This window comes from Shewanella sp. DW31 (assembly GCF_015767295.1).
GTDB classification, from domain to species: Bacteria; Pseudomonadota; Gammaproteobacteria; order Enterobacterales; family Shewanellaceae; genus Shewanella; species Shewanella oncorhynchi.
Genome location: NZ_JADWMP020000018.1, coordinates 1 through 57,671, shown reverse-complemented (window position 1 = coordinate 57,671; position 57,671 = coordinate 1). Strand labels below are relative to the sequence as shown.

Below are 57,671 nucleotides of genomic sequence, written 5' to 3'. Positions count from 1 at the left end.
ACTTCCATGTCAGTGCTTAATTCCGTTAACCACTGAGTATTCTGTTTGCATGTACATATCTCAATTCTGTCGTTACGTTGCAAAATTTAACAGCGAGTGTCTCGATAAACTCTGTTTACCTCGAATCAAATGTTAGAAAGTAATTCTGAGTTTTGGTTAGCATGTTGTTTTCTATTCTGATATATATCTGATTATTCGGATGTATTTGCTTGAATTTTGTAAAGGGTATCACTGATGGCATCATATTTTATCGAGGGTGCGAGGCGCTTTCTGTCTGACCATGAGCGAATTTTTTCAAACCCAAAAATTCAGGATTTTTATTGCGAATGGATACTACTTATTAGAGTTCGCGATAAACAATTTTTGTTGGCGGATATCCATGAGCTTGTTCATCATTACCCAAATGTTTATAAGGCATTTTTAGCAATTCAAGACTCAATAAATCTGCCGCATGAAAAGCTTTATCCAGAGCCATTGCAAAATTGGATTAATGCTGCTTTTAGACTTTGTGTGGATGTTTTGTGTGATGAAAACAAGGCCAATGTTGACGCATTGCTTCAGCACATCAATAGTGGCGGATATTACGAAGAATGCGTACCAAACTATTATCAACTTTGCGTAAAAGCTTATAAAAAAGTGAGCGAAGTATGCCGAAAGTATCCATTAGGCTCTAAAGAAATCAATCAAATAGTTAAGCACGCCTCAAACCTAACCGCTAGGGGCGGTCAATCTGACTCAGATAATCTTGCGAAAATTCTTAAATTGAACACTGATCTACTAAGTGAAAATGCCATAACAATACTTCATCTTGCCAAAAATAAGGAAGGGAAGCAGCTTGAGTTCAAATCTTCATTCGAGTATGACGTTAAATTGGAGTCAATAAAAAAGGAGCTTAAATATGAATGCACAAAGACGATAGCGGCCTTCTTGAACTCCAGAGGTGGAACGTTACTCGTTGGTGTTGATGATTATGGTAAAATTCTTGGATTACAAAAGGACTTATCTTATGTCGCTAACGTTCAAGACAACTTCCTTCTTAAGTTCAAAGATACTGTTTTCAACAGATTGGGGAGGGAAATTTCTAATTTGGTTGAATGGAGTCTTGTAGATGTTGGTACGAATTTGTTTGTGCTTATGGTTGATGTAAATCCTTCCCCATTCCCTGTTTGGGATAACAAAAGTTTTTTCATAAGGAATAATCCCTCAAGCGACCGCTTACTTGATGAAAGAGCATATAAGAGATATGTCAAAACTAGGTTTCCTGAGGAATTTGTCTCCGAATATATTGGTAAGTAGTAGCAGTTTATCTAGGCACCTATTGTTAAATTTTGACTCGAAAGTCAGTAATAGGCATTACTCGACTACCACTGGTGCGACTAATACATGAGCTGGCGAAAGCCTACAGTAGGCAAAGTTTGTCGAGACACCCATTGTTAAACTTTGCGCGTAAGCTATTGATCGTGGCTAACTTGCTTAAAGAGATATGACTGCTGAGATTGTTCGTTCGGTTTTCATGTCACGCTTAGGTGCTGTTTCAGACTAACAGAATACGATTTAGCTCGCGGAATTAAGCATTGTCATGAAAGTGACCGTTGGCGGCATGGCCGCTCTTTCACATCTAGGTGATCGCGGTATTTGCACTTCCGTATGCAGCAGATGACGCCGTTGAGCCTATAGGGACACTTCTTGTTAAACGAAAGTGCGGCGAGTTACTAGAATGGCAGTGCTTAATAGCTTAACGATTAATTTACATAATAAATCAAGTGGTTAAGGTTTGTCGTCACCAAAGACTGGTCTGCATTGGGGTGAGTCGATTTTTTCTTCTGCTGAGTGATAAGTTTGTCTGCTATTGGTATTCTGAAATCCATTCAACAGTTTAAGAATGCCACTTACACAGATCTTTTCGCGCTCTCGAACTACATGTCCGGCCTTTTTCTATGCTTAATTTACAATCCCTGGTAGGGCTTCTCTTAAAAGTTCCAACTCCTTTTTGTTTGCTTTAATCCAAAGTTTTTTCAAGTTTGGTATCGAAGCCAAGATTTCTACTGTCTCTTTAGTCTTAATTACATTTGTTTCAACAAGATACAACGCAAAAATATTTTTATTTCCACGCAACTCGTCAATACTGGACAACTGTGGGTTTCCACTGAGGTCTAAAATTTTTACGCTGTCCAGCGTTGAAATGATAGAACCAAAATCTAACTTTTGACATTTATTTAAAGATAAGTAGCTTAAATTCTGGGTGTTTCCGGTAATTTCAGAGAGTTTGCTTGCATGGGATACACTTAATGATTCAACTGAGTCTGAGCATAAATTAATTGACTCTAATGAACGAACAATGGAGCAGTTTAATGAAATTGCGACATCAACTTTTAGATTAATAACTTTGGAGTTGAATATATTTACATGCTTAATCCCGTCAACCAATTCAGATGATTCATTTTGCTCAACATAACCTTTCCGAATGAATGCCATTATGGCTTTCCAATCATCTCGCTGCCACTCAGCGTTATATACATAATCCAATATTGGTAATATAGAATCGAAGGTAGGTAATGAATTTTCCCATCTCTGCCATTCTGAAACATTTTCTGGTGCTAACTTTATATATTTCTTAAAAGATGAAATGTCCATATTATCACTTAATTAAAATTGGGTTGTCGAATTCAGAACGTTGATCTCTTCCTGTATATTTTTGCATTTCTTTTGAGAAGCGGCTCTAAATTCTGATGATTTATTCTGTCACGCTATCCCTTTACTCACTCTTATTTGAGCTGACTAAAGCTTTAAAGCGAAGGTCACTCTTGCTCGGAGGGGTAAGTGCCTCGGCTTGGGTGAGATATTGCATAGTAATGTGGATAGCATCTTGATGGTGACTAAATTCCCTAAAAATACGCTTTGCAATCAGCAGATTTAATTGATGTGTAGCTAATGAGGCATGCTCATGCTTTATCTGTAAAATAACATCTTCTAGGGAGATAGGGGGAATTTCTTCCAAGGTTATAAGAAAGGCTTTTGCGACAGTCCTGGCGTGTGATAAATAGTCTGAGTGCGCATCTAAGGCGTAAATATGCTTGAAAATGTGTTTGGCTAGGGCTTTATTGCCGTTGCGATAAAAAGATTCGCCATCAAAACAAATATCCCCTAGTCCTTCCATTATCTGTCTAGGGTTATCCGATAGAGAAAGCGCTTCAATTTCTTTTTGGTATTCCGAAAACTGATCCATATTCTCGACCTTACTGGCAATACAGTGTGACTTTTCGACTATTGAAGTGGGAAGGCTGACAATCTTAGCAAATCCACAAGGTTAAAGCGTAACGGTCTGAATAAAATCAACATCATTTCTGCAAACTCAAGCTTAATTTCGGTATAAAAAAATGCCACTACAAGGGGTTAGTGGCATAAATGCATAAGTCTGGCATACGCTTAAAAGGGTGGGTAGAAGACTGACATCTTGGCTGGGAACCGTTGCAACATCAGCCTCTACGCCGGGAAGTGGGTAAAACCTTTGGGTGTAGGGTAGTAAAACAGCGCGTTATTGCATGCTCACTGGGCCGTCGATTTTGTTAAATGTCACATCGCCAGAACCTGCCGCAAGAATCGTTAATCCCTTAGTGTTAAAGACATTAATATTGCCTGAGCCGTCTGTGATGGTCACAGCACTTTGCACATTGGCGACCTCGATGTTGCCCGAGCCGTCATCAATTGCGATATTGCCGCGAATATCGGTCACCTTGATGGCACCAGAGCCATCTTCAATGGTTAGGCTGCCGTTGATTTGGCTGATTTCAATATCACCTGAGCCATCCTCTATGTTGATATTGTTACCACCGTTGATAGTGAGCTCACCCGAACCGTCTTTGACGTTCATGTCCGACGTCATCTTGTTGATCAAAATAGCCCCTGAACTGTCATCGATATCCAGTGTAAAGAGCGCAGGGACTTGGAGTTTTAGGTCTATATAGGGCGAGTTATTATTAGAATCTGCTTGCTCAAAGTTGGCCTTGAGCTTGGCTTTATTGGCTTTTTTCTCAAGGGTGAGAATGACTTTGCTGTCATCGTTGCCGTCCTTATTGCTATAGATGTCGGCGATGAGTTTAATTTGGGCTAGGCCTTCGACACCGATAATTTCGAGACTGCCTGCGCCAGTTTCTGCAATCAGGCCTTGTAAGTCTTGGCTATCGAGTGTGAGTTCGCGTTGCTGGTGGTCTAAGTCTGGCATGCCTGCAGCGTTCACATTAAGAATGCAGCCAGTGAGCGATACTCCAGCAGTAAAAAACACTATAAAAGCGAGGGTGAATATAAATGGGCGTAGTGACATGTTAGCTTCCTTGTTTATCTGGCACTCGATTTTTTGGGTGAGTGCTGAGTCGTCTTGCGATGAATAAGACATTGCACAGCCCATGCCAATTTTAAGTTTCATTTATAATCAATTGGTTAAGCTGAAAGTGTCCGAGGTTCACTGTGCGGACATGTCCGCTACATGGGTGATTTACTCATAGATTAGTGAAATTGCTCATTTATTAAGTTAGTTTAAGCTCCGTAAGTCACGCGGAATCAAAAATACAAAAAAGACAAGAAGGGATGCTGATGGATTATTTAACAACAAACAAAACGGCTTGGGATGCGCGCACTCGGGTACATTTAACTTCTGATTTTTATGATGTGGCGGGCTTTCTTAGTGGTAAGACTTCGCTGCGGGAAATTGAGCTAGGTGAACTCGAGGTTGCAGGTAAAAGTTTGCTGCATCTGCAATGTCATTTCGGCTTAGACACCTTGTCGTGGGCGCGAATGGGATCCAGAGTCACTGGCGTCGATTTGTCAGAGGTCGCGATTGTTGAAGCGCAAAAGCTGGCAGAACGGACACAGTTGTCCGCTGAGTTTATCTGTAGCGATGTTTACAGTGTGGCGAGCAAGGTTGAGCCTCACGATATTGTGTTTACGTCCTATGGTGCCATTGTGTGGCTGCCGGATTTAACTCTGTGGGCGCAGACAGTGGCTGCCTGTTTAACACCCGGCGGACAGTTTTACATGGCCGAGTTCCATCCTGCGCAGCAGCTATTCGATGGCTATAGCTATTTTAATCGGGGTGAGCCAGACATAGAGCAGGAAGGCACATATACCGAAAATACCGGTGATGATCAGCAAACCTTAATGTGCTGGTCGCACAGTTTATCTGAAGTGATCAATGCGTTATTGCAGGCGGGCTTAGTGTTGGAGTTTTTCCACGAATTTGATTTCAGCCCCTATAACTGCTTTGAAGGGCTCGAAGCGCAAGAAGATGGTCGTTATGTGTTAACACACCAAGGGCAGAAGGTGCCCTTGGTGTATAGCATCAGTGCGCGTAAGCCAGCGTAATCACAGCCTTTTGTAATCGCGATGATCAGCGACTACGGTAAACCGGATACTTAAGGTATTGGTTATCGTAGTAAGGGCTGCGTTCATAGAACCAGCGTAGGCGTGCCTCAGGATCGGCGGCAAACTCGGCATTGGTCAGTGCTTTGTCGAACTCAGCTTGTAGCTTAGGATCATCTTTTAGCATCTTGGCCGCCAGTGGCTCTACCGCATAATCTTCAATGTATTCAGTGCGAGTGAAGATAGGATTGAAGAAACCCCATTGCAGTAAAGAATCTGGTGATTGCGGCTCAAGCAGTAAAATCGCCAGATCGCCTAGCGGTTGATCTGTACTGATTTTAATGGTGCCAGCGGGCAGTGTGGTGCTGACTTTGGTTAACTCTGACTCAGCTTTGACCGTTTGGCGGCCCTCAAAATCCTTAGTGTTAAACACGGGATTGCTGAGGGTATATTGCTGCAATTTCAACTCGGTTGGCTTTTTGAGCGTGGTCATGCGAATGCCATGCACGTTAAGACGATCAATCACTTGAGTCCATTGCGCTGGAATATAGTAAGCACTCGGACGAGTGACCTTAATGTCGGACACTGTTTCAGCCATCACAGGCAAGTTAGGGTAAAGCTTAGGTTCACCTGTCCAGCGCACAACTTCAGCGCCACTGATGGGGCTCTTTTCAAGTTGATAATCTATGCCTTTAAAATCCCAGCCTTTTTCTAATGGTGCTAATTTCCAAGTAAGGGTGATTAGCGGTGAGGCGCGGTATTTATCTTCTTGAATCGCACTCTTAAGTTTCGTCGCCTGTTCACCCACGGTTTTGAGGGTTTGCGCTAACATCACATAAGTGCCGAGCACCCTTTGTTTAAAGGGCTTTAGGCTATGGTTTTCAACCAGAATGGTGGGCAAATGGCGAGCATCGCCATAACCGTTAGAGAAGCGCGGGCTTGGATTCCACAGCGACATGCCTTTGTTAATATCGGCGTTATCCACGGCAAAAATCAGTGCGCCGGGAATATGGCCTTGTTCCGTTAATGCGGCTTCAACCGCAGGTCTGTAGCTGTTTTCGAGCCAGCGGTAGCTCGCAGGGCTTAAGCCTTGGGCAAGGTTATAACCAAAGGTAACATCGTATTGATAGTCGATGCCGTCAGTAACATGGACATCGATATACAGATCCGGTTGCCATACGTTGATTGCGCGCAGCATGTGCTGCATTTCTAAGCTGTCGGCCTTAGCATAATCGCGGTTAAGGTTGAGATTATTAGCCGTAGTGCGCCAGCCCATATTCACAGGGCCACGTTGATTTACACGATTAAATTCGCCGCTGCGCTCATGGGCATCAACACTAAAAATAGGCACAAACAAGAGGTTAGCTTTATCGAGCAGGGCACTTTTATCGCCTTGGATAATGTCACGTAGCAGCATCATGCCGGCATCCTTACCGTCGATTTCTCCCGCATGAATCCCCGCCTGCACTAGCACTGTCGGCTTAGTGTTTTGTTTGAGGCGTGCCGATTCATTAATGCCTTCACTGCTGGCGATATACATCCAAATATCGCGCCCTTGTGGGCTCTTACCTAAGCTAACCTTTTGTAATTTATCTGTCTCGCCCGCGAGTTTGTCGAGCCAAGCGATAGTGGCATCGTAGCTTGGACTTTCAATACCGCCACTTTGCTCAAAGGGAGTCGCCCACTCGCTATCAACACTTAACATGAGCGATTCGCTGGCGCCATGCCAAGTGATGCTGGGCGGTAAAATCGCATCGTTGACAAAGGTGTTGGCTCGTTCAGGAATGGGCGCTGGTTGTGCTTCTGGCGCTGCAACTGTGGTATCGGCCAGTACATTAGTCGCAGTTTCAGTCGCTTGGCTATTCGCTGCTGGACTTGCATCCTGTGACGTTGTGATTACTGGGGAGCCAACTGCCAATGTTTCTGTGGTAGAGGCTTGCGCCATAGTGGCTGCCGGAGTTGTTTGGGTTGTGGTTTTCGCATCATTGGCAAAAGCATTCCCAGGGTACAGATTGCCCGTAGAGAGACAGGCAATAGCGATAACGGAGAAAGAAAACAAGCGCATGAAAAGAGTCCATCTATCGAATTTTTATTAGGACGGTATCTTTTCATTAAACGCCCCGTTAACGCAAGGGCGGCTAAGGGGTATCCGGCATTTCTGACATGGATTTAAGCACTAAGCGGAATGGTAAAATCGACTAAGCCGTTTTGTTGGGCTTTATCTGAGAAGCTGGCCGCTTGTGATAGGCAATGTCGATAATGGCAATGTCTTTATAAAGTGCTTCGACGGCAATCGCGAGCTGATAAATCAGCCAGCTATAACCCGTGAGCGCAAATCCCTGCGGCACTTGGTCGTTTACGGCAGTCACTGGATCAGCGGTTGATGCTTGAGTGGCTGCGACTAGGGCAAGTTGGAGTCTGTGTTGTAATTCTTGCTCTAAGCATTCTGGCAGTGTCGGCAATTGTTGAGCTTTACCCGCTACAAATTCTGCAAGTTGTTGCAAATAGAAGGCAAGCTCAGAGGCAACCGCATTAATCTGCAGATAGGCGTCTTTGTCTTCTTCCTGCCAGCGGGTTAAGGGTAAGAGTTCGAGTAAGGTGATTAAGCGCACTTGTTTATTGGCTAACTGTGACAGTAGCACTTTGTGTTTTTTGAGGGTTTGACTTTCCCATTCCAAGGAGAAAAACAGTTTCTTTTGAGTGAGTACGGCCTTCATCGCAGCCTCCAGTCTAGCGCGAAAATCGAGCTCATGATTGGCGGGCGCTTTAAGATGCTCGGCTAATACTTCGGCCATATTGTCGATGGCATGGGTGAGTTGGGAGCGCCAATCTTGTTTAGCTTTAATCGGAAAAATGAACAGTGAGACCAAAATAGCAATCACGCAGCCGGAGAGGATGTTGGCCGTGCGCCATAGTGCCTCAGAGGTGTCATGGTTGGCGTCGCCGACCACGATTATGATGGTAAATCCAGCCACTAAATAGGCATAGCTGTAACGTCCGGCCGAGATAAAACAAATCAAGCTAACGGCTAAGATCAGCAGGCTCATGATTAGCCAATAACTGTCCACAGTGGCAACTAACATCACCCCATAAGCTGAGCCTAAACAAGTGCCTATCGCCCTTTGTAGCGACTTTTCAATCGCGCCGCCTACCTGAGGCAAGCTCATCATAATGATCACTATCGTGACCATGCTCCAAATAAAATGCGGTGGCGCCCAAATGGCATTAATAGTGACAGCAACGAGTAAGGCTAGCCCGAGCTTTAGGGCGTGAATTGAGCGGAAATGGCGATAGATAAAGTCGGCAAAGGGTGTGGCTGGGGCAAATACAGACATAGGGCAAAATTCCTTTGAGCTAACTTAGCGATGTTAATCTGGTGGCAGTATCGCAGAAAAACCGTGTCACTTGCGGCCATAGCGCCATAAAGAAATGTAAATTGCGAAATCTAGCAAATTGAGCTTAGTGGATGGCGCGGGAGAGATCACATTAACACTCAGATTAAATAGGCTTAACTGATGCGTATAGAGGCAGGCCATTATACCGTGCTGCAGATATAAAAAAGGCTTGAATAAGCGTTGCCTATTCAAGCCTATATTCAAAGTGTTTTAGTTAGCTTAAGTTGCGCTCACTATCCGCTTTAACTTCAACTTCTGTGTATTTATCCATGATCAAGGCACAAGCCGCATCGCCAGTGATATTGAGTGCGGTACGGATCATGTCAAAAACCCTGTCTAACGCAAACAGCAAAGGTAAACCATCGATAGGAATTCCCGCAGCTAACAGCACTGCCACCACTAAGAAGGATGGGCCCGGCACACCTGCTTGACCAATTGCGCCTAAGGTTGAGGTGAAAATGATGGCCGCATAGGCTGTCATCGATAGATCAACGTTATACATTTGGGCAAAGAACATGGCCACTAAACCATAATAAATCGCGTTGCCGCTCATATTAATGGTGGCGCCTAACGGCAGTACAAAAGCCGTGGTTGCCTTAGAGACTTTAAGATCTTCCTCGCAGGTTTCCATATTCACTGGCAGAGTCGCCATTGAAGAGGCGGTCGATAAGGCCATCACCTGCGGCTTCTTCATTGCCGAAATAAACTGGCGCGCCGACACTCTTGAGAAGAGTTGTACCACTAATGGGAAGAAGATAAAGCCGTAGATCAGAATCGCAGCCACAAATACGGCGAATAACTTAAACACGACTTCTAGTGCATCAAAACCGAAGGTGCCGACAGAATCGGCCATCAAACCAAATACACCGATAGGGGCAATGATCATCACGCAGTTGATCATCCACACAAAGGCATCGACGACTGTGTTAAGTGCGGCCAAAATAGGTTTAGCGCCATCGCCTTTAACTTTAGTCAGTGCGATGCCGAAGAAGATACTAAAGACTAAGATTTGTAATATGTTACCGCCGTTCAGCGACTCGAACACATTGGTTGGGATCATGCCGATAAAGGTATCCATTACCCCAGGCAATGCGCCATGTTCCTTGGTTACTTCCATCAAGTCTGTGCTGCTGTGGGCGGTAAAATCAACACCTGCACCCGGTTGGAACAGATTACCCATCAAGAGTGCAAGCACAACGGCAAAGCCCGACGTGACAATAAAAAAGCCGAAAGTGCCAATGCCAATCTTACCCGCCGATGGGCTATCGCCTAAGCTCGCCGCACCGCTGATGATAGAAACCAATACCAGTGGGATCACTAGCATTTTGATTAAATGGATGAAAATGGTTCCGAGTGGTGCAAACACACTTGCACTCTCACCCATGATAAAACCCACCAGTGCGCCGATAATCATGGCAATAACCACTTGCACACCAATGTTACCTAATAAACTCTTGCTCTTCATTCTTGCGAAACTCCCCAGTTGCCGCAGCATTTTGTGTCATGCACAGACGATTTGAACCTAGACGACTCAAGCTTTAGTGATTAAGGCTTACTCTAGGCTAAAGGTTCACTCTATGTTAAAGGCAAGTGCCCGACATTTTTGTCCGGCTAAAGTATCACAATTGCATAGCAGGGGATTGTGAAACATCACCAACCTTGGTTTCAAAATAACCAAAGTCTAAATCACGTTAACGTTAAATGAGGAATGCTTAAATTTATGCGCTTAAAAATGAATAAAGCTTATTTAATTATGGGATTTTAACTGCCAAATTGATGAATTGTGATTTTTACTTTGATGGGCGCAGATATCCTCTCGTATTCTTGGGGCGGCTTGAGTCGTTGGTCACCCATCTTTTACTTGTATGAATCATGAGAGTGGTTAATAGCTAAAAAACCTCCATGACCATTCAACTCTGTGACTCACTCAGTTTTCCCTATGACAACTCCATTTCGAGGACATTATGAACATCACCTCATTTTTCGGCCCGCCCGAATCGTTACAGTGCTGGATAAGAAAGTGCGTCGAACAACCTGGATTAAGTTATTGGCTGGTTTATCAAGATCTTGATGAAGGTGAATCCCTGCAACTGATCACTCCATTATTCCCGATAGTGAATGATATGAGAGACCTATCGGATGACGAAATCGATGCCTTTGAGGATAGCTTAGGCCTGAGTGACTATGGTTATCTGCTAAACACGGATCAGATTGAGGATGTGATCGATAACCTGATGCAGCAAAAAGCTCAGCCCAGTGAACAGGAACTACTTGAAGCTATTATCTTTTACTATGAGCGAGATGCGTTTATAGATATTTAAGTGTTTATTTTTATTTTGTTGTTTCTATGTAAAATAAAATTACGTGTTGTTAGCGGTAAAATACCGACGGTTAACGTCGGCATTTGTGTTTAAGGCGAGGTAATAAGTTGTGCACCATTTAGTGGTTATTGAGGTATTGAGCGCCTGTTTATTATGAATTCAATTTCGCAAGCACTCTGAATACCTCTTGAACGCCCTAAGGCATTGCGGGGAAGGAGAGCGAGCTGCCAATCCCTAGAGGCAAGCCAAAGCCCCAGTAAGCCAATAAGAAACCGCTCCAAAGTAAAAGAAAACTGATTGAAAACGGTAACATCAGTGCCACTAAGGTGCCTATGCCTGATTCCTTAACGTATTTTTGGCAAAACACCACAATTAACGGAAAGTAAGGCATCAGTGGGGTGATGATATTAGTGGATGAGTCGCCCACTCGGTAAGCGGCTTGAGTCAAATCCGGTGATACACCTAGTTCCATTAACATGGGCACCATAATGGCACCAATCAATGCCCATTTGGCTGAAGCGGAACCCACTAATAGATTGACGAACGCGGTGAGAAACACAATTCCCACCAAAGTCACGCCCATAGGAAGGGCTAATTCCTTTAACGCCAACGCGCCTTTAATGGCCATTAATGCGCCTAAATTAGATTGACCAAAGGCATAAATAAACTGGGCGCAGAAGAAGGCCATGACGATGTAATAACCCATGCCACTCATGGATTTGCTCATGCCTTGAATAATGGCTCTGTGGTTGTTTGCCGTGCCAGCGACGTAACCATAGACTATGCCGGGCACGAGGAAGAACACAAAAATAATCGCCACAATAGAGCGCATTAATGGCGCTGAAGCACTGGTTAAGGCGCCGTCAGTAGCACGCCAAGCAGAATGTTCACCATAGGCGGTTAATACTAATCCTAATGCACACAACAACATGGCGGCCATGGCGAATTTGAGTCCGCGGCGCTCATGGGGTTGCAGTTCATCTAGGGTTGGGAGCGTGCAGGGATCGCCATTCACCGCAGTGTTTTTTAGGCGCGGCTCGATAACTTTATCCGTTAAGAACCAGCCAACTAAGATAATTAAAATGGCAGAAGCCGAAGTAAAAAAGATGTTATTCAGTGGGTTAATCGTTAATGTGGCGGCCGCGGGATCGGCTGATAATCTTGCCGCTGCCTGAGTTAAGCCCGCTAACATAGGATCAAGACTCGATGGCACGCCAACGGTTGCAGAAAAACCGCCGGATACGCCAGCGAAAGCGGCGGCAATACCGGCTAAGGGATGACGACCCGCGGCATAGAAGATCACCGCGCCGAGTGGGATAACGAGTACATAACCCGCATCAACCGCGACATGGCTCAGGATACCCACGGCTATCAATACCGGGGTGAGTAACATCTTGGGGGTAACAGATAAAATCGAGCGCAGGCCAGCATTAATAAAGCCAGTATGCTCAGCAACGCCAAGCCCCAGCATAGCAACCAGCACGACACCTAGCGGCGGGAAAGTCACAAAGGTGGAGACTATGTTCGAGGTAAATGCAGTCAGTGCGCCGCCTTCGAGCATATTCACGACTCGAATCGGGTTGCCAGTACGAGGGTCGATTTCATCAAAACTGACACCCGATAATCCCCAAGAGATCAGCCAGACTAAGCCCAGAAACATCGCAAATAATACTGCTGGGTCGGGCAGTTTATTGCCGACGACTTCGACGCCATTGAGAAATCGCTGGAATCCAGTGACAGGTTTATGATTTTCCATTTGGGTGCCGCTTCCTAAAAAATGATGATTGTTATCGGTGATTATAAAAACGCAGCATTAATTTAAGCTTGGTTTAACTAATCGATAAGAAATAAAACACATAAAAATCTATCGTAGTGACTTTAGTGCGGGCCGATCTCATCGTCACTAAATCAATTTAGCCACAAATAAAAAGCGCGGGTTCATGACTGAACCCGCGCTTTTTTATGAAACGATATTTTGACTAAATAATCGTACCGAACAGAGCCGCTACGCGCTTATGCCTTTGGGCCAGCGTTACGGATAGCGTCTGACACTTGATACTTAGCGAAGTTTTTAGTGAAAGCTTCGGCCAGCTTCTGGGCGTATTCGGCGTATAGCGCTTTATCGCCCCAAGTGTTGATTGGGTTGAGTAAATTGCTATCTACACCACTTACTGCCACAGGAACGGCGAGGTTCAAGGTGTCTAAGTGGACGGTTTCCACATCTTTCAACTCACCGCTGACAATCGCATCGACGATGGCGCGGGTGGTTGGGATGTCAAAACGTTTACCTACACCGTGTGGGCCACCAGTCCAACCAGTGTTGACTAAGTACACTTGGCTGCCGAAGGACTCAATGCGCTTCATCAACAGTTCTGCGTACACGCCAGCAGGGCGTGGGAAGAAAGGTGCGCCGAAGCACGTTGAGAAGGTGGATTGAATCGCCGAGGTTGAGCCGATTTCAGTCGAACCCACTTTGGCGGTATAGCCAGATAAGAAGTGGTATGCCGCTTGTTCTTTGGTCAGGATAGAAACCGGTGGTAATACGCCAGATACGTCGCAGGTTAAGAATACAACCGCATGTGGCTCAGCGCCGCAGTTGTCTTCTTTACGTTGGGCGATGTGCTCCAGCGGATACGCTGCGCGGGTATTTTCCGTTAGGCTACTGTCTTTGTAGTTAGGTACGCGGTGTTCGTCCATAACGACGTTTTCAAGCACAGTGCCGAAACGAATCGCATCCCAAATCACGGGCTCATTCTTCTGGCTTAAATCGATACATTTGGCGTAGCAACCGCCTTCGATGTTGAATACACCGCCGGGTGCCCAGCCGTGTTCATCGTCACCAATCAGGAAGCGTTTTGGATCAGCAGAGAGTGTGGTTTTACCTGTGCCAGATAAACCGAAAAATAGCGTAGTGTCGCCATCTTTACCTACGTTGGCCGAACAGTGCATAGGTAGCACGCCTTGGGCTGGCAGTAGGAAGTTCTGCACTGAGAACATAGACTTTTTCATTTCGCCAGCGTATTTCAGGCCAGCAAGCAGCACTTTACGTTCAGCGAAGTTTAAAATCACGGTCGCATCTGAGTTAGTGCCATCACGTTCTGGTACGCAAACAAAGTCAGGGGCATTGATGATCTGCCACACTGGTTTGTCTTTACGATTAAATTCTTCAGGAATGATAAATAGATTGCGGGCGAACAGTTGGTGCCAAGCGTATTGCGTGGTGACTCGTACTGGTTGGTAATGTTCAGTGTCAGCACCGACTTCGAGATCAGATACAAACAGTTCTTTATCGGCTAGGTAAGCTTCAACCCGTGCCCATAAACCTTCAAAAGCACCTGGATCGAAAGCCTGATTGACTGGGCCCCATTCGATATCAGCTTCTGAACTGGGTTCTCTTACAATGAAACGATCGCCAGGTGAGCGACCGCTGCGAGCGCCTGTTTTAGCAACTAATGCGCCATTGGCTGTCAATTCACCTTCGCCGCGTAGCAGGGCAAATTCGACAAGTTGTGCTGTTGAGGGGTTAAAGTGAACGCGGTTTAATCCATCCGCCATAGTGAGGTCTCCATTTGATTTGTAAGGTTATTTTAATATCGATCGTCTGCCGATTTAATTTTATTTATCGCCTGAGTCGTGCTAGGTGACAAAGTGAGGGCGATTGTAGCCTAAGCCGAGTGCAATGTGTGAGGGGATTATAGGTATGAATAAAAAATGGGCGCCAAATAGGGCGCCCATTTTTTAGGGGGAGTCGTTTTACTGCTGGGTTGTTGATGTTTGACCGTTAGCAAATAAGGTTGCTACGTCTATGGCATCAAAGGTGTATTTAGCGTGGCAATATTCGCAACCCATTTCTATCTTGCCATCTTCGGCCAGTATGGCTTCGATTTCTGCTTGATCTAAGGTTTTGATCGCGCCGGCACTGCGTTCATGGGAACAAGTGCATTTAAAGCTCACATCGATAGGATCAAATAAGCGTACTTCTTCCTGATGATAGAGGCGATGTAACACGCTTTCTGCATCAAGAGTAAATAGCTCTTCGGCCTTGATGGTCGACGTCAGTTGGCTCAAGTGTTCGAAGTCGGCGTTGTGATCTTGCTGGCTTGGCAGAATTTGTAGGAACATGCCCGCCGCTTGTTTGCCGTCGGCAAATAACCAAATTCCCGTAGGTAACTGCTCAGATTGATTGAAGTATTCTTCAACACAGGCCGCAAGCGTTGGCTTGTCTAGTGCAACGACACCTTGGTAGCGTTCACCTTCGTCGGGTGTTAAGGTGATGACCATATAGCCTTGGCCGAAGAGTTCTGTGAGGCTAGCATCATCAGCGAGTTCAGCATTCCAGCGAGCCACACCGCGTAACTCTTGTAAATTGTTACCGTTGATCACCGCTAAAGAAACAGGGCCGTTGCCTTGTAACTGTACGCTGATATCACCGCTAAATTTCAATGTAGCGGTTAATAGTGAGGTGGCTGCCATTAATTCACCCAGTAGCACTTGCAGTACGGCTGGGTATTCTTGGGCGCTGATCACTTGTTGATAGCTGTCTTGTAACTGCACCAGTTCACCGCGCACATCGGCATTATCGAACAAGTAGCGGTGTAAAGTATCTTGGTTCATCGTGTATCTCACTGTTAAAGGTCTTTAAAGCGCATGAGCTGGCGTCGTTGCTTTTTATCTGGTTTCTGATCGGGTATCGGGTTATTGAGCATGTGGAGGCGTCGTTGCTCAGCATTAATGGCCCGTTTAGCCAGACTTGTCGCGGTTTCTTCGTACAATTCTTGTGCAATCGAACCACTTTGGCGTAATTGCGATAATTTTTTTATGACGATCTCTTTATCGTCATATCCTTGGCGTATCTTAAGGACGGCGCCTATCTCGGCATTCCTACTAGATTTGGCACGCTGGCCGTTGTAATGTACTTTGCCGCCGTTAATCATTTCTTTGGCGATGGCACGGGTTTTATAAAAACGTGCAGCCCAAAGCCACTTATCGAGTCGAATGTCTGTTTTATCGCTTTGACCTTGAGTCATAGTGTCTCCAGCTAAAAGATCGATGAGTTCACATGCCGAGCAAGAAAATGCGTCAAGAGCATTTCTATTATGTTAAAGGGTGGCGTGCTTCACACCCTTTTATGGCGGGCAAAGTTAGCATAATTGGCCTATTTTCGCCAATTTGAATGCTGTTATGGGCTTGTTGCCAAATGCTGCCTAGGTTAGCATGAGACGGTAATCGCCTAATTATTATAATCAGAACAGAGACCTGTATCGAGGGTCCACATAAAATATGGATTTATTAGATAAAGTTATCGCAAAAGCCATTGGCATGCCCCATAAGCCCTTAAGCCGGATAGTCTTCTGGTTGGGTTTTATTGTGATCATGTTGTTAGCCGCGCAAATTACATGGAAATTAGTGCCTACTAGCTCATCACCCAGTGCTTGGTCGCCAACGCCCGTTAACCTGACGGGTAAAGGTGCTGGGCAGGTTGATCTTGCGGGTTTACAGCAGCTTGGTCTCTTTGGTAAGGCAGATGGTAAATCTGAAAAGCCAAAAACTGAGGTTGTTGAGACTGTAACCGACGCGCCTAAGACCACGCTCTCTATTCAGCTCACTGGCGTTGTTGCATCGACAGCAGATCAGAAAGGCTTAGCGATCATTGAGTCAAACGGTAGCCAAGAGACCTACAGCTTAGGCGATAAAATCAAGGGTACTTCGGCATCACTGAAAGAAGTCTATGCCGACCGTATTATCATCACTAACGCTGGCCGTTACGAGACATTAATGCTCGATGGCTTAGTTTACACTAGCCAAAGCCCAGCCAATCAGCAGTTACAACAAGCTAAGACTAATAAGACTGGCTCGGCAGTGAGCCGTGTCGATCAACGTAAAAATGCCGAAATCTCCCAAGAACTCGCCGAATCCCGCACCGAATTGTTAGCCGACCCCAGTAAGATCACCGATTATATTGCCATTTCACCTGTCAGACAGGGTGACGCTGTGGCGGGATATCGCTTGAATCCAGGGAAAGACGCCAATTTGTTTAAGCAGGCGGGTTTTAAAGCTAACGATTTAGCCAAATCGATTAATGGATACGACTTGACCGTAATGAGTCAAGCGTTAGAAATGATGAGCCAATTACCCGAGTTAACCGAAGTTTCTATTATGGTTGAGCGGGAAGGACAATTGGTTGAAATCATGTTTAGTTTGCCGCAATAACACGCGTTAGAGGAAAGAAAAAGAATGAATAACAAAAGGATTCGACGCAAGCTGATTGCTGGGGTTGTTGCGGGTGCAGCCATGTTCTCCTCCCAATTCGCTTGGTCTGAACAGTATGCGGCCAACTTTAAAGGCACGGATATTCAAGAATTTATCAATATCGTTGGTAAAAACCTGAATAAGACCATCATAGTTGACCCGACAATTCGCGGCAAAATCAACGTTCGCAGTTATGATCTGTTGAACGATGAACAGTATTACCAGTTTTTCCTCAACGTCTTACAAGTTTACGGTTATGCCATCGTCGAGATGGAAAATAACGTTATTAAAGTCATTAAAGACAAAGATGCCAAAACCGCTGCAATTCGAGTCGCTAACGATAACGACCCTGGCCTTGGTGATGAAATGGTGACGCGTATCGTGGCCTTGTATAACACTGAGGCTAAGCAATTAGCGCCGTTATTGCGCCAACTTAATGATAATGCGGGTGGTGGCAACGTAGTGAACTACGACCCCTCCAATGTCTTGATGTTGTCTGGCCGTGCCGCTGTCGTGAACAAGTTAGTTGAAATTATCCGTCGAGTGGATAAGCAAGGCGATACCTCGGTGCAAGTGGTGCCGTTAGAATTTGCTTCTGCGGGTGAAATGGTGCGAATTATCGATACACTTTATCGTGCTACCGCTAACCAATCTCAATTGCCAGGCCAAGCGCCAAAAGTGGTTGCTGACGAACGTATCAATGCCGTGGTCGTGAGCGGTGATGAGAAGAGCCGCCAACGTGTGGTCGAGCTTATCCATCGTCTCGATGCCGAACAAGCCAGCACAGGTAACACAAAAGTCCGTTATCTACGTTATGCCAAAGCTGAAGATTTAGTTGAAGTGCTGACCGGTTTTGCCCAAAAGTTGGAAGGCGAGAAAGATCCGAGCGCTCAGGCTGCGGGTGGTGGTAAACGCCGTAATGAAATTAATATCATGGCGCATACTGAAACCAACGCCTTAGTGATCAGTGCTGAACCCGATCAGATGCGTACTATCGAGAGCGTGATCAATCAACTCGACATCCGCCGTGCTCAAGTGTTAGTTGAAGCGATTATCGTGGAAGTGGCTGAGGGCGATAACGTTGGCTTCGGGGTGCAATGGGCTGCTAAAGCGGGCGGCGGCACTCAGTTTAATAACTTAGGCCCAACCATAGGTGAGATTGGCGCGGGTGTATGGGCGGCTCAGGATAAAGAAGGTGAATTTGTCTGTCCAGGCGGATCTTTAGATAACTGTAAGAAAAACCCAGATACTAAAGGCGATGTTACTTTACTTGCCCAAGCCTTAGGCAAAGTGAACGGTATGGCTTGGGGCGTGGCGATGGGCGACTTTGGTGCCTTAATTCAAGCAGTGTCGAGTGACACTAACTCAAACGTACTGGCAACGCCTTCTATTACGACCTTAGATAACCAAGAGGCCTCGTTTATTGTGGGTGACGAAGTGCCTATTCTGACAGGTTCTACCGCCAGCTCGAGCAACAGCAACCCATTCCAAACCGTTGAGCGTAAAGAGGTTGGGGTTAAACTGAAAGTGGTGCCACAGATCAACGAAGGCAGCTCAGTTAAGCTGACGATTGAACAGGAAGTTTCTGGGGTTAACGGTAACACAGGCGTGGATATTTCCTTCGCGACTCGTCGCTTAACCACTACCGTTATGGCGGATTCTGGTCAAATTGTGGTACTCGGTGGTTTGATCAACGAAGAAGTACAAGAAAGTATACAAAAAGTACCTTTCTTGGGTGATATCCCTATTCTAGGACATTTGTTTAAATCTTCTTCGAGCAAAAAAACGAAGAAAAACCTCATGATCTTCATCAAGCCAACAATCATACGTGATGGCATCACGATGGAAGGGATTGCTGGACGTAAATATAATTATTTCAGAGCATTACAGCTTGAACAGCAAGAGCGTGGCGTTAACTTAATGCCTGATACTAAAGTGCCTGTACTAGATGAATGGAATCAGTCTGAGTATTTACCACCTGAAGTTAACGAGATTTTAGAGCGTTATAAAGAAGGTAAAGGCTTAGATACCCAGATGCGTAAAACGGATCCAACGCTCAAAACGCTCGATGAAAACAAAAACAAAGATAAAACCAATGAGTGAAATTCAACTATCCCAAGTCGATGACCTCAGCCAAGTCTCCAATGAGCTAGGCCTTGAAGCTGAAGGTGATGAGGTATTTCGTTCGAGCAGTAAAGAGCGTTTGCCTTTTGCCTTCGCACACCGCCACGATGTGGTGCTCGCGCTGGGTGAAACGGGCGAGTTAAGCTTGTTTTATACGAGTAAAACACCGTTAACGGCTATGCTCGAAGCGCGGCGTTATTCGGGTGTTGATTTGCCTTTGGTTAAGCTCGAAGTGGCGAAGTTTGAGGCCAAACTCACTCAAGCATATCAGGCGAACTCGTCTGAAGCGCAGCAGTTGATGGAAGACATAGGCAACGAGATGGATTTATTCACCCTTGCCGAAGAGCTGCCGCAGACCGAAGACTTGCTCGAAGGTGATGATGATGCGCCTATCATCAAACTGATTAATGCCTTGTTATCTGAAGCGATTAAAGAAGAAGCGTCGGATATCCATATCGAAACCTACGAGAAACAGCTTGTGGTGCGTTTCCGTATCGATGGTGTACTTAAGGAAGTCCTCAAGCCAAACCGTAAACTGTCGTCGCTGTTAGTGTCGCGGATTAAGGTTATGGCTCGCCTCGATATCGCCGAAAAACGTGTGCCACAGGATGGCCGTATTTCGCTGCGTATCGCAGGTCGTGCGGTAGATGTGCGGGTATCGACCATGCCATCGAGCCACGGTGAACGTGTTGTACTGCGTCTGCTGGATAAAAATACTGGCAACCTCGATTTAGAACAATTGGGGATGACAGACAGTATTCGCGTTAAGTTTGAAGATCTTATTCGTCGTCCTCACGGGATCATTTTGGTGACTGGCCCTACGGGCTCGGGTAAAAGTACCACTTTGTATGCGGGTCTGACGGAGATCAACTCCAAAGACACCAACATACTCACAGTAGAAGACCCTATCGAATACGAGTTAGACGGTATTGGTCAGACCCAAGTAAACACTAAGGCCGATATGACCTTCGCTCGTGGTCTGCGCGCTATTTTGCGTCAAGACCCCGATGTCGTGATGATAGGCGAGATCCGCGACCTCGAAACCGCGCAAATTGCGGTGCAAGCGTCACTCACTGGCCACATGGTGATTTCAACCCTACATACCAACACAGCCTCTGGCGCGATTACACGTTTGCAAGACATGGGCGTTGAGCCATTCCTCGTGTCTTCAAGTTTGCTCGGCGTGTTGGCTCAACGTTTGATCCGAACCCTTTGTCCTAAATGTAAAATCGAGCATGTGCCCGATGCGCGTGAGCGTGAGTTGCTGGGCATAGCTGCCGATGACGACAGACGTATTTTCCGTGCCAATGGCTGTAAATCCTGTGGTAACAATGGCTACCGTGGTCGAACCGGTATTCATGAGCTATTACTGGTTGACGATAATGTGCGTGAATTGATCCATGGCGGCCGCGGAGAGTTAGCCATCGAAAAGTATATTCGTCAGTTTGTACCGAGCATTCGTCACGATGGCATGAGCAAAGTGCTCGCGGGCATCACCACTCTCGAAGAAGTGCTACGTGTGACTCGCGAGGAGTAATTTATGCCAGCATTTGAATATAAGGCACTGGATGCCAAGGGAAAGCAGCTTAAGGGCGTGATTGAGGCGGATACCGCCAGACACGCCCGCAGCCAACTGCGCGATCAGCGCATGATGCCCTTGGAAATACTGCCTGTTACTGAAAAAGAAGCCAAAGCTAAGAGCAGCAGTTTTTCGTTTTTCAAACGTGGCATTTCAGTTGCTGAATTAGCTTTGATCACCCGCCAAATTGCGACCTTAGTGGCCGCGGGTTTACCGATTGAAGAATCCCTTAAAGCCGTTGGTCAGCAGTGCGAGAAAGATCGTCTCGCGAGCATGATTATGGCGGTACGTTCTCGGGTGGTGGAAGGTTATAGTCTGGCCGATTCCTTGGCTGAATTTCCGCATATTTTCGATGATTTATACCGTGCCATGGTGGCCTCGGGTGAAAAATCCGGTCACTTAGAAGTGGTGCTTAATCGTCTGGCGGATTATACCGAGCGACGCCAACAGCTTAAATCTAAGCTGACCCAAGCCATGATTTATCCCGCGGTTTTGACCACAGTAGCGATAGGGGTGATTTCAATCCTGCTAGCAGCGGTTGTGCCTAAAGTGGTCGGACAGTTTGAGCACATGGGCGCTGAGCTTCCCGCCTCGACCCGATTTTTGATCTCGGCCTCTGACTTTGTGCAAAACTATGGTGTGTTTGTGGTCATCGCCTTCGTGCTGCTGTTCGCACTCTTTAGGCGCATGTTAAAGTCACCTGCGTTTAGGATGAAGTACGATAATTTTTTATTGAGCATGCCGGTTGTTGGCCGCGTGAGTAAGGGATTAAATACGGCGCGTTTTGCGCGGACGTTAAGTATTTTATCCGCCAGTTCAGTACCTTTGCTCGATGGGATGCGTATCGCCAGTGAAGTGTTGCAGAATATGCGAGTGCGGGCCGCAGTTGACGATGCGACTGCACGCGTGCGGGAAGGAACTAGCTTAGGTGCAGCGTTGACTAATACTAAGTTGTTTCCGGCTATGATGTTATACATGATTGCGTCGGGCGAGAAGAGTGGTCAACTTGAGCAGATGTTAGAGCGGGCCGCCGATAACCAAGACAGGGAATTCGAAGGTAACGTCAACATAGCATTGGGTGTATTCGAGCCTATGCTGGTGGTCAGTATGGCGTGTGTTGTGCTCTTTATCGTGATGGCAATTTTGCAGCCAATTTTAGCCTTGAATAACTTGATTAGCGGTTAATTTTTGAATTTATGGATTATGACCAAGTCGATTGGCATAGGATTTTTTAGGAGAAGTAGTCGATGCAAATGAACAAGAAACATCAAGGTTTTACCTTACTCGAAGTGATGGTTGTTATCGTGATTTTAGGGATTTTAGCCTCTATGGTTGTGCCTAACTTGATGGGTAACAAAGATAAGGCTGACCAACAAAAAGCCGTGTCTGACATAGTTGCACTCGAAAATGCCTTAGATATGTATAAGTTAGATAACGGTGTCTATCCATCGACCGAACAAGGCTTAGAAGCATTAGTGCAAAAGCCTACGATTTCGCCTGAGCCACGTAACTACCGTGAAGATGGTTATGTAAAACGTTTGCCAGAAGATCCATGGCGCAATAACTACCTGTTGTTAAGCCCTGGCGAAAACGGCAAGTTAGATATTTTCAGTGCAGGCCCCGATGGTCAACCAGGTACCGAAGATGACATCGGTAACTGGAATTTACAGAATTTCCAATAAGATGCTAAAGCTGCGTCACGCTGGTTTCACCTTAATGGAGGTGATGCTAGTGATTTTGTTGATGGGGCTCACGGCTGCGGCCGTGACTATGTCTATCGGCAATTCTGGGCCGCAACAGGCCTTAGATAGAACGGCGCGGCAGTTTATTGCGGCCACTGAAATGGTGCTTGATGAAACTGTTTTAAGTGGCCAGTTTATTGGTATTGTGATTGAGAAAACTAGTTATCAGTTTGTTTTTTATAAAGAAGGTAAGTGGGAGCCTTTGGATAAAGACAGACTCTTATCTGAAAAGCAAATGGAGCAAGGGGTTGAGCTGAACTTAGTGCTCGATGGTTTACCTTTGGTACAAGAGGATGAGAAAGACGATTCTTGGTTTGAAGAACCGCTGATTGAACCCTCTGCCGATGATAAGAAGAAACACCCTGAGCCACAGGTCATGCTATTCCCGAGCGGTGAAATGAGCGCTTTTGAGCTGACGTTTATCGCTAAAACTAACAAAGGCCAGCAGGCCGAAACGTTAGTGGTCGGTGATGCGCTGGGCAGATTAACCATAGGGCGCCCCGATGAAACGCGTTAAGGGCATGACCCTACTCGAAGTGATTGTGGCCCTTGCCGTATTTTCGATTGCGGCCGTGTCTATCACTAAAAGTTTGGGCGAGCAGATGGCAAACATGCCGATTCTGGAATCGCGCACTTTGGCACAGTGGGTGGCTGATAATCAGATGGTCGATGCCAGACTTGATCCACAGTTTCCTGAAATCGGTAAAAAAGAAGGTCAAGTTGAGCTCGCAGGAAAGGATTGGTATTGGCGTAAAGAAGTGGTGAAAACGACGGACGATAATTTTCGTATGATCCGCATTAGTGTGAGTGAAGACGAACGATATCAGCGTATTGCCGCACAAGTGAGCAGTTATGTACTTAAAACTAACTAGTGCGCAGCGGGGATTCACCCTGTTGGAAATGCTGATCGCCATCGCGATTTTCGCCATGATAGGTTTGGCTTCTAATGCGGTACTCAGCACAGTGCTGACTAACGATGAAGTGACGCGCGCTTTTTCAACTCGGCTTAAAGCTCTACAACAAGGCTTTGGTGCGATTGAGCGTGATCTCGCGCAAATGGTGGCGCGCACGCCAAGATTACTCGAAGGTGGTCGAGGTTCGACCGTCTTCCAAACGGGCAATGATATCTTAGATTCGGAATCAGAAGCCTTAGTGTTTTACCGCTTAGGCTGGTTAAATCCCGACGGTTTATTACCGCGAGGCAGCTTACAGTCGGTGGCGTATGTGGTGCATGAAGGGCGGCTGGAACGTTGGTATTTTCCTTATCCTGAGCCTGAATTTGGCGCCGAGCCGATTAAGACAGTGATTATCGACAAAGTGCTGTCGGTGGAATATTCCTTCTTCATGGAAGACAAGTGGGAGCGTAAAGTCGAGGCGACTAAGTTGCCTAAAGCGATCGCCATGGAGATTGAGATTGAAGGTTTAGGCAAGATCCAACGTAAGTTCTTGTTGCCGCTGGGTGCTGTTGCACCAGAAAAGTCTAAGGATGACGATAATAAAGACGAAAATCCTGACGATACGAACAAAGATAAAGACAAAGATGGAGATGGAGTCGATGATGGCTCGGGGAACGATCCTGGTGACGGTTCTGGTGATCCAGGTGATGGCGACCCTGAAGATGAGGGCCGCGAATGAGAACCCAATCTCGGTCTAAACAGCGTGGTGTCGCACTGATAGTTGTGCTCTTGATAGTTGCCATGGTGGTGATCATCGCGACAAATATCACAGGCCGTAATCAGTTATCCATGCGTCGAACGTTGAACTTGGCCCAGTACGATCAAGCCTATTGGTATGCGATTTCTGCCGAAGAACTGGCGAAGAAGATTTTAAAACAAGATTTAGACGACTCGGAAGGTCGAGTCCACAGGCAACAATATTGGGCCATGGCCGATGTTGTGTTTCCGGCTGAATACGGTGAAATTGCTGGCAAGATCACTGATATGCGCGCCTGTTTTAACTTAAATGCCTTGTCTGTGACTACGAAAGAGGTGGAAAACAGTCAACCTAAGCTGCCGCTGGCGGCGAAGCAATATAAGGCCTTGTTGGTGAGTTTAGGGATGGACGACTTTAGTGCGGACCGTCTGACCCAGACCTTAAAAGATTATATCGATGAAGACACCACTGCTAGCCCTTATGGTGCCGAAGATGCGGAATACGAAGCGCGAAATGTGCCTTACCGTGCGGCCAATACACTGATGAATCATCGCAGTGAATTACGGGCAGTGATGGGATACACCCAAGATATCTATTTGAAACTCTTGCCCTATGTGTGCGTTATCCCAGGTAATGACAGACAATTACTGAATGTGAATACCTTGGAAGTAGAGCAAGCGGCACTGTTAGCTGGCATGCTCGAAAATCAGATTTCGGTAGGAGAAGCAGAAAGTATCATTAACCAACGCCCCGGTGATGGCTTTGCCAAAATCGAAGATTTTTATGAAAGCTCATCCATGGGCTCGATCAAGTGGGAAGGTGCCATGAAGTCGAGCTTTGTCATCGATAGCCAATATTTTTTATTGGCCTCGGGGGCGAAGGTTGATAACGCCGTATTTAGAATGGAAAGTGTGCTCAAAAAGAGCGGCGGCAATAAAATGGAAGTGCTCACCCGTCAGTTTGGTGGCCAAAAATAATGGCAGTGCTCACCCGGCCGGGTTTGATGTTGGTGGGCAAAAATAATGGAAGTGCTCACCCGGCAGGGTTTGATGTTGGTGGACAAAAATAATGGCAGTGCTCACCCGTCAGGGTTTGATGTTGGTGGCCAAAATAATGGAAGTGCTCACCCGGCAGAATCTGGTGGACAAAAATAATAGCAACGAGCTCAGTCACGCTTTCTTGACTGGGACTGGTGGAGAAAAACTGTGAGTGAACGGCTATTTATTCGCTTAGGCAGAACAGCAGAGCAAGCGTGCTCTTGGCTCGTTTGGTCGGAGCAAGAACAGGAAATTATCGCCTCTGGCGAGCTCGCCAATGCCCAAGGTTTGTCGACCTTAACTGAGCGTGCGGGCAATCGTCCCGTCGATGTGTTAGTGCCCGCCGCGGCAATGACGCTCACTAGTGTGCATTTGCCCGAAAAAGGTCAACGCCAAGCCTTGAAAGCCTTGCCTTTTATGCTCGAAGAAGCCTTAGCCGATGATGTCGATGCTATGCATTTTACTGTTGGTCCACGTGACGGTGATGCCTTAAGTGTGGTCGCAGTGGCCCATGAGCAAATGCAGACTTGGCTGAGTTGTTTGACCGAAGCGGGTTTAAAAGTGAAGCGCATTGTGCCTGATTGTTTAGCCTTGCCATTGCAAGAGTGCCAATGGGCGGCAATGAATTTTGGCAATGAGCTATTGCTGCGTACCGGATTAGCTTCGGGCCAGAGCTTACCTCTGCCTTGGTTGCCAATTGCGTTAGAACAACTTAAGCCAGTGCAAGGTGAGGTCTCAGTTGCCAGTTATACCGAGATGCAACTCGAGGGTGTCGAGCTTAAGCCGCAGTCACTTGAGCTACCTATGTTAGTGTTAGCCCGCGGTATTTTGCATGCGCCAGTGAATTTACTGAGCGGCGTTTACACGCCGAAGCGTGAATACAGCAAACAGTTGATGATGTGGAAAAGTGCGGCCATCGTTATTGCCATCGCTTGTGTGCTGGCCTTAGTGAATAAAGGGCTGACTATACATCAAGTCAATGGTCAGATTGCCGATCTTAAAGCCCAGAGTGAATCCATTTATCAGCAAGTGATCCCGGGAAATTCGCGCATTGTTAACCTACGTTCGCAGATGGAAAGTCAGTTACGTGCATTGCAGGGACAGGGCAGTGGTGCCGAGTTTTTTGCCATGCTCGATGGTTTACAGGATGCCTTTAAGCAAGTGCCTGAACTTAAACCTAATAGCCTAAGATTCGAAAGCGCGCGTAACGAGATCCGTATGCAAGTGAGTGCGAAAAATTACGCGCAGATCGAGAAGTTTAAAGAGATTGTCGGTCGTCGTTTTCAACTCGACGGCGGCACTATGAATAGCGGTGAAGAGCAAGTCACCAGTACCTTAACCTTGAGGAGCAAATAAGATGGATAATTTGCGGACTTGGTGGCAAGGGCTCGCATCGCGCGAGCAGCAGTTAGTAGGCTTTTGCTCGGTATTCTTAGTTATAGGTATTTTTTATTGGGGTGTTTGGACGCCTATTGCCAATGCTGAAGCCGATGCATTACGTAACCTCAATGCACAGCAACAGACGTTGAACTATGTAAAACAAACGGCGAATAAAATAGCGAGTCTTAAGCAGAATGGTGCTAAGCCAACGACGTCGGGCAGTTTAAGCTCAGTGGTTAACCAAACTGCAGGCAATTATGGGTTAGTGATTACTCGCATGCAGCCCCAAGGCGATAAAATCCAAGTGTGGATGGACGATGTTCCTTTTGATGCCTTGTTAGGTTATTTGAGTGAGTTAGTACAGAAGAAAGGACTTTCACTCGAAAGTGTTGATTTGGCTGAGGCCGATGTACCTGGCTATGTCAAAGTGAGACGTATCCAATTAGCGCAATAAATTAAGGTGTAGCTGTGAGTTTGATAAAAAAAGTCATCATAGGCGTACTGATTTATTTAATATTTTTAGTCGTTCTATTCCCCGCTAAGATTGCGATAGCGTTAGCCCCATTGCCCGCGAATATCAGTGTTTCGGGTGTAAGTGGCAGTATTTGGTCTGGCAGCATAGAAACCTTAAGTATGCCGCAGCGTCAGGTAGAGCAAGTGCGTTGGGATCTGAGTCCTTGGGCGCTATTTTTAGGTAAAGTGAAAGTGGATTTTCAAGTGGGCAGCCGCGCAACACCTGTCAGTGCTAAGGGATTAATTTCTTGGTCTATGGGAGGCTTAAGTGCGCAGGGTTTACGTTTCGAAGCGCCAGATAGCTTTTTACTCGGCAATGCAAAACTGCCCTTTAAAACCGAAATCACCGGTGAAGTCAGTTTGTTGGTCGAGACGCTAGAGCAAGGTAAGCCTTGGTGTGAACAGTTGTCTGGTAAGCTGTTTTTGAATCAAACCAATGTTAAGAATCAGTTTGGTAACTATCCTCTAGGTAATATTGAACTCGGACTGAGTTGTGTCGAAGGCAAAGCGCAATTGGCCACAGATGAAACTAAGAACCAGCTTGGTATTGTTGGTACATTACAGTTAGATGAAGGCAATATGGTGAAGGTTGGGGCTAAGATTAAAGAAACGGCAGAGCAACCGGAAGATATGCGTGAGTCGCTGAATATTTTAGGTAAGCGTGGTGCGGATGGTTATTTCCCTGTGGTATATCAGGGGCGGATTCCTGGGTTATAGGCTGTTTTAGATGAGCACTTAAACTTAATGTGAGTGCTCAGATGTGAAGGGCGTAATGCGAGAGTTGCGATTAAATGTCCGATCATAAAACAATGCGATGAATAGAAACGAAGGCACCTTAGGTGCCTTTTTTATAGCCTTTTTATCGCGTTAGATCAGTCAGTAGTGAGTGATAGTCGGTAATCGCGGGGAAATCGTGAAAGACTTTGATTGGTTTTTTACTGTCTGGGTTAGCAATCCCTAATTGATGACCCACACCGGCAAGTTTTGCGGCCTTGAGTATGGGTTCGCTGTCGTCGATAAAGAGACAGCGACTTGGTTCAAGGTTGAATTGCTTAAACAAGGTCAGCCAAAATTGTGGGTGTTCCTTAGGGTAACCTGTCTCGTGGCTAGAAATCATGTCATCGAGCCCTGCTGCCAGCTCGGTATGTTCAAGCTTTAGGGCGAGACTCTTAGGATGCGCATTGGTCACCAAAATCCGCTGTTTACCCGCAGTGGCTAAGGCCGTTAAAAACGGCATACTGTCTTGGCGCAGCTGAATGCGATCCACCAAAGTGCGATGCAAACCCATAATGTCGAGCTGCAGTTGCTCCTGCCAATAATCGAGACAGTACCAATCGAGTGTGCCTACGACTTTCTCATAGGCGTTCACAACTAATTGCTGCGCTTCGTTGTGGCTCACACCTTGCTGTCGACTCAATTCCTGCGGTACTAAATTCAGCCAAAAATGATTGTCGAAGTGCAAATCCAATAGGGTGCCATCCATATCGAGCAGAACCGTATCGATAGTCTTCCAGTTAAACATGGGTATTTCCTATTTTTGCAAAACTGAATCACGCTTAGCATTGATTGTTGCACTGCGTAATACTCAGTGATGACGATGATTCGAGTCACTTGTATGCTCAAATCTTTGTGCTAGTCTTGGATGATTAATTATTTTTAGTCTGAAAATTAAGCGGTTGGATATGGATATCTGTTCTTTTGCCCTATTAGCTCAAGTTTCAAACTCCCTTAGTTTACAGCAAGAGTTGAATGCTTTGCTGCAACAAGACTGGTTACCCCATGTAAATCAGCGTAATTATATGGGGGGTTGGGATGTTCTCGTCTTACGCTGTGCTGCAGAGTATCGCGGTGCTCATCCTATCTTGCAAGCCTTCTCAATTTCTACTGGTCAGCACTGGCAAGATTTGCCTCAACTCGAATCGAGCCCTGCGTTATGCCATTTTCTGCAATCTTTAGCCTGCCCAGTGAAATCCGTGCGTTTGATGCGCTTACATGCGGGGGCAGAAATCAAACCCCATAGAGATCAAGGACTCTGCCTAGAACAAGGCGAGGCAAGATTACATTTGCCACTGCAAACGAATGAGCAACTCAACTTTTACGTGGACGATAAACGTGTACCCATGCAGGCCGGAGAGCTCTGGTATATCAATGCCGACCAAGTCCATTGGGTTGAAAATAAAGGGCAGGATGCGCGGATCAATTTAGTGATTGATTGCGAGGTCAATACTTGGTTAAGGGAGTTAATCGATGCTGCAAAGATCAGCGCTTGAATTAGGGCATAGTTTGGATATAGCTGTATTAACTCAGTTTGCTAATGCGCTACTGCTGTCAACCTCAGCAGGGGAGTCTAAACGGCTCATTGATCCCATGCTGAAGCAGTTGTGCCAAATAGCGGCAGTGGAGTTACACCCCGAGTCTTTTTTGGATACTGAGGCGAGCCATACGCCTTTTGGTAAGGCGGTGTCACTCACTACCGCGGCGCAGTGTGCCGAAGATTCCGAGCGGGGCCGAGTCTTTATACAAGGGATTTATCAAGCAATACAAGATCGTCTAAAGGCTCATCCCGGGCAGATTGTGAACATCTTGTATGCGGGTACAGGACCTTTTGCCTGGTTGTTATTACCATTACTGCCGCTGTTTTCTGCCAGTCAGATTCAAGTCACCTTGCTCGACATTCACCCTGCCTCGTTAGATAAAGTCACTAAGCTTATTGAACACTTTGATTTAGCAGATCGTGTGGCAACGTATGTCTGTTCCGACGCCACAGTTTGGCAACCAGAAGCAGCAGTAAAGTTCGATATGATAGTCTCTGAAACCATGAAGCATCTACTGCAACAGGAGCCTCAAGTCCAGATATTCAGCCACTTACAGGCGTATCTTGCGGATGGCGGCGTGCTCATCCCGCAAAATATTGAGTTAGACGCTTGGCTTGAGTGTCGTACTGTGCAGGATTTTGTGGAGACGCATTATTTAGGGCCTTTGTTTGCACTCAACCTGCAAACTGCGCGCTTACTTGCCAGTGGAGACCGTAGCTTCTTGGCTGGTACTTTACTGCTCCCCGATTTCAGCCCGAGTGCGGTAACGCTTAAGTTCACGACTTCCATTCAAGTCTATGGTAATTCCACGCTGAGCGAATACCAATCTCAACTCACGTTACCTCGATATCGACGTGAACATTGGCTTAAGCCACTCTCATGCCTTGCTTTTCGATATGAGCAGGGTACTCATCCCGATTTTGTGTTTGATGTTATAGAGCAAAAACCAGTGCTGGTGTCGAGTGACGATCTGAGCTGCTTAGGCATTTATCATTTGCAGCGGCTTTGGCAAAAGATACAGCTACGCAAACGGGGAGTGCCATTCACTGAACTGGCTAATGAATGGCACTTAGATAAAACCTTGCTGGATCTTTGTGGAATAGGGCTAGAGCCGGGTCTAAGAGCTTTATATCAAAACGATCATCAGTCAGCTTTTGTCGCTTACATTCAGCAAATAGCCAAGCTAACAGCCGCGGATATTGCTGGGATTAATCAGCAATTAGGCGCTATTTCCCATGGATTAACGCCATCGGTCACTGTACCAGAAGTCGAAGACTTCAATTCAGCGGAGGTTGAAGACTCAAATCCGGCGGCGGTACTCAGTGAGTCACAACTCAATTTTTGGCAAAGTGAAGGCTACTTAGTGATCCCGCAAGTACTCACGGCAGAGCAATGCGCCGCAACACGAGATTTTATTTGGCAGCAGTTAGGAGCCAATGAACAAGATCCCACCACTTGGTATCAACCTCATGAGTTTATGCAGAAAATCATGTTGCAACTGTTTCGCCATCCGCAACTGGACGCGAATCGACAAGTCCCCAAAATTCGTCAAGTGTTTGAACAGTTGTGGCAGCGAACGGATTTAGTCATGACAACCGATAGAGTCAGCTTTAATCCACCTGAAACGCCAACTTGGCATTTCCCCGGTCCGGATATGCACTGGGATATGCCGCTACAGCTCCCCGTTAAGTTTGCGACGCAAGGGTTAATTTATTTAACCGACACTGGCGAGGAACAAGGCGCATTCTGTTGTGTCCCCGGATTTCATCTCAAGATAGAGGAGTGGCTTCTCGAACAGAACAAGCCTGATATTGAGCTTCAGCAACAGGATTGGCATCGCTGGCAAGTAAAACCTATAGCGGCTAAAGCGGGCGATTTAATCATTTGGCACCATGCCTTGCCCCACGGCGCCAGTCCTAATCGTGGGACGTTACCGCGAATGGTGCAATACATTAATTTTTATCCTATGGCTTCCTAATGGTTGATTTTAAAGAACAACAGCAACGCTATTGGTTGTTAGTTCATAATCCAGCCGCCCTGAGGGAGCTTGGCAAGGTTATGACTCTCACCAACTTTTGCCAATATTTGCGGCTTTTTTGGCACTTACCAGACTGTGGCGATGATACGTTACTGGCCATTTTACATACTGGTAATCGACAAAGGATAGAGCCGGATTATTCACTCTTCTGCCAGTTTTGGGCGCCAGCAGACTATGACCCTAAACGCAGAGTATTAGAGTGGCTGTCCGCCGCAGAAAAACCGATTCATCCTTTCTACTCGGAGCATATTTCTGCAGTGCGGGGGCAGTTATTGTCCGCTTTGATCAAACCCCAAACTGCTCTGTTACCAGCGCCAAATCTTTCTGGGCTAGTAGAACAAGTGCAGCCTGCCGGATTTATATTTCACCTCTCTCGCTGTGGATCTACCTTAGTGTCGCGCAGTTTTGCGGGGTTATCTAAATGCAGGGCGTTATCTGAATCGCCTTTACTGACTCAAGTGCTATTGGACAGGAGCCTATCAGATACTGAAAGACGTGCAGCTTTAATATTTTGCATTAATACCCAAGGTCAGTTGTTTCATCCTGAACAGCATTTGTTGATTAAATGGAATGCGTGGGATTTGCAGTTTTGGCCATTGATCCTATCACTTTATCCTCAAGTTCCCGTGTTATTGCTACTTAGGGACCCCGTCGAGATCTTAGCCTCACAGCAAAAGTCTGCTGGATATCATATGGTGCGACAACCTTCTCGACCTTTATTCCTTAAATTATCAGTACCAGAGGAGGGGGAGTCGATACTGGATTATCAATGTAAGGTATTGCGCTTGTTATTGGGTTATGGGTTAGAGATGAGTCAGCGTAACCAAGTGATGGTCGTGGATTATCAGGAGTTGTTACCCGCGATAGCGAATAAAATCGCAAACTGGTTTTCGTTGGCTCTCTCTAAAGAAGAGTGCAGCCAAGTCGAACAATGTCAGTTAATACACTCTAAAACAGCCACGCAACCCTTTATAGCTGATTCACCATCTAAGCAAAGTTTTTTTACTGTTATTCAAAGGCAACAGATCTATCGTTATTGCACGCGGTCATATCGTTACTTTTTTTAAACTAAAAATTAACATCCTCTTGTTTTTTATCGAGAGATAAACTAGCTTTACTTAGTTATTTATGGATTAAAAACATCAATGATATTAAAGTTTTTACTCTAGGGATGGGAAATGAAACTATATACTATCAATAATTTAATCGCTTTATTAGGCGAACATATCACATTGACTGACTCTCAAGGCAGTCGTCTTCAATTGGTTATTCATAGTGTCGAACAAGGTGTACAAAGAGCTCCACAATGGGAGGCCTTTGCACTCTATTTGTTAGGGCAGGAAAATATTCGGGTCCCTCAAGGTAGTTATTTGTTTGAGCATCCAGCATTAGGGGCTGAAACTTTATTTATAAGCCCTAAAAGTCAGTTGGAATATGAAATTGTATTTAATCGAAGAGTCGATTAAGGCTGCCACTCCATGAGCAAATATACCTCATTTGCTGTGCTTTTATATTTGAAACCAAGTTTTTCGTACCATCGACGAGCAGGGTTGTGTTGTTCAACGTGAATGGTAATTGGTTTTTGCAGTTGCTGTGCTTGTACAAAGAGTGATTGAAATAAATAAGTACCTATTTTCTGTCGTTGGTACTCAGGTAATAGGCAGATATCGACAATGCGAATTTCGGTTGTCCAATGATCAATAAATAAACGACCCGCCGCAGTGTGATTTACAAGAATAATATCAAATCGTTCGGTGCAGTAGTGTGTGGTGTAGTGATGTAGTTGTGCCGAAAACTGCTGTGTTAAAAAAGCGGCTTTTTGCTCTGGAGAAAAAGGAGCTTGTGTTAGTTCGTGCTCTCTGCTGGATGCATAAAGTTGTAATAAAAAAGGGAGATCGCTCTGCTGATAAAGTCGGAGTTGCACTCTGGTTTGCAAGTCAGTCATGGATTGATCCTAGTTAATGATGCGGGCTGTTGTAATGTAAAAGTTAATCCTAACCCGAGTCGTGAAAAGATAAAAGGAGAGTGCAATGGAACCATTTTTGAGTGAGATTAGAATGTTTAGTTTTGAGTGGGCACCCAAAGGTTGGGCGAAGTGCGATGGCAGCTTGATGTCTATTGCACAAAATAATGCGCTATTTGCCTTACTCGGTGTGCAGTTCGGAGGCAATGGTACAACTACCTTCGCACTGCCGGATTTACGTGGCCGCGCGCCAGTGCATGTGGGTGTTAGCGATCGAAATTCACCAAGCTATTCAACTTTTAAAATAAGCGCCGTGGGTGGAACCGAAAATGTGTCCCTAACACAATCACAAATGCCCGCACACAATCACCTAGTGGCAGCATCAACCGTTTCTGGCACAGTTAAACCTTTGGCTAACGATATTATTGGTGCAGGTCTCAACAAACAAAACGGGCAACCTTCACACGTTTATGCACCATATAATCCTGCTACTCAGGTTCCATTAGCTACCGATGTTGTCAGCGTGCAGGGCGCGGGCGCGGCTCACCAAAACTGCCAGCCATCACTGGCGATAAATTTCTGTATTGCCGTGCAAGGCATATTCCCTTCGCGCAACTAGTCGCGACAAGCACTAAAGGCGAATTTAAAGGAGATTACGATGAGTGAAGCTTTTATCGGCGAGGTCCGCGTATTTGGCGGAAATTTCGCTCCCGTGAATTGGCACCTGTGTGACGGTTCTTTGTTAGCGATAAGCGAGTACAACGCGCTATTTGCATTGATTGGTACCGTTTACGGTGGCGATGGTATGAATACCTTTGGTATTCCAGATTTGCGTGGTCGTTTGCCGGTGGGGCAAGGGCAGGGGCCGGGGTTAACCAATCGAATTATCGGGCAGAGTTTCGGCAATGAAAGTGTGAGCCTGGTGACCAATCAACTCCCTGCGCACAATCATGCTTTTAATACAACGGCAGATGCTGCAACTGCATCGTCACCCGCTAATGGGGTATTTGCTGCCCAAACCGATGGCGACAAGATTTATGTCGCAGCGAATGGTACTAATCAGCCTGCGGTGTTGGCAGCAAACTCGGTTGTACAAACTGGCGGAAGCCTGCCCCACGATAACATCATGCCATCGCTCGGCATTAGCTACATTATTTGTCTTAACGGCATATTCCCATCCAGAAACTAAACCCTATTAAAAATGAAGGAGTTTCCACATGGCTGATCCATTTGTTGGTGAAATTAGAATGATGGCAAATACATATGCACCATACGGCTGGGCGTATTGTAATGGGCAGGCAATCGCGATACAGCAAAATACCGTATTGTTTTCAGTGATTGGTATTGCGTTTGGTGGCAATGGCACGACCATGTTTAATCTACCTGATTTTCGTAGTGCAGCGCCGATTGGTACCGGGCAAGGTCCAGGTTTAGCGCAGGTTGTGATTGGTGAGTTTACAGGTGAAGCCGATGTGACACTTACCTCTGGTACCATTCCTGCTCACACCCATACGTTGAGTGGTAAAACTATGTTGGGTGATCAATCGATTCCAGCAAACAATTTATATTTAGCTGCTGACGGAGGGGGGGGAGGCACTGAAAATCTGTTTTACATGCTGCCAGGCACAACTACACCCGACACAAACTTGTCACCCAATTGTATTAGTAGCTCAGGTTCCGGTTCATCACATCCAAACGCACAACCCTTTTTGACATTGGGCTTTTGTATTGCTTTGCAGGGTGAGTACCCTGCGCGCAATTAATCCAGTGCTTAAAAAGGAGTCATCACTATGGCTCCCTTCCCTTGGTGATTGCACTATGAACAATGTAATAAAAGTTCTGCTCCTGTTTTTTTGTTTTTTTCCAGTAGTGGCTTTGGCAAAAGTAGAATCTATTTCTTTCATGAATTTTTCGGTATCAGTAGATTTTCATTTACAAAAAAATGGACTGTACAAACTGCGCGGTTCATCGTTTGAAGTGCAGTTTGCGCCGCGTCTTATAGTAAAGACTGCTCGCGCCGTCACAGCTGCTGAATTGGCAGTATTAATACCTAATGCAACAGAAATTACGGATGTATTTTTGTTAACAGAGACCCGCTACTTTTTGATTGCTTTTGCCCGAGAAGAAGAGTCTTTTGCCGCATTAAGAAAATTACAGGCCTTGCCTTCTATTCTTTTGGTACAACCGGACTTACAACAGAAAAGGGCAACCGCTGAGTTTGTTGATACTGAGTTTGCTGGTGCACCCATTCTCGCCGTGGGATTACCCGTTTATCTTGAGCGTGCTCAACAGGAATCTGTATGGCCGAGTAATGGCGGTGCTGGGGTGACGGTAGCAGTAATTGATGATGGTTTTATGTTGCGACACTCGGAGTTTGCACATCTCAATACCAGCATTTACTACGATTTTGCCGCACGAGAATTAATGCAAATAAGTGATGAGAAAAAAAAACAGGTATCAGCAAAACACGGCACTAAAGTATTGGGCATTTTATTTGGCGAACATAATCAGCATGAACCCGAAGGTTTGGTGCCCAACGCCAAATTTGTTGGAATCAGCCAGGTGGATACTTGGACAAGCAATACATTGCGGGCTTTCTATATTGCTTATCTTGCTAAGGCTGATGTCATTAACTGCAGTTGGCACAGTGAGTGGTTGATGGAACCAGTGCAGGATGTCGTTGATGAACTGGCAGGCTATGGCCGTGAAGGGAAGGGTATTGCAGTGGTATTTGCGGCTGGCAACCAGAGTAAATTGATCACGTCGGGAATGCACGAAGCAAGTATTGGCAGCGCGATTGTGGTGGGTGCAAGCAATGCAAAAGGAAAGCCATTGATATTTAGTAATTACGGACCCGCTGTTGATATTTGGTCTTACGGACAAAAAACGATTAGTACTGATGAAAATGGAGGCTACAGTTATTTTCTGGGGAGTTCGCTCTCTTCAGTTATCGTATCTGGTTATATAGCCTTGCTAATCGGTGCAGATCAGTCATTAAACCTGACGCAAATACAACACAAGCTAACTCAAATACTGGAATAGGCATGGATCAACAAACCGTTTTACCAGAACAGGATCATGATAAATCAGCCATTGATGAGTTGGACTTTTCTTGTCATTCAAGCGGTAACTTTCCCGGCATATTGGCTGGATTGAAGCTTTCATTAGTCGTCACGAGTTATCAGGCGCACAGATTGTTTTTTGTGCGTTCAAATGGTGTCCAAATTGATGTTAACTTCAAAAATTTTGTGCGCCCCATGGGCATCTCTGTGACGCCGCAACAAATCACTCTGGGTACCTTGAATCAGGTGTGGCGATTTCGACGTAGCGATGATGCATTGGCGCTGCTTGATGACCCGCATGCAGATGCTTGTTATGTGGCAAGTGCCTGTCATACCACTGGCTTAATTAATATTCATGATATCGCCTACGGCAATAAAGGTTTGTGGGTGACTAATAGTGCTTTTTCTTGCCTCGCCACTCTTGAACCGGACTATAGCTTTGTGCCGCGCTGGAAGCCGGATTTTATTTCTGCGCTTGCACCTGAGGATCGTTGCCATTTGAATGGGATGGCATTGTTGGATGGCGAGCCAGCCTATGTCACTACATTTAATCAGTCCGACACAGCAAGATCCTGGCGCGATGGTGCCAAGGATCAGGGAACACTGATTAACATCAAAACCGGTGAGCAGATATTTTCCAATTTGACGATGCCGCATTCACCGCGCTGTTACAACGGATATGTATATTTTTGCGAGTCAGGTCATGGCTTGGTACGCCGCTATGATCCGCGTACTAATGAAGTGGTCGATGTGGTCAAGCTAGCGGGTTTTACCCGAGGAATGGATTTCTTTGGCCCCTTGATGTTTGTGGGGCTGTCAAAAACTCGCTTTAGCTCAGTTGCTGAACCAGCGCCAATTGCGCAACAACTTGAGGAGTCTCAAAGCGGTATCTGGTGTATTAATTTGACCGATCACTCAGTTGTTGGATTTGTGCGCTTTGAAGGCAACATAGATCAAATTTACGATGTTGCTGTGTTATCTGGTGTCATGTACCCGGAGCTGCTATTGCCGGATGATGAACTGTCTATGTCTGTGTTTAATTTTCCGCCTCTGAGTTATGCGCCGAAAATTAAGGAGGGAATTGAATATGTTTAACAATATATTTACCAAGTGCAGTTTGCCATTGTTGTTTTTGGCCTCACCGCTGCAGGCAGCACCATCCATCTCGCTATCATCGAGTCGTATGGTTAATCGCTCACCTAAGGTAGCAATAGAGCAGCAAAAAACACTGCAGCAGCTTGAAGGTGCTGGTGCATTTGCCTCCTTTAGCACTCAGCCTCGCATCCAGCAAAAAGCAGAAGCGGCTCCAGAAGAAGTTAATGTATTGGCTTTTTTGGAACAAAATGGATTGCTCCAATCATCCGAGGTTGTTGCCGCGACGAACAGTGGTAATCTGGATAGTGAGTTTAATAAAAGTCTCAGTGACGTTTTTGTTTGTATGCCGCCTTATTCGTTCTCAGATTGCAAGATTGCATCGATCAATCGGCAGACCCCTTCGGCATCACCGACCAACGCTGACACACTAACCTGGCGCTTTCTTTTTGATATTGCAGTGACAGGCGTGGATGCCTCGGATTTTAACATTGGCGGCACTACAGCCACTATTACTAACATCACCCCAAACACATCTACCGATTACAGTATTACGATATCCGGTGGCGACCTTGCAAGTTTTAATGGCACTGCCAGCATTAGCCTGAAGCCTACAGGTCAGTATGATATTAGGCTTGTTGCCCCTGGGTTGACTCCCCCAGATGATCTAATGGTTCCAGGCGTAAGAGGGGTTAATAACAATTCTTATGTGGTGAGTAACAATGTTGCACCCACTGATATCTCCCTAACCAGTACCAGTGTCAACCAAAGTGGCGGTACTAACGCTGTAGTGGGAACATTAAGTAGCACCGACGCTGATGTTGGTGACTCCCATACTTACACTTTAGTATCTGGTGCAGGCGACACCAATAACGCCAGTTTTAACATCAGTGGTTCTTCCCTGCGTGCAAACAATGCTGCTTTGCTTACTGCGGGCACTTACAACGTGCGTGTGCGAACAACTGACAATGCCAGCGCGACTTACGACGAAGCCTTCACAATCACTGTGGTCGATAATGTGCCACCGGCCGTGACCTCAATTACCCTGAGCGGCTCACCTGCAAATACCGCCACCAGTGTCGATTTTGTGGTTGCCTTCGATACCTCGGCCAATAACATCTCGATTGATGACTTCCAACTGACCTCCACAGGTGGGGCGGCTGGCACAATCTCTGCTGTCTCGGCATCCTCTGGTACCAGCGTCAATGTGACGGTTAACGGTATTAGTGGTAATGGCACGCTCCGTCTGGATTTGAAATCGTCCACCAATATCAGCGATAGCATAGGTAACGCTGGCCCCGCTGCTTACACCAGCGGTTCTGTCCACAACGTCGCCATTCCCACCGCGCCTACGGTCCCAACTATAGGGACGGCTACTGCTGGTGATGGTCAAGTTAGCGTTACTTTCACTGCGCCCAGCAATAACGGCGGCTCGGCGATCACGACCTATACCGCAACGGCTAATCCCGATGGTGCATTTGGTACCTGTGCTGGGCCAGCGGCCTGTACTGCAACAGTAACAGGATTGGATAACGGCACTGCTTATACTTTTACCGTGACTGCAACGAACGGAGTAGGCACCAGCGTTGCTTCCGGCGCTTCTAACTCTGCCATCCCTAAAGGCAATCAAACCATTACCTTTACCCAGCCTTCTGCACAAAACTTTGGTACTACGCCAACCCTTACAGCCACAGCAGACTCTGCAACAGGAACTGATAATTTAACAGTCAGCTTCAGCTCATCTACCACAGGAGTTTGTACCATCAGTAGCGGCGGTAACCTGGCATTTGTGACCGCCGGTAGCTGTACTATCGATGCTGACCAAGCGGGCGACTCTGCTACCAACCCTGCCCCGACGGTATCCCGAACCTTTACTGTGAATGCCGTCGTTCCCAGTGCCCCAACTGTTGGTACTGCGACCGCAGGTGATACTCAGGCCACTGTGACCTTTTCGGCGCCTGCCAATAATGGCGGCGCCCCGATCCTTGCAGGTGGTTACACCGTCACCGCTAATCCTGGGGGTGCAACCGGCACGGGTTCAAGTTCGCCCATTACCGTAACGGGTTTGATTAATGGTTTGGCCTATACCTTTACGGTGACCGCGACCAACTCGGCGGGGACGGGTGCAGCATCGGCAGCTTCCAACTCGATCATTCCGGCATCACCACAGACGATTACCTTTGCTAATCCAGGAACACGGAACTTTGGTACTTCGCCAACGCTGACCGCAAGCTCATCGGCAGGTGGTGGTTATGTTGTCACTTTCACCTCATCTACCACCAGTGTTTGTACTATTACCAGTGGCGGTGTGTTGACCTTTATAACGACAGGAACCTGTACGGTCAATGCGGATCAGGCGGGCGATTTGTCTTTCCTGGCTGCACCGCAGGTGAGCCAGTCTTTCAGCGTTAGCCCCGTAGTTCCCGGTGCACCAACCATAGGGACAGCAATCGCTGGTGATACCCAGGCAAGTGTTGCCTTTGTTGCCCCAGTGAATATTGGTGGCTCGGCGATTACTGGTTATACCGTGACGGTAAATCCGGCGGATGTCGTTCCAGTATTGGGTGCTTCATCGCCGATTGTGGTGACAGGTTTAACCAATGGTGTGGCTTACACCTTTACCGTCACTGCCGATAATGTGGCGGGTACTGGCTCTGCATCGGCCGCATCCAACTCGATTACTCCGGCTGCTATTCAGACCATCACTTTTGCTGCCCCAAGTGCACAGAACTTTGGTACTACGCCAACATTAACGGCTACAGCTGATTCAGGCTTAACACCTGTCTTTACTTCATCCACTACGGGCGTTTGTACTATTACCTCCGGTGGTGCACTGACCTTTGTGACGGCAGGTAGCTGTACTATTAATGCAGATCAAGCAGGTAATAGTAGCTATTTACCAGCAACACAGGTGAGCAGAACCTTTGCGGTAAATGCTGTCGTGGCTGGAGCGCCAACCATAGGAGCCGCAATCGCTGGGGATAGCCAAGCGGTTGTTAGCTTCACTGCACCGATATTTAATGGCGGTTCATCAATTACGGCTTATACAGTGACATCTAGCCCCGGTGGTTTTACGGGTTCGGGAGCAGGATCTCCAATTACAGTTACAGGGCTTTCAAATGGTACGGCCTATACATTTAGTGTTACTGCGGCGAATACTGTGGGAAGTGGTAATGCTTCAAGTGCGAGTAACTCTGTGACGCCAAATGGTGCACCGACTATTAGTGGTTCGCCGATATTAATAGTGAATCAGGATGCTTCGTACCAGTTTACGCCAACAGCGTCTGACTCTGTGGGAGATACACTTAGCTTTAGTATTAGTAATAAACCTACGTGGGCAACGTTTAATACCGCGACAGGCATGTTGTCTGGTATTCCATTAAATCAAGATGTTGGTGTGACTAACGGAATTGTTATCAGCGTTTCTGATGGCGCTTTATCCGCGAGTCTACCAGCGTTTAATTTAACTGTGACGAACGTCAACGATGCACCGACGATTAGTTCTATGGCTATGACTGCAGCGACCCAAGATGCAGCGTATAGCTACATCTTTGCGGCTGCGGATACTGATGTGGGCGATGTACTTACGTTAAGCGCGATAACTAAGCCTAGCTGGCTAAGCTTCAACGCCGCGACTGGTGTATTAAGCGGCACGCCTACAAATGCTGATGTGGGTTCTCACCCAGTGACGCTGAGGGTGACAGACGCAGATGGCTTAACGGCTGACCAATCCTTCATGGTTATTGTGACCAACGTCAACGATGCACCTGTGATTAGCTCTCCAGCCATCACTACAGCAACTCAAGATATAGCTTATAGTTACACAGTGATCGCTACCGACTTAGATGTGGGTGCTGTGTTAACCCTCAGTGTAGTGACCAAACCGAGCTGGTTGAGTTTCAACTCGGTGACAGGTTTACTCAGTGGTACGCCGAGCAATGCGGATGTGGGCAGTCATGCTGTGTTACTGCGAGTGACGGACGCTGACGGATTAACAGCAGATCAATCGTTTAGTATTACAGTCACTAATAGCAACGATGCACCTACCATCACTTCAACAGAAACTACGGCCGCTGTGCAAGACGCTGTTTACAGCTATACCTTTGCCGCTACAGATGTCGATGTGGACGACGTACTGACATTTAGTGCGGTGACGATACCAAGCTGGTTGAGTTTCAACTCGGTGACAGGTTTACTCAGTGGTACGCCGAGCAATGCGGATGTGGGCAGTCATGCTGTCACCTTACGAGTGACGGACACGGATGGCTTAACGGCTGAGCAGTCCTTTAGCATTACAGTGACTAACGTTAACGATGCGCCTGTTGCGACGAGTGCAAGTGTGACCTTAGAGGAAGATAGCTCTGTGATGATCACGCTTACTGGGGAGGATGCAGATAGTGATCCTCTTACCTATGAAGTGGTGAGCCAACCTGAATCGGGCACTTTGGAGCAGCATGGAACTGTGTGGTTATACACACCGGAGAAAGATTTCAACGGTGCAGATCAGATAAGCTTTATTGCTAAGGATGCTGAACTGAGTTCTGAGCCTGCGACTATCACCATGAATGTCACACCAGTGAATGATGACCCACAAGCTGTAGATGATAATTACACTCTAGCCAGCACCGCGGATGATAAATACACACTACCTGCGCTAGAGAATGATGTTGATGTGGACGGTGATACTTTGACTATCGATGGCGCGGCAGCAGACATAGGTAGTGTGCAGATTACTGCTGATGGACTCATATTTACTGCCCCTGCAGCTTATGTTGGTCCGGTCGCACTTCGTTATACCATTAGTGATGGTCAGAAAGGGCGCGCAAGTGCAAAAGTCAACTTATTGGTAGAAGGTGGGGAGGCTGACAATTTACCTGTTATTACTGTACCTAGTGATGTTGAGGTTAATGCAACAGGCTTGTTCACTCGGGTGGATCTAGGGTTTGCGAAGGCCGTCGATCGTAATGGTCATCCACTGCCCGTTTCTTTGGTCGATAAGCGTTTATTCTTTGCCCCTGGTAGTTATCTTGCTTACTGGCAAGCCGTAGATCGTGATGGCAACAAAGCGACTAAGGCTCAGAAAGTAAAAGTGCATCCATTAATTTCCTTGAGTAAAGATCAAGTCGTGGGTGAGGGCAATGAGGTTGTTGTTAGTATTCACTTAAACGGTGTAGCGCCTGAGTATCCAATATCAGTTCCTTATACGGTTGCAGGTTCCGCGGACAGCAATGATCATGACTTAGTCGATGCGGTAGTGGAGATTACTTCAGGTACATTGGCCCATATTCACTTTAGAACCATAGAGGATGGGGAAGTTGAGGCTGAAGAAGAGGTGTTGATCAGTCTAGATCCAAGTTTGAATTTAGGCAGTAAGAAGCAAACACAAGTGTCGATCACTGAGGCTAACATTGCCCCGAGTGTGACTCTTGAGGTGACTCAAGCGGGTGAACGTCAGTTGATCGTGGCACAAAATGGTGGCGAGGTTCATATTCATGCGCAGATTAGCGATGCCAACATGAACGATACTTTGACATCTGTATGGTCGAGTGGTGCGCTGAACTTGCAGTCCGATGATGCGGGGATGTTCTTCTTGCCGACAGAGGTCTTGCCGGGCATTTATCCTGTGAGCCTGACTGTGACGGATAGCGGTTTACCCGCGCTGTCTACCACGGAGAAAGTTTATATTGTTGTGCGCCCATCTTTGCCGGTTTTGACTGGGACTGATACCGACGGTGATTTGATCCCTGATAACCAAGAGGGATTTACCGATACAGACCGCGATGGCATTCCAGATTACTTGGATGCAATCAATGATTGTAACGTGATGCCTGAAGGTGAGTTGCAGCCTGTGTACTTCTTGGCAGAGGGGCAAGCGGGCGTGTGCTTACGCTTAGGTAATATTGCACTGATGCAAGAGCAAAGTGGTATTCAACTATTACCTAATCTGGTTCCTGAAGACAGTATCGCGGCCAATGTGGGGGGGATTTTTGACTTCATTGCTACAGGACTACCGCAACAAGGGCAGAGTTACAGTCTGGTGATACCACAACGTTCGCCAGTTCCTGCCAATGCGGTATATCGTAAGTATCAAGCCCAAAATGGTTGGAAGGATTTTGTGATTGATGCACGTAATAGTGTCGCGAGTAGTGAAGGTGAGCGTGGTTTCTGCCCTCCTCCTGGAGATAATCGTTGGACTTCAGGATTAACTGAAGGCCATTGGTGTGTGCAGTTAACCATAGAAGATGGCGGGCCAAACGATGACGATGGCGTCGCTAACCGAACCATTGTCGACCCAAGTGGCGTGTCAGTGATACTCAATGGTAACCATTTACCTGTGGCGAACCCAGATACGGCATCTTTACCTTGGAATCAGAGTCTCGATGTCGATGTGCTCGCCAATGATACGGATAGCGATGGTGATGCCTTGACGGTAACACAAGTCACCAGCGAGTTCGGAACTGTAGTTATCTTGGCTAATCAGCAGTTAAGTTACACGCCAGCAACCGATTTCATCGGTACAGATGTGCTGGTGTATAGCATTACTGATGGTAAAGGTGGTACTGCGAGTAGTGAGTTGACTGTGATTGTTAATGGCAATACGGCACCTACGACAGTGAACGATAGTGCTGCCATAGATGACAGAACGAGCTTGTTACTCGATGTGTTGAGTAATGACAGCGATCCCGATGGCAACGTTTTAACCTTAGTCAGCGCAACCGCGCAGCAAGGAACGGTTTCTGTTGAGTCTAATAAACTACGTTATATCCCTAAAACTGGATTTGATGGAGTAGATACTGTGAGTTATCAGATTAGTGATGGATTGGGCGGCGAAGCAACTGGGCAAGCGTTAATCACAGTTAAGGCATACCAAGATGTGGTGATAGATAACAAGTCGGGTGGAGGCAGTATGTCCTTATGGGCATTAGGTTTGATTCTTACAATGGGTTTAATTCGCCGTAAGGAATTACATAAATTAGTCTTGGGCACTGTGTTGTTCGTAGGCTCCGTTAATCAAGCAAATGCGGCTGATAACTGGTATGTCGAGGGATTTGTCGGGCAAGCTCAGGTTGATAGCAGCAGGCGAGATCTACAGCCACAAGCGGGGACAGGCTTTGTAACATCGGTTGATGATAAAGATACTGCTTTGGGTGTGAGTATCGGTTATCAATGGACTCCCTATGTTGCCATCGAATTAGGCTATGCCGACTTTGGTAATGGGACTGCGAGGATTGAGGGCGCAAGTCTCACCCCTGAGCAATATCATGAGCAGGTCAAAGCCGTGACGCCAGTTCTGGCCGATGGTGTCATGCTGGGATTACGTTTCACTTTACTCCAACATGAATCTTGGCGGTTTGAAGTACCCATCGGGTTGTTTAGGTGGCAAGCGGATATCAGTAGCACTATGGGCAATAGCCGTTTAACTACAGAGCTTGATGGTACAGATTGGTATGCGGGCGTGCGTTTTAGCTATCAATTTAGTGAGTCATGGTCTGTAGGTTTGGGATATCAATATGTGGATATCGAGCCTAATGATTTCCTCAGTTACCAGCTCAATCTACGATATCAATTTTAAGCGTTAGCATATCAAAAGGGGCATTCGCCCCTTTTTACTATCCAATAAAACATCGTATTTGAGAATATTTTGAAGGTGTTCACTTAAGGCTGGGCTGGGTTTGTGATGCATATCGCAAAGGATTTGTGGCTTACCATTAGGAGCATATAATAAATTCAGGTTGTAGATTAAAGACAGGATAGTAAGATTGTCACTTACCTTATTTAATTTATCGCTTTTTTATCCAGAGGCAGTTATGTCGCAACGGCAGAATAAGCCGGAAATATTGCATACCGAAGTTGTCGCGAGAAGCCGATTATTTCAAATTGAGCAAGTGCATCTTAAGTTCTCCAATGGTGTAGAGCGCCAATATGAGCGCATGAAAGGCGGTAGTCGTGGCGCTGTGATGATAGTGCCTATTCATCAAGGGAAAATGCTACTGGCACGCGAATATGCTGCAGGAACTGATAATTACGAACTCGGTTTCCCAAAAGGTTTGATCGATCCCGGTGAGACAGCAATAGAAGCTGCTAATCGTGAATTACAGGAAGAAATTGGCTTTGGATCGAATAAGCTCACCTTACTGAAAGAACTCAGCCTAGCTCCGGGTTATTTCTCTAGTAAGATGCAAATTTTTCTTGCAGAAGATCTGTATGAGAGTCGCCTTGAAGGTGATGAGCCTGAGCCAATTGATGTGGTGCCTTGGGCGCTCGCCGATTGGGAAGCCTTGCTCGATGATGTCGATTTTTCTGAATCCCGTAGTGTGAGCGCGTTGTTTTTGGCGCAAAAATATTTACAACTTAAATAATCTTTTTCCTTTTAAGCGTTCAGAGTTTGCACGCTTGCAAAACATTCGCTCAGCAGGCGATTGGAGTTGTTATGAAGCCAGAAGAGTTGATCGACGAAGTTATTGCGATTGCGACCGATGCAGGGATAACTATCCGTGACATTTATCTCAAAGGTAATTTTGAGCGAGAAATGAAGTCTGACAATACCCCTGTCACTTCCGCAGATTTAGCGGCGAACAAGATCATTTGTGACCGATTGACCGCCTTAACGCCTGATATTCCTGTGTTATCTGAAGAAGCCGCCGACATTCCGTTGAATGTGCGTGAATCTTGGAAGCGCTATTGGTTGGTGGATCCGCTCGATGGTACGGGGGAGTTTATCGCCGGCAGTGGTGATTTTTCAGTCATTATTGCGCTGGTGGAACACAATCGTCCCGTGATGGGTGTAGTTTATGTGCCTATGACGCAAGTGTGTTATTACGCTATTGCTGGTTTAGGGGCGTACAAGCGCACGGATAAACAAGAAGTGCGTATTAGCAGTCGCCAAATTGAGCACCGTGAAAAGGTATCCCTAAGATTAGCCGTAAGTCGCCGTCAGGACCCTCAATCTGTGTTGACCCTATTCAACCATCCCAAACACTGCGAGTTAGTCGTGATGGGGGGCGCAGCGTTAAAGAGTTGTCTTGTCGCCGAAGGTCGTGCTGATTGTTATGTACGAGTCGGACCAACGGGTGAGTGGGACACGGGAGCCGCGCAAATTATCGTCGAGGAAGCGGGTGGACAGTTGATGGATACTGAGCTGCAACCGTTAACCTACAATGAGCGCGAGAGCTTAGAGAACCCTAATTTCATCGTAGTTGGCGCACCCAACTTAGAGTGGGATAAGATTTTAATAGGTGAATGATTTTCAAATGCAGTCTATACGTCCGGTATTAAAGTCAGAGTTATTCTCGGTTTATCAGCTCGAACAGGCCATTTTTGGTGAGCACAGCTATCCCGATTTTTTCTTCCGTCAGGGATTTGATTGTTGGCCAGAGCAATTTTTAGTGGCCGTGGATGTAGATAATCAGCTACAAGGCTATTTGCTCAGTGCCCAGAGTAGCGATCCTAGCTGCATGTGGATATTATCTGTCGCAGTGAGTGAAAATGCTCGTGGGAAGGGATTCGGCAAGCGTTTGATGCAACAATGTTTAGCCGAGTTTCCAGTGTCAGTTGAGCGGGTGTGTTTAACCGTTGATCCGAGTAACCCTGCCCATGGCTTATATCTGCATTTAGGTTTCATTGATTCAACTTTTGAGGCCGATTATTTTGGCGATGGCGCAGATAGGGTTGTGATGATTTATCGCAGGCCTTAAATCGAGCGCTTATCTTTGAACCAAAGATTATCCTCAAATAAAAATCACCTTTGAATTAAGAATGATTTTTAAAAATAATGGACGGTGTGCTGACTGAGCGCGCCGTTTTTCATGCTCTTTTAGGTGATGTCATCCCACGGATCCAGTTCGGCTTGCTGAGGGAATCTAATTCGAGTGCCTATCTTTATCCATCATCCTCAATAATATCCTTCATTATTTACCCTCTTCTGTACGTAAAACAAACTTATTTTGAACGTTGTTTTTTATTTTAACTACTGTTAGTCTCTTGCTATTCAACAGGGGATGAGACCTATGGCCAGACGAAAAGAACACAGTCATGATGAAATTCGCGCGATGGCAATACAAGCGGCAACTGAGTTACTGATAGATCAAGGTGCCATAGGGCTCAGCTTACGCAAAGTGGCCAGCCAAATTGGTTATGTCCCTAGTACCTTGATCAATATTTTCGGCAGCTACAACTATTTATTACTGGCGGTTTCTGAGTCAACGCTTAGGACTTTGCACGACCGATTGACGGGTGTTCGTGCGGCCGACAGTTTAGGTAAAATTATTGCAATGGCTTGGGAGTATAGTCAATTCGCCCATGAGCAGCGCCAAGCTTTTAAGCTGGTTTTTGAGCTGCAATTACTCGATTCTGAACCCTTGCCCGAATCGCAAGGGCAATTGATTGCGGGGTTATTTACTCTGATTGAGCGTGAATTGGCGCAACTATTTCCCGAGGTTACGCAGGTGCAGCATCTCAGTATGAGTCGGGTATTATGGGGGGGAATTCATGGGCTGACCTCTCTGTCACTCGATAATAAGCTCTTCGCTGAGTCATTATCACTGCGGGATTTACTCGAGAGTCACATACAAGCTTATTTACAAGGAATGGGTTACCAGAAGGAACTATCATGCTGCTAACAAAACGTTTTTTACCCTATTTTGCGACTCAGTGCTTAGGCGCATTGAATGACAACATCTATAAAAATGTGTTGCTGTTATTAGTGACCTTTAGCCAAGTGAAAGACCTACCCATAAGCGTCGATATGTTTGTAAACTTGGCGGCTGGGGTGTTTATTTTGCCATTTTTCCTCTTTTCGGCCCATGCGGGTGTGGTCGCCGATAATATGGATAAGGCTAAACTCATTCGCCGATTGAAACTACTCGAAGTCATCATCATGTTTAGCGCCGCGATTGCGATTCTGAGTGAGAGCTACATGATGATGTTATTACTGTTATTTTTAACGGGTAGCCAGTCAGCATACTTCGGTCCGGTTAAATATTCCTTGTTGCCCCAAGCGTTGAAAGAGGACGAGTTAGTCACAGGCAACGCTTGGGTTGAAATGGGCACTTTTCTCTCTATTCTGGTGGGCACTTTGAGTGCGGGGATCTTGGTTTCTGATGAAAACGGTACGCTTTGGTCGGCGATTACTGTTGCTGTATTAGCCTTTGCAGGATATTTATCGAGCCGAGCGATTCCTGCATTACCCCCGCAGGGCGTCATCGAAAAAATACGTTTCAGGCCGTTATCGGGCACTTGGCGTAGCATCAAAAAAGCCCGTCAAACGCCTTCAATCTGGATGGCTATCCTCGCTATCAGTTGGTTTTGGTTTTTAGGCGCGACCTATCTGACTCAGTTTCCTAACTTTGCTAAGCTGCATTTGCATTCTGGTGCGACTGTGGTGTCATTATTATTAGGTATGTTTTCCATCGGGATTGCCGTTGGCTCCTTCGTTTGTGAACGTTTCTCCTACGGCCATGTGGAACTCGGTTTGCTGCCATTTGGGGTATTGGGATTAACTATCTTTGGTGTCGATTTGCTTTGGGCTATTCCACTTGCGCCCGTAGATGCTGGTTTTGTCTATGGATTAAAAGCCTTTATTGGCGAGTCCCAACATTATCGGGTGATGCTGGATTTCTTTATGATCGGCGTTAGCGGTGGCTTGTTTATCGTCCCCCTATATGCGTTTATTCAATCTCGTTCGCCTAAGGGTGAATGTGCTCAGGCGATTGCAGCCAATAACATTATGAACTCATTGTTTATGGTGGTTTCGGCACTGTTATCTATGCTGTTACTGGGCGTTGCAGGTTGGACTATTCCACAGTTATTTCTGCTACTCGCCGTGATGAATGCTGTAGTCGCGCTCTATGTTTATTCACAAGTACCAGAATTTACACAACGATTTATCAGTTACTTACTTAGCCATGTTATGTATCGAGTGACAGTCACAGGCCGAGAGAAAATTCCAAAGGAAGGGGCTGGCATCATAGTCTGTAACCATGTGAGTTATGTGGATGCATTGATTATTATGGGAGCGTCGACACGGCCAATCCGCTTTGTGATGGATAAATCCATCAGCGAAATTCCTCTGTTGAAGTATTTGTTCCGCCATGCAGGTGTGATCCCTATCTGTTCGCCTAAGCAAAGTGAAGATACCTATAATCGTGCCTTTGAGGCGATTCATGAAGCGCTCGCCAATGACGAGTTGGTATGTATTTTCCCTGAGGGTCGACTCACACCTGACGGTGAACTTGGCGATTTTCGTCCTGGAATTGATAAGATTTTGGCCAGAGATCCAGTGCCAGTCATTCCTATGGCGCTGCACGGATTATGGGGATCTTACTTTAGCCACAAGGGCGGACATGCCTTGGCTAAAATGCCCAAGCGTTTTTGGTCAAGGGTGTCGGTGGATTTAACGGATGCCGTCGATGGTAAGCTTGCGAATAAGGAATCTTTGAGAGTCCAAGTGGCGAGCCTGCTGGGCAAGTCTTAAATTCGTTAAGGCATGAAATAAAGTGATAGCCGCGGATCTAATGTTCGCGGTTATCTCATTTATGCGTGGGTAATTTATCGAGTTTGATAACTATCCAACCACTCATGCATTGCTTGATGTGAGCCTTTAAAAAGAACACGTTCGGACTTTTTCTGTAATTGGTATTGATACATAGGATCGTAATACTTGTGCAATAACAGGTTTATCCAGACTAAGTGCAGCGAAGTGTCATTCTGGTTGATTTGTTGATCGAGGGCTTGTTGCATCAAATCTTGCAGTTCTTGATGTTGTTTTCCGCCTAGACGTTTGCGAATGCTCACTAAACTCTGTAATAGATATTCACTGAAAGCCGCAAAACCTGCTTCCGGCCCTAGGCGCTCACAGAAGCCGCTATACATTTTATGCACATATTCATAGCGTAAGCGTTCGAGCCTCGCATCGTCCGACTCTTCTAGCACTAAAACATTAGCGGCTTGCATGGCATTGTAAAATGTCTGTGGCAGCGCCGAACGCCCAATCAGGAAGCTTTCATCTTCGAGCAGTAAACACGCCGTGCCACTTGTTTGGTGCTGTAGCAAGGCAATGGCGAGTTGATTTTCAAAGTTAATCTGCGTTGGCTGTGGGTCGATATTCTTTCCAAAACTAGAGCCTCTGTGATTAGCGATTCCTTCAAGATCAACCGCTTCTTTACGCTGTAGTAGAAAATCGGTTTTACCGCAGCCCGTCATCCCGCTCAAACTCAATAACGGCTGTTGAGTCGGTGCCGCTTCAATCACGCCAATCAGATATTGACGCATGGCCTTATAACCACCCTGAATATAAGGGGCTTCGATACCCGCTTCTTTGAGCCATTGCTGAGTGAGTTGCGAGCGCAGGCCGCCGCGAAAGCAATAAAGGTAAGCATTAGGATTGGCTTTAACATAGCTAGCCCAAGCCTCGATTCTCTGTTGCTTGATGGGACCATTCACCAGTGAGTGGCCTAGTGCAATCGCGGCTTGCTGACCAAATTGCTTATAACAAGTCCCGACCTTTTCCCTTTCACTATCCAGCATCAAGGGCAAGTTGGTCGAGTTGGGAAACGCACCTCGAGTAAACTCTATGGGCGCTCGCACATCCATTATGGGATGTTGGTTGAGGAAAATTTCTCGATATTGCTCTGCGGCTATAATAGCGCTTGGCATCAGCACAACACCACATTCGCTGCAGTGGTCGGTGTTTCCAGTGACCCAATGCAGATTGGGGCTATGTGGTTCGCATCGAGTAGGGCGATTAATTCCGCTTCAGCTTCTGCCGAGACAGCAACTAACAGACCACCGCTGGTTTGCGGATCGCACAGTATCGCTTTTTGATGCTCGCTGAGCTCGGGGAGATGCTCGCCATAACTATCGTAATTACGGTGAGTTCCGCCAGGAACACAACCTAAGGCCAAATAATCTAAGGCGCGTGGTAACAATGGCACTGCATCAAATTTAAGCTTCGCAGTGAGGTTGGCGCCTTGGCACATTTCGAGTAAGTGTCCCGCCAGTCCAAAACCTGTGACATCGGTCAGGGCATTTACACCGCTAATTTTTGCAATGGTCGCGCCTATAGTATTGAGTTGGCACATGGCATTGACCGCAATGAGACTATCTTCATCGCGGAGTTTTTTCTGTTTTTGCGCTGTGGTTAAAATACCAATGCCGATAGGTTTAGTGAGATATAAACGATCGCCGGCTTTAGCGGTATCATTCTGTTTTAAATCACTTAAGGCAATTTGCCCGGTAACCGCGAGACCAAAAATAGGTTCGGGTGCGTCTATGCTATGACCACCGGCTAGCATGATCCCTGCTTCCATGCAGGCTTGTCTGCCGCCATCGACCACTTGCTGTGCGATTTCTGCGGGTAGTTTATTGATTGGCCAACCTAAAATTGCAATCGCCATAATAGGCGTGCCGCCCATGGCATAAATATCGCTAATCGCATTGGTCGCTGCGATACGACCGAAGGTGAATGGATCGTCAACAATTGGCATAAAAAAATCGGTAGTGCTAATAATGCCTATGTCATCATTGAGTTTGTACACTGCAGCATCGTCGCGGCTCTGATTGCCAACCAGCAGATTTGGATCGGTAAATACAGGTAATTGCGAGGCTAAGATAGTGCTGAGCACTTTAGGGGATATTTTGCAGCCACAACCTGCGCCATGACTATATTCTGTTAGCTTGATTGATTCTGGGAGTGTAACTGGGGAATCTGACATGATCTCAACAGCCTATTTAAGTGATTAAGGCATCATCATAATCAGATACGGCCACCATGCAAGGTGGCCGTATGACTTTCGGGCAGAATTGTGGCTTAGCTATAAGTTGCGGTCAGGCTGCGCCAATGTTTTTGCTGGACTAAGAAACGCGCCTTTAGCTCTTCAACTTGTTGCAATAGTTGCTGATCGACAAGTTGTTTACGCTTGGCTTCAAGCAAGGTTTTCTGTGCTTGATAGTAATCCATTAAGTGCTGCTTTAATAACTCATACTCTGCTTGGATTTTTTCAATAATTTCATCAGCATTAGGCAGGTTATTAACCTTCCGCTTGGTACGTAATAACTGCATCTGTAAGCGTGCGCTCTCGATACGTTCCTGTGGACTCTTACGCAAATCTTTAGCTAAACCTAATAAAGATAATGATTTAATCAACCATTTGGTCGGATCGTAGTGCCACCATTTAATGCCGTTACGATAGTCATTTTCGAAAATATGATGGAAATTATGATAACCCTCACCGTAGGTCAACATGGCCAAGAAGCCATTATCGCGGGCGGTATTCTTATCGGTATAAGGCTGGCTGCCCCACACGTGAGCTAAAGAGTTGATAAAGAAAGTGCAGTGATGCACCACCACTAAACGCAATAAACCCGCCATCAATAACATAGACAGCACGTCACCATTGAGCCAACCAAGCAGTGCAGGCAGTCCAATGTTCATCAGCAACACGAGTGCGAGGTAATGTTTGTGTTGCCACATGACAATACGGTCATTTTGCAGATCACGCACATTTTGATAATCGTGATAGCGTTGCGACTGATACTCTCGCAGCATCCAACCGATATGGCTGTACCAGAATCCCATTTTGGCAGAGTACGGGTCCTTGTCGTTATTATCTACGTGTTTGTGGTGAACTCTGTGATCAGATGCCCAGTGCAATGCACTGTTTTGTAATGCTAAAGCACCACCAAGGGCATATATAAAACGCACTGCCGGATGGGCTTTATAGGCCTTGTGTGACCAGAGTCTGTGATAACCAGCGGTGATCGACAAACCACTGGCAAAGGCTAAAACAATAAAAGCGATCCATTCACTGGCACCATAGCCATGAACAATACCGCGCCATGGAACTAAAATTACCGCACTGAGGAAAGTGATGGCAAACAGACTGACATTAAGCCAGATGATAGGGGGTTTTTTCATTATAGGTTTCCAAAATTCGCTTTTGAGCGTACATCTGTAAGCTAATTTAGCTTAGCTATATTGTTTGGTCAAGGACGATGGGGCTGTGTTTAATGCCTAAAAGCGGTATTATCGCGTTATTACATTCAGTTAGCGGATTTAAGAATGGGTATTCGAGCACAGCAAAAAGAGAAAACTCGCAGAGCTTTAGTCGATGCGGCCTTTAATCAGCTAAGTGCTGAGCGCAGTTTCTCAAGTCTGAGTTTGCGAGAGGTTGCTCGGGAAGCTAATATCGCGCCGACATCTTTTTATCGCCATTTTAAAGATATGAACGAACTTGGCCTTACTATGGTGGATGAGGGTGGGTTAACCCTAAGGCAGATGATGCGTAAAGGCCGTCAGCGAGCTGAAGTGGGTGGCAGTGTGATCCGTATTTCCGTTGATACCTTTATGGAAGTGCTTGATTCGAATCCAAACGTATTCCGTATTTTATTGCATGAACGCTCTGGAACCTCGGCTGCATTCCGTGCGGCAGTTGCCCGCGAAATTGAGCATTTTATTTCTGAATTGGCTCATTATACCGAAGCCAAAGCGGGGCGAACCCCCTTGCTAGCTCGTGCACAGGCTGAAGCTTTAGTGACACTGGTGTTTAATGCCGGCGCTTCCGCATTAGATATGAAACGGGCTGACCGCAAAATTCTTGCCGATCAATTAGTCATGCAATTGCGCATGGTCGCCAAAGGCGCCGAGGCTTTGCAGCATAAGGTTGAACACCGCTAATCTGAGTGAGATGCAGATTCACTAAAATAATGGAGCCTAAGGCTCCATTATTTTTAGCGAATTTACGTTTAAGTGTTCTGCAGTTGAGCTCAGTGTATCTGAAGTGATTAACGACGCTCGAGTAGTACACCCGTTTCCATGTGATCTGTGTAAGGGAACTGATCAAATAAGGCAAATCGGGTCACTCTATGGGTTTCGTTCAGTTGTTGCAGGTTATCTTTTAAGGTTTCAGGGTTGCAGGAAATATACAAAATCCGCTCATAACCTTGGACTAACGCCAGCGTATCAGGATCAATCCCCGCGCGTGGTGGGTCAACAAAAATGGTGTTGCAAACATAGCTGTCAAGATCGATACCTTCTAAACGTCTAAAGCTGCGTTTCTTCGCCATGGCATCGCTAAAGTCTTCGGCTGACATACGAATAATCTGCAGATTATCAATACCATTCACTTCGATATTGTATTGTGCTGCATCCACTGAAGGCTTGGCCAGTTCTGTGGCCAACACGCGATTAAAGTTTTGCGCCAGTGCGATAGAGAAGTTGCCATTACCACAGTAGAGCTCGAGTAAATCCCCCTTACTGTTTTGAGTCGCATCGATAGCCCACTCCAACATTTTTACGGAAACTTTGGCATTCGGTTGAGTAAAGCTGTTCTCGATTTGCTTATATAAGAAGGTTTTATCATTTACTTGTAATGACTCAACCACAAAGTCCTTATCTAAATCGATTTTTTGCTTACGGGCACGGCCGATGATGTTGACGTTAAACTGGCTACTTAACTTGGCTTTCAGTGCAGCCGCATCGGCGCGCCATTGGTCATCAAGCTGCCTGTGATAAAGCAAAGACACTAAAATCTCGCCGCTTAAAGTCGACAAAAAATCCACTTGGAACAATTTGTGCCTTAGACTCGGATTCGGTTTCAGCTCGGCGATTAAGGCCGACATCATTTGATTGATGAGCACGCTAGCTGGTAAGTATTGATCGCAACGTACCTTCTCATTCAATACTTTATCGAACATGTAATAGTATAAGTCGTCACCATCATGCCAGATGCGGAATTCGGCGCGCATACGGTAGTTAGCTGGCTCTGAGGCAAAAACTTCAACACTCGGTGTTTCAAATTGGGCAAAGGCTTGTTCTAGCTTGATACGCTTGTGTTCTAACTGCGCATCATAAGTCTGAGGGTCCATTGCTGCTAAGTTCATTGTTTGATTCACCGTTGCTGTAAATTGGGGCGCAAATATTATACTAGGTGACACGAATGTCCAGTATCTTGCTTTTGCGGTTTTCGCAAAGCTATGGGAAAATCCGCGCACTTGAATGTGGTTCTATGGTATTTGGCTGGATTCCGTCGGTAAAGCAGCCATCGAATCGTTAATGCGTCCAATCTGTATAGTTTATTTATATATCCGAAACTGGAGATTCGCTTGTCGCGACCTATATTAGTGTTTGATTCTGGGATTGGTGGTCTATCTGTACTGGCTGAAATTCGCAAGAGTTTGCCCCATAGCGACTATTGCTATCTTTTCGACAACGCTAGGTTGCCCTATGGAGAGTTGGAAGAGCAGGTATTAATTTCTGGCTGTGTCGAATTAGTATGCGATCTAGTGGCTCGTACCAATGCAATGATAGTGGTCGTTGCCTGCAATACTGCAAGTACTGTTGTATTACCGGCATTACGTGCACATCTTACTGTCCCTGTCGTAGGTGTTGTCCCTGCCATTAAACCCGCCGCTCTAATGTCTAAGAGTAAACGTATTGGACTCTTGGCTACACCTGGCACAGTTAAGCGTCATTATACCCATGAACTCATCAGCCAATTTGCTGATGATTGCCATGTCGAACTCTTTGGTTGTTCTGAATTAGTGATGATGGCAGAACAAAAAGTGGCGACTGGAATGTTGGATATGCATAGATTGGCACAGTTACTGGCACCAGTCGTTGCCGCACAATTGGATGTTCTCGTACTAGGTTGCACTCATTTCCCTATGATCAAAGCTGAATTACAACAAGTTCTCGGTGCGGGCGTAAAACTAATGGATTCTGGCGCCGCTATTGCTAAGCGAGTTGTCACTCTTTTAACGCAACAGAATCTTATTGTGGAAGAGCACAGAGTAACAGATGAGAGAGAAGCCGTAAGGGAGTCAGTGATGCAAGCTTTCTATACTAAGATGGGAATCAGCGAAGGGTTAACAACAACATTAATTGATTGTGGCTTTTCAACTATCGAACGAATCACCACAACCAACTAAATTACAAAATAAAGCAAAACAGTTTAAGCGGTAATGCTACTCGTCTGTCCCTGTACGGTCGGCAGCTTCCGAATCTTGTGTTTTTGCTTCTCTTACTTTTAAGGTTCTTTCTTGGAAACTATAGTCATTCAGTTTAACCATGGCTTTCTGAGCGCCTGATTCTGACATCTCCACAAAACCAAAACCTTTACGACGACCCGTCTTACGATCTCTGACTAAACGCACAGAGTTTACTGGACCAAATTCGCCAAATAATACTTTTACTTCACCCTCATGAACACGATAAGGCAGGTTACCTACATATAAGGTCATAGTAGGGCCAACATATTGTTCTTCTGAAGCATGAGATGATGAAGTCTCTGGAACAAATTTAAAAACAAGACTTGCAATGATAGCGCCAGCGACAAAAGCAATAGCTGATAATGGCGTTGCGAACTGAGATAGTGCTACTGCGCCAATAATGGCGACAATCAAGACAATAAGAAATGACTTTTGCATAAGAATGCTCTCTGATGAATGGGAAATTGATAAATAACTGTTAACAGCAAGTATATGGTAATGAATTATTTACTTTTACACTAGACCATTGCTGAAATATTGAGCGTGAATTATCAATTATTAGATAAAAAACCTTACTTATCTCCGATAAATAGAGCTTATAAGCTAAAAAATGGACATAACGTTTAAAATATCGACGTGCGATTCAATGATCGATAAAAAGCCCTTGCGGACTTTCTCAATCTCCCTATAATGCGCATCCACTGACAGGGCAGACAGCGTAACGCAAGTTAAGCAAAGAAAGCCATGCAGTTCATCGGTTAGCAAGCTAAACGATGAGTGTTGAGAAAGTTGAAAAAACTACTTGACGCACTAACGGGAATGCGTAGAATACGCAGCCCTGACCCGCTGAAAACTCAGTGTGTGGTCAA

General features: G+C 46.1%; 50 protein-coding genes. 33 read left to right on the top strand and 17 right to left on the bottom strand.

Annotated features, from left to right (window positions below):
- The first annotated feature begins 234 nt into the window (after positions 1–234).
- Positions 235–1,296 carry an ATP-binding protein gene (locus GWI56_RS15165; RefSeq protein ID WP_198573361.1) on the top strand — a complete coding sequence of 354 codons (1,062 nt, stop codon included), beginning with the start codon at positions 235–237 and terminating at the stop codon, positions 1,294–1,296.
- 645 nt (positions 1,297–1,941) lie between these two features.
- Here GWI56_RS15165 and GWI56_RS15160 read toward each other — a convergent pair.
- From GWI56_RS15160 to GWI56_RS15150, 3 genes are all read right to left on the bottom strand, one after another.
- Positions 1,942–2,634, bottom strand: coding sequence for a hypothetical protein (locus tag GWI56_RS15160; protein WP_198573360.1), 693 nt, complete (start codon positions 2,632–2,634; stop codon positions 1,942–1,944).
- A gap of 121 nt (positions 2,635–2,755) precedes the next feature.
- Positions 2,756–3,226, bottom strand: a complete 471-nt coding sequence (locus GWI56_RS15155; protein WP_198573359.1) for a hypothetical protein — start codon at positions 3,224–3,226, stop codon at positions 2,756–2,758.
- Between the two features lie 309 nt (positions 3,227–3,535).
- Complete coding sequence (locus GWI56_RS15150) at positions 3,536–4,321, bottom strand: hypothetical protein (protein WP_173496994.1); 786 nt, start codon at positions 4,319–4,321, stop codon at positions 3,536–3,538.
- A gap of 269 nt (positions 4,322–4,590) precedes the next feature.
- Here GWI56_RS15150 and GWI56_RS15145 point away from each other — a divergent pair, with 269 nt between their 5' ends.
- Positions 4,591–5,358: a class I SAM-dependent methyltransferase gene (locus GWI56_RS15145; protein ID WP_173496995.1), complete on the top strand. Its 768-nt coding sequence runs from the start codon at positions 4,591–4,593 to the stop codon at positions 5,356–5,358.
- 25 nt (positions 5,359–5,383) lie between these two features.
- Here the strand turns inward: GWI56_RS15145 and GWI56_RS15140 are convergent, their stop codons facing one another.
- The 3 genes from GWI56_RS15140 to GWI56_RS15130 form a co-directional block, all read right to left on the bottom strand.
- On the bottom strand, positions 5,384–7,420 hold the full coding sequence (locus tag GWI56_RS15140) for a M14 family metallopeptidase (RefSeq protein WP_198573358.1): 2,037 nt from the start codon (positions 7,418–7,420) through the stop codon (positions 5,384–5,386).
- A gap of 133 nt (positions 7,421–7,553) precedes the next feature.
- Positions 7,554–8,690, bottom strand: a complete 1,137-nt coding sequence (locus GWI56_RS15135; protein WP_198573357.1) for an FUSC family protein — start codon at positions 8,688–8,690, stop codon at positions 7,554–7,556.
- A gap of 274 nt (positions 8,691–8,964) precedes the next feature.
- On the bottom strand, positions 8,965–10,215 hold the full coding sequence (locus tag GWI56_RS15130; RefSeq protein WP_198573356.1) for a dicarboxylate/amino acid:cation symporter: 1,251 nt from the start codon (positions 10,213–10,215) through the stop codon (positions 8,965–8,967).
- Between the two features lie 499 nt (positions 10,216–10,714).
- Between GWI56_RS15130 and GWI56_RS15125 the strand changes: the two genes are divergently transcribed.
- The gene (locus tag GWI56_RS15125; RefSeq protein WP_198573355.1) at positions 10,715–11,071 is read left to right on the top strand and encodes a hypothetical protein; all 357 of its coding nucleotides are present in this window, start codon (positions 10,715–10,717) and stop codon (positions 11,069–11,071) included.
- Between the two features lie 196 nt (positions 11,072–11,267).
- Here the strand turns inward: GWI56_RS15125 and GWI56_RS15120 are convergent, their stop codons facing one another.
- The 4 genes from GWI56_RS15120 to hslR all read right to left on the bottom strand — a co-directional run bounded on the left by GWI56_RS15120 (position 11,268) and on the right by hslR (position 16,098).
- Positions 11,268–12,827 carry an AbgT family transporter gene (locus tag GWI56_RS15120; RefSeq protein ID WP_198573354.1) on the bottom strand — a complete coding sequence of 520 codons (1,560 nt, stop codon included), beginning with the start codon at positions 12,825–12,827 and terminating at the stop codon, positions 11,268–11,270.
- A gap of 257 nt (positions 12,828–13,084) precedes the next feature.
- On the bottom strand, positions 13,085–14,626 hold the full coding sequence (locus GWI56_RS15115; RefSeq protein WP_173242580.1) for a phosphoenolpyruvate carboxykinase: 1,542 nt from the start codon (positions 14,624–14,626) through the stop codon (positions 13,085–13,087).
- Between the two features lie 198 nt (positions 14,627–14,824).
- Positions 14,825–15,685 carry an Hsp33 family molecular chaperone HslO gene (gene hslO / locus GWI56_RS15110; protein WP_105250990.1) on the bottom strand — a complete coding sequence of 287 codons (861 nt, stop codon included), beginning with the start codon at positions 15,683–15,685 and terminating at the stop codon, positions 14,825–14,827.
- Between the two features lie 14 nt (positions 15,686–15,699).
- Complete coding sequence (gene hslR / locus GWI56_RS15105) at positions 15,700–16,098, bottom strand: ribosome-associated heat shock protein Hsp15 (RefSeq protein WP_105250991.1); 399 nt, start codon at positions 16,096–16,098, stop codon at positions 15,700–15,702.
- Positions 16,099–16,351: 253 nt separating this feature from the next.
- On the opposite strand from hslR, the gene gspC reads away from it, so the two are divergent.
- From gspC to GWI56_RS15045, 13 genes are all read left to right on the top strand, one after another.
- Positions 16,352–17,281, top strand: a complete 930-nt coding sequence (gene gspC / locus GWI56_RS15100; protein ID WP_198573353.1) for a type II secretion system protein GspC — start codon at positions 16,352–16,354, stop codon at positions 17,279–17,281.
- Between the two features lie 24 nt (positions 17,282–17,305).
- Positions 17,306–19,423 carry a type II secretion system secretin GspD gene (gene gspD, locus GWI56_RS15095; RefSeq protein ID WP_198573352.1) on the top strand — a complete coding sequence of 706 codons (2,118 nt, stop codon included), beginning with the start codon at positions 17,306–17,308 and terminating at the stop codon, positions 19,421–19,423.
- A complete protein-coding gene (gene gspE / locus GWI56_RS15090; protein ID WP_105250994.1) occupies positions 19,416–20,981 on the top strand; it encodes a type II secretion system ATPase GspE in 1,566 nt (521 codons plus the stop codon). Before gspD ends, gspE begins: the two co-directional genes overlap by 8 nt.
- 3 nt (positions 20,982–20,984) lie before the next feature.
- Positions 20,985–22,208, top strand: coding sequence for a type II secretion system inner membrane protein GspF (gspF, locus tag GWI56_RS15085; protein WP_198573351.1), 1,224 nt, complete (start codon positions 20,985–20,987; stop codon positions 22,206–22,208).
- Positions 22,209–22,270: 62 nt separating this feature from the next.
- Positions 22,271–22,705, top strand: a complete 435-nt coding sequence (gene gspG / locus GWI56_RS15080; protein WP_105250996.1) for a type II secretion system major pseudopilin GspG — start codon at positions 22,271–22,273, stop codon at positions 22,703–22,705.
- Between the two features lies 1 nt (position 22,706).
- Positions 22,707–23,282 (top strand): type II secretion system minor pseudopilin GspH, encoded by a 576-nt coding sequence (gene gspH, locus GWI56_RS15075; RefSeq protein ID WP_168827004.1) that lies wholly within the window; start codon positions 22,707–22,709, stop codon positions 23,280–23,282.
- Positions 23,269–23,637, top strand: coding sequence for a type II secretion system minor pseudopilin GspI (gene gspI, locus GWI56_RS15070; protein WP_105250998.1), 369 nt, complete (start codon positions 23,269–23,271; stop codon positions 23,635–23,637). The genes gspH and gspI overlap by 14 nt, the downstream gene beginning before the upstream one ends.
- Positions 23,618–24,400 (top strand): type II secretion system minor pseudopilin GspJ, encoded by a 783-nt coding sequence (gspJ, locus tag GWI56_RS15065; protein ID WP_198573350.1) that lies wholly within the window; start codon positions 23,618–23,620, stop codon positions 24,398–24,400. Before gspI ends, gspJ begins: the two co-directional genes overlap by 20 nt.
- Positions 24,397–25,395 carry a type II secretion system minor pseudopilin GspK gene (gene gspK, locus GWI56_RS15060; protein WP_198573349.1) on the top strand — a complete coding sequence of 333 codons (999 nt, stop codon included), beginning with the start codon at positions 24,397–24,399 and terminating at the stop codon, positions 25,393–25,395. The genes gspJ and gspK overlap by 4 nt, the downstream gene beginning before the upstream one ends.
- A 45-nt stretch (positions 25,396–25,440) precedes the next feature.
- Positions 25,441–25,572 carry a hypothetical protein gene (locus tag GWI56_RS21840; protein ID WP_263201166.1) on the top strand — a complete coding sequence of 44 codons (132 nt, stop codon included), beginning with the start codon at positions 25,441–25,443 and terminating at the stop codon, positions 25,570–25,572.
- A 51-nt stretch (positions 25,573–25,623) separates the two neighbouring features.
- Complete coding sequence (gene gspL / locus GWI56_RS15055; RefSeq protein ID WP_173242587.1) at positions 25,624–26,811, top strand: type II secretion system protein GspL; 1,188 nt, start codon at positions 25,624–25,626, stop codon at positions 26,809–26,811.
- 1 nt (position 26,812) lies between these two features.
- A complete protein-coding gene (locus GWI56_RS15050) occupies positions 26,813–27,289 on the top strand; it encodes a type II secretion system protein M (RefSeq protein WP_105251002.1) in 477 nt (158 codons plus the stop codon).
- Positions 27,290–27,303: 14 nt separating this feature from the next.
- A complete protein-coding gene (locus GWI56_RS15045; RefSeq protein ID WP_198573348.1) occupies positions 27,304–28,065 on the top strand; it encodes a type II secretion system protein N in 762 nt (253 codons plus the stop codon).
- A gap of 142 nt (positions 28,066–28,207) precedes the next feature.
- On the opposite strand, the gene yrfG is transcribed toward GWI56_RS15045, so the two are convergent.
- Complete coding sequence (gene yrfG / locus GWI56_RS15040) at positions 28,208–28,870, bottom strand: GMP/IMP nucleotidase (protein WP_198573347.1); 663 nt, start codon at positions 28,868–28,870, stop codon at positions 28,208–28,210.
- Between the two features lie 160 nt (positions 28,871–29,030).
- Here yrfG and GWI56_RS15035 point away from each other — a divergent pair, with 160 nt between their 5' ends.
- From GWI56_RS15035 to GWI56_RS15020, 4 genes are all read left to right on the top strand, one after another.
- Positions 29,031–29,618: an aspartyl/asparaginyl beta-hydroxylase domain-containing protein gene (locus tag GWI56_RS15035; protein WP_198573346.1), complete on the top strand. Its 588-nt coding sequence runs from the start codon at positions 29,031–29,033 to the stop codon at positions 29,616–29,618.
- Positions 29,596–31,641: a phytanoyl-CoA dioxygenase family protein gene (locus GWI56_RS15030; protein WP_198573345.1), complete on the top strand. Its 2,046-nt coding sequence runs from the start codon at positions 29,596–29,598 to the stop codon at positions 31,639–31,641. Before GWI56_RS15035 ends, GWI56_RS15030 begins: the two co-directional genes overlap by 23 nt.
- The gene (locus tag GWI56_RS15025) at positions 31,641–32,768 is read left to right on the top strand and encodes a sulfotransferase family protein (protein WP_198573344.1); all 1,128 of its coding nucleotides are present in this window, start codon (positions 31,641–31,643) and stop codon (positions 32,766–32,768) included. Before GWI56_RS15030 ends, GWI56_RS15025 begins: the two co-directional genes overlap by 1 nt.
- 111 nt (positions 32,769–32,879) lie before the next feature.
- Positions 32,880–33,167 carry a hypothetical protein gene (locus tag GWI56_RS15020; RefSeq protein ID WP_198573343.1) on the top strand — a complete coding sequence of 96 codons (288 nt, stop codon included), beginning with the start codon at positions 32,880–32,882 and terminating at the stop codon, positions 33,165–33,167.
- On the opposite strand, the gene GWI56_RS15015 is transcribed toward GWI56_RS15020, so the two are convergent.
- Complete coding sequence (locus tag GWI56_RS15015; protein ID WP_198573342.1) at positions 33,164–33,646, bottom strand: GNAT family N-acetyltransferase; 483 nt, start codon at positions 33,644–33,646, stop codon at positions 33,164–33,166. The two genes, GWI56_RS15020 and GWI56_RS15015, sit on opposite strands and share 4 nt — an antisense overlap.
- Before the next feature lie 85 nt (positions 33,647–33,731).
- Here GWI56_RS15015 and GWI56_RS15010 point away from each other — a divergent pair, with 85 nt between their 5' ends.
- From GWI56_RS15010 to GWI56_RS14960, 11 genes are all read left to right on the top strand, one after another.
- Entirely contained in the window at positions 33,732–34,283 is a 552-nt protein-coding gene (locus GWI56_RS15010; RefSeq protein WP_198573341.1) for a tail fiber protein, read from the top strand.
- Positions 34,284–34,322: 39 nt separating this feature from the next.
- The gene (locus GWI56_RS15005) at positions 34,323–34,853 is read left to right on the top strand and encodes a tail fiber protein (RefSeq protein ID WP_198573340.1); all 531 of its coding nucleotides are present in this window, start codon (positions 34,323–34,325) and stop codon (positions 34,851–34,853) included.
- 28 nt (positions 34,854–34,881) lie between these two features.
- The gene (locus GWI56_RS15000) at positions 34,882–35,427 is read left to right on the top strand and encodes a tail fiber protein (protein ID WP_198573339.1); all 546 of its coding nucleotides are present in this window, start codon (positions 34,882–34,884) and stop codon (positions 35,425–35,427) included.
- 55 nt (positions 35,428–35,482) lie between these two features.
- Entirely contained in the window at positions 35,483–36,706 is a 1,224-nt protein-coding gene (locus GWI56_RS14995; RefSeq protein ID WP_198573338.1) for a S8/S53 family peptidase, read from the top strand.
- 2 nt (positions 36,707–36,708) lie between these two features.
- Complete coding sequence (locus GWI56_RS14990; protein WP_198573337.1) at positions 36,709–37,821, top strand: TIGR03032 family protein; 1,113 nt, start codon at positions 36,709–36,711, stop codon at positions 37,819–37,821.
- Complete coding sequence (locus tag GWI56_RS14985; protein ID WP_198573336.1) at positions 37,814–45,391, top strand: Ig-like domain-containing protein; 7,578 nt, start codon at positions 37,814–37,816, stop codon at positions 45,389–45,391. Before GWI56_RS14990 ends, GWI56_RS14985 begins: the two co-directional genes overlap by 8 nt.
- Positions 45,392–45,626: 235 nt before the next feature.
- Positions 45,627–46,178 (top strand): ADP compounds hydrolase NudE, encoded by a 552-nt coding sequence (gene nudE, locus GWI56_RS14980; protein ID WP_173242602.1) that lies wholly within the window; start codon positions 45,627–45,629, stop codon positions 46,176–46,178.
- Positions 46,179–46,249: 71 nt separating this feature from the next.
- On the top strand, positions 46,250–47,062 hold the full coding sequence (gene cysQ, locus GWI56_RS14975) for a 3'(2'),5'-bisphosphate nucleotidase CysQ (RefSeq protein ID WP_198573335.1): 813 nt from the start codon (positions 46,250–46,252) through the stop codon (positions 47,060–47,062).
- 7 nt (positions 47,063–47,069) lie between these two features.
- Positions 47,070–47,513, top strand: a complete 444-nt coding sequence (locus GWI56_RS14970; protein ID WP_198573334.1) for an N-acetyltransferase — start codon at positions 47,070–47,072, stop codon at positions 47,511–47,513.
- A gap of 312 nt (positions 47,514–47,825) precedes the next feature.
- Entirely contained in the window at positions 47,826–48,437 is a 612-nt protein-coding gene (locus tag GWI56_RS14965) for a TetR-like C-terminal domain-containing protein (protein WP_198573333.1), read from the top strand.
- The gene (locus tag GWI56_RS14960; RefSeq protein ID WP_198573332.1) at positions 48,428–50,290 is read left to right on the top strand and encodes an MFS transporter; all 1,863 of its coding nucleotides are present in this window, start codon (positions 48,428–48,430) and stop codon (positions 50,288–50,290) included. The genes GWI56_RS14965 and GWI56_RS14960 overlap by 10 nt, the downstream gene beginning before the upstream one ends.
- 74 nt (positions 50,291–50,364) lie before the next feature.
- Here the strand turns inward: GWI56_RS14960 and mnmH are convergent, their stop codons facing one another.
- From mnmH to GWI56_RS14945, 3 genes are all read right to left on the bottom strand, one after another.
- Positions 50,365–51,471 carry a tRNA 2-selenouridine(34) synthase MnmH gene (gene mnmH, locus GWI56_RS14955; RefSeq protein ID WP_198573331.1) on the bottom strand — a complete coding sequence of 369 codons (1,107 nt, stop codon included), beginning with the start codon at positions 51,469–51,471 and terminating at the stop codon, positions 50,365–50,367.
- Entirely contained in the window at positions 51,471–52,529 is a 1,059-nt protein-coding gene (gene selD / locus GWI56_RS14950) for a selenide, water dikinase SelD (RefSeq protein ID WP_198573330.1), read from the bottom strand. The genes mnmH and selD overlap by 1 nt, the downstream gene beginning before the upstream one ends.
- Positions 52,530–52,624: 95 nt before the next feature.
- Positions 52,625–53,731 (bottom strand): fatty acid desaturase, encoded by a 1,107-nt coding sequence (locus tag GWI56_RS14945; RefSeq protein ID WP_198573329.1) that lies wholly within the window; start codon positions 53,729–53,731, stop codon positions 52,625–52,627.
- 144 nt (positions 53,732–53,875) lie between these two features.
- On the opposite strand from GWI56_RS14945, the gene fabR reads away from it, so the two are divergent.
- Positions 53,876–54,490 carry an HTH-type transcriptional repressor FabR gene (fabR, locus tag GWI56_RS14940; protein WP_105251021.1) on the top strand — a complete coding sequence of 205 codons (615 nt, stop codon included), beginning with the start codon at positions 53,876–53,878 and terminating at the stop codon, positions 54,488–54,490.
- A gap of 107 nt (positions 54,491–54,597) precedes the next feature.
- On the opposite strand, the gene trmA is transcribed toward fabR, so the two are convergent.
- Positions 54,598–55,695, bottom strand: coding sequence for a tRNA (uridine(54)-C5)-methyltransferase TrmA (trmA, locus tag GWI56_RS14935; RefSeq protein WP_198573328.1), 1,098 nt, complete (start codon positions 55,693–55,695; stop codon positions 54,598–54,600).
- Between the two features lie 222 nt (positions 55,696–55,917).
- On the opposite strand from trmA, the gene murI reads away from it, so the two are divergent.
- Positions 55,918–56,742 carry a glutamate racemase gene (gene murI / locus GWI56_RS14930; protein ID WP_198573327.1) on the top strand — a complete coding sequence of 275 codons (825 nt, stop codon included), beginning with the start codon at positions 55,918–55,920 and terminating at the stop codon, positions 56,740–56,742.
- 36 nt (positions 56,743–56,778) lie between these two features.
- On the opposite strand, the gene GWI56_RS14925 is transcribed toward murI, so the two are convergent.
- Positions 56,779–57,240: an RNA-binding protein gene (locus tag GWI56_RS14925; RefSeq protein ID WP_113941557.1), complete on the bottom strand. Its 462-nt coding sequence runs from the start codon at positions 57,238–57,240 to the stop codon at positions 56,779–56,781.
- Positions 57,241–57,671: the final 431 nt, after the last annotated feature.

What these genes read in the sequence shown, in the direction of transcription:
- GWI56_RS15145 (WP_173496995.1), top strand. Translation starts at nt 4,591, where the DNA reads ATGGATTATTTAACAACAAACAAAACGGCTTGGGATGCGCGCACTCGG.
- GWI56_RS21840 (WP_263201166.1), top strand. Translation starts at nt 25,441, where the DNA reads ATGGAAGTGCTCACCCGGCAGGGTTTGATGTTGGTGGACAAAAATAAT.
- gspF (WP_198573351.1), top strand. Translation starts at nt 20,985, where the DNA reads ATGCCAGCATTTGAATATAAGGCACTGGATGCCAAGGGAAAGCAGCTT.
- gspH (WP_168827004.1), top strand. Translation starts at nt 22,707, where the DNA reads ATGCTAAAGCTGCGTCACGCTGGTTTCACCTTAATGGAGGTGATGCTA.
- GWI56_RS15150 (WP_173496994.1), bottom strand. Translation starts at nt 4,321, where the DNA reads ATGTCACTACGCCCATTTATATTCACCCTCGCTTTTATAGTGTTTTTT.
- GWI56_RS15155 (WP_198573359.1), bottom strand. Translation starts at nt 3,226, where the DNA reads ATGGATCAGTTTTCGGAATACCAAAAAGAAATTGAAGCGCTTTCTCTA.
- GWI56_RS15010 (WP_198573341.1), top strand. Translation starts at nt 33,732, where the DNA reads ATGGAACCATTTTTGAGTGAGATTAGAATGTTTAGTTTTGAGTGGGCA.
- GWI56_RS14960 (WP_198573332.1), top strand. Translation starts at nt 48,428, where the DNA reads ATGCTGCTAACAAAACGTTTTTTACCCTATTTTGCGACTCAGTGCTTA.
- GWI56_RS15050 (WP_105251002.1), top strand. Translation starts at nt 26,813, where the DNA reads ATGGATAATTTGCGGACTTGGTGGCAAGGGCTCGCATCGCGCGAGCAG.
- selD (WP_198573330.1), bottom strand. Translation starts at nt 52,529, where the DNA reads ATGTCAGATTCCCCAGTTACACTCCCAGAATCAATCAAGCTAACAGAA.
- GWI56_RS15115 (WP_173242580.1), bottom strand. Translation starts at nt 14,626, where the DNA reads ATGGCGGATGGATTAAACCGCGTTCACTTTAACCCCTCAACAGCACAA.
- GWI56_RS15135 (WP_198573357.1), bottom strand. Translation starts at nt 8,690, where the DNA reads ATGTCTGTATTTGCCCCAGCCACACCCTTTGCCGACTTTATCTATCGC.
- GWI56_RS15165 (WP_198573361.1), top strand. Translation starts at nt 235, where the DNA reads ATGGCATCATATTTTATCGAGGGTGCGAGGCGCTTTCTGTCTGACCAT.
- GWI56_RS15140 (WP_198573358.1), bottom strand. Translation starts at nt 7,420, where the DNA reads ATGCGCTTGTTTTCTTTCTCCGTTATCGCTATTGCCTGTCTCTCTACG.
- hslO (WP_105250990.1), bottom strand. Translation starts at nt 15,685, where the DNA reads ATGAACCAAGATACTTTACACCGCTACTTGTTCGATAATGCCGATGTG.
- GWI56_RS15130 (WP_198573356.1), bottom strand. Translation starts at nt 10,215, where the DNA reads ATGAAGAGCAAGAGTTTATTAGGTAACATTGGTGTGCAAGTGGTTATT.
- GWI56_RS15125 (WP_198573355.1), top strand. Translation starts at nt 10,715, where the DNA reads ATGAACATCACCTCATTTTTCGGCCCGCCCGAATCGTTACAGTGCTGG.
- yrfG (WP_198573347.1), bottom strand. Translation starts at nt 28,870, where the DNA reads ATGTTTAACTGGAAGACTATCGATACGGTTCTGCTCGATATGGATGGC.
- gspC (WP_198573353.1), top strand. Translation starts at nt 16,352, where the DNA reads ATGGATTTATTAGATAAAGTTATCGCAAAAGCCATTGGCATGCCCCAT.
- GWI56_RS14985 (WP_198573336.1), top strand. Translation starts at nt 37,814, where the DNA reads ATGTTTAACAATATATTTACCAAGTGCAGTTTGCCATTGTTGTTTTTG.
- GWI56_RS15030 (WP_198573345.1), top strand. Translation starts at nt 29,596, where the DNA reads ATGCTGCAAAGATCAGCGCTTGAATTAGGGCATAGTTTGGATATAGCT.
- gspG (WP_105250996.1), top strand. Translation starts at nt 22,271, where the DNA reads ATGCAAATGAACAAGAAACATCAAGGTTTTACCTTACTCGAAGTGATG.
- GWI56_RS15160 (WP_198573360.1), bottom strand. Translation starts at nt 2,634, where the DNA reads ATGGACATTTCATCTTTTAAGAAATATATAAAGTTAGCACCAGAAAAT.
- GWI56_RS15035 (WP_198573346.1), top strand. Translation starts at nt 29,031, where the DNA reads ATGGATATCTGTTCTTTTGCCCTATTAGCTCAAGTTTCAAACTCCCTT.
- GWI56_RS14970 (WP_198573334.1), top strand. Translation starts at nt 47,070, where the DNA reads ATGCAGTCTATACGTCCGGTATTAAAGTCAGAGTTATTCTCGGTTTAT.
- GWI56_RS15020 (WP_198573343.1), top strand. Translation starts at nt 32,880, where the DNA reads ATGAAACTATATACTATCAATAATTTAATCGCTTTATTAGGCGAACAT.
- cysQ (WP_198573335.1), top strand. Translation starts at nt 46,250, where the DNA reads ATGAAGCCAGAAGAGTTGATCGACGAAGTTATTGCGATTGCGACCGAT.
- GWI56_RS14945 (WP_198573329.1), bottom strand. Translation starts at nt 53,731, where the DNA reads ATGAAAAAACCCCCTATCATCTGGCTTAATGTCAGTCTGTTTGCCATC.
- GWI56_RS14925 (WP_113941557.1), bottom strand. Translation starts at nt 57,240, where the DNA reads ATGCAAAAGTCATTTCTTATTGTCTTGATTGTCGCCATTATTGGCGCA.
- GWI56_RS15000 (WP_198573339.1), top strand. Translation starts at nt 34,882, where the DNA reads ATGGCTGATCCATTTGTTGGTGAAATTAGAATGATGGCAAATACATAT.
- hslR (WP_105250991.1), bottom strand. Translation starts at nt 16,098, where the DNA reads ATGACTCAAGGTCAAAGCGATAAAACAGACATTCGACTCGATAAGTGG.
- nudE (WP_173242602.1), top strand. Translation starts at nt 45,627, where the DNA reads ATGTCGCAACGGCAGAATAAGCCGGAAATATTGCATACCGAAGTTGTC.
- trmA (WP_198573328.1), bottom strand. Translation starts at nt 55,695, where the DNA reads ATGAACTTAGCAGCAATGGACCCTCAGACTTATGATGCGCAGTTAGAA.
- GWI56_RS14965 (WP_198573333.1), top strand. Translation starts at nt 47,826, where the DNA reads ATGGCCAGACGAAAAGAACACAGTCATGATGAAATTCGCGCGATGGCA.
- GWI56_RS15005 (WP_198573340.1), top strand. Translation starts at nt 34,323, where the DNA reads ATGAGTGAAGCTTTTATCGGCGAGGTCCGCGTATTTGGCGGAAATTTC.
- GWI56_RS15025 (WP_198573344.1), top strand. Translation starts at nt 31,641, where the DNA reads ATGGTTGATTTTAAAGAACAACAGCAACGCTATTGGTTGTTAGTTCAT.
- mnmH (WP_198573331.1), bottom strand. Translation starts at nt 51,471, where the DNA reads ATGCCAAGCGCTATTATAGCCGCAGAGCAATATCGAGAAATTTTCCTC.
- GWI56_RS14990 (WP_198573337.1), top strand. Translation starts at nt 36,709, where the DNA reads ATGGATCAACAAACCGTTTTACCAGAACAGGATCATGATAAATCAGCC.
- GWI56_RS15015 (WP_198573342.1), bottom strand. Translation starts at nt 33,646, where the DNA reads ATGACTGACTTGCAAACCAGAGTGCAACTCCGACTTTATCAGCAGAGC.
- gspI (WP_105250998.1), top strand. Translation starts at nt 23,269, where the DNA reads ATGAAACGCGTTAAGGGCATGACCCTACTCGAAGTGATTGTGGCCCTT.
- gspJ (WP_198573350.1), top strand. Translation starts at nt 23,618, where the DNA reads ATGTACTTAAAACTAACTAGTGCGCAGCGGGGATTCACCCTGTTGGAA.
- gspE (WP_105250994.1), top strand. Translation starts at nt 19,416, where the DNA reads ATGAGTGAAATTCAACTATCCCAAGTCGATGACCTCAGCCAAGTCTCC.
- gspK (WP_198573349.1), top strand. Translation starts at nt 24,397, where the DNA reads ATGAGAACCCAATCTCGGTCTAAACAGCGTGGTGTCGCACTGATAGTT.
- gspD (WP_198573352.1), top strand. Translation starts at nt 17,306, where the DNA reads ATGAATAACAAAAGGATTCGACGCAAGCTGATTGCTGGGGTTGTTGCG.
- GWI56_RS15120 (WP_198573354.1), bottom strand. Translation starts at nt 12,827, where the DNA reads ATGGAAAATCATAAACCTGTCACTGGATTCCAGCGATTTCTCAATGGC.
- GWI56_RS14995 (WP_198573338.1), top strand. Translation starts at nt 35,483, where the DNA reads ATGAACAATGTAATAAAAGTTCTGCTCCTGTTTTTTTGTTTTTTTCCA.
- fabR (WP_105251021.1), top strand. Translation starts at nt 53,876, where the DNA reads ATGGGTATTCGAGCACAGCAAAAAGAGAAAACTCGCAGAGCTTTAGTC.